42 protein-coding genes and 2 pseudogenes are annotated in these 50,652 nt (G+C 70.2%); 24 read left to right on the top strand and 20 right to left on the bottom strand.

Annotated features, from left to right (window positions below; genetic code table 11):
• From ABD327_RS11570 to ABD327_RS11560, 3 genes and pseudogenes are all read right to left on the bottom strand, one after another.
• Positions 1 to 777: pseudogene (locus ABD327_RS11570) on the bottom strand (hypothetical protein); the annotation flags it as partial.
• Between the two features lie 90 nt (positions 778 to 867).
• A complete protein-coding gene (locus ABD327_RS11565; RefSeq protein WP_344450307.1) occupies positions 868 to 1,470 on the bottom strand; it encodes a response regulator transcription factor in 603 nt (200 codons plus the stop codon).
• Complete coding sequence (locus tag ABD327_RS11560) at positions 1,467 to 2,666, bottom strand: sensor histidine kinase (RefSeq protein ID WP_344450306.1); 1,200 nt, start codon at positions 2,664 to 2,666, stop codon at positions 1,467 to 1,469. The genes ABD327_RS11565 and ABD327_RS11560 overlap by 4 nt, the downstream gene beginning before the upstream one ends.
• Positions 2,667 to 2,837: 171 nt before the next feature.
• Here ABD327_RS11560 and ABD327_RS11555 point away from each other — a divergent pair, with 171 nt between their 5' ends.
• The 6 genes from ABD327_RS11555 to ABD327_RS11530 all read left to right on the top strand — a co-directional run bounded on the left by ABD327_RS11555 (position 2,838) and on the right by ABD327_RS11530 (position 6,652).
• Positions 2,838 to 3,266 carry a hypothetical protein gene (locus ABD327_RS11555; RefSeq protein ID WP_344450305.1) on the top strand — a complete coding sequence of 143 codons (429 nt, stop codon included), beginning with the start codon at positions 2,838 to 2,840 and terminating at the stop codon, positions 3,264 to 3,266.
• Positions 3,259 to 3,792: a hypothetical protein gene (locus tag ABD327_RS11550; RefSeq protein WP_344450304.1), complete on the top strand. Its 534-nt coding sequence runs from the start codon at positions 3,259 to 3,261 to the stop codon at positions 3,790 to 3,792. Before ABD327_RS11555 ends, ABD327_RS11550 begins: the two co-directional genes overlap by 8 nt.
• Before the next feature lie 172 nt (positions 3,793 to 3,964).
• A complete protein-coding gene (locus ABD327_RS11545; RefSeq protein ID WP_344450303.1) occupies positions 3,965 to 4,774 on the top strand; it encodes a helix-turn-helix domain-containing protein in 810 nt (269 codons plus the stop codon).
• Complete coding sequence (locus ABD327_RS11540; protein WP_344450302.1) at positions 4,771 to 4,962, top strand: DUF397 domain-containing protein; 192 nt, start codon at positions 4,771 to 4,773, stop codon at positions 4,960 to 4,962. The genes ABD327_RS11545 and ABD327_RS11540 overlap by 4 nt, the downstream gene beginning before the upstream one ends.
• Positions 4,963 to 5,114: 152 nt before the next feature.
• On the top strand, positions 5,115 to 5,858 hold the full coding sequence (locus ABD327_RS11535) for an ANTAR domain-containing protein (protein ID WP_344450301.1): 744 nt from the start codon (positions 5,115 to 5,117) through the stop codon (positions 5,856 to 5,858).
• 59 nt (positions 5,859 to 5,917) lie between these two features.
• Positions 5,918 to 6,652, top strand: a complete 735-nt coding sequence (locus tag ABD327_RS11530; RefSeq protein WP_344450300.1) for a GAF and ANTAR domain-containing protein — start codon at positions 5,918 to 5,920, stop codon at positions 6,650 to 6,652.
• A gap of 28 nt (positions 6,653 to 6,680) precedes the next feature.
• On the opposite strand, the gene ABD327_RS11525 is transcribed toward ABD327_RS11530, so the two are convergent.
• Positions 6,681 to 7,346, bottom strand: coding sequence for an STAS domain-containing protein (locus ABD327_RS11525; protein WP_344450299.1), 666 nt, complete (start codon positions 7,344 to 7,346; stop codon positions 6,681 to 6,683).
• Between the two features lie 12 nt (positions 7,347 to 7,358).
• Between ABD327_RS11525 and ABD327_RS11520 the strand changes: the two genes are divergently transcribed.
• Entirely contained in the window at positions 7,359 to 7,499 is a 141-nt protein-coding gene (locus ABD327_RS11520) for a hypothetical protein (RefSeq protein ID WP_344450298.1), read from the top strand.
• 668 nt (positions 7,500 to 8,167) lie between these two features.
• Here the strand turns inward: ABD327_RS11520 and ABD327_RS11515 are convergent.
• From ABD327_RS11515 to ABD327_RS11510, 3 genes and pseudogenes are all read right to left on the bottom strand, one after another.
• Entirely contained in the window at positions 8,168 to 8,365 is a 198-nt protein-coding gene (locus ABD327_RS11515; RefSeq protein ID WP_344450297.1) for a hypothetical protein, read from the bottom strand.
• Positions 8,366 to 8,372: 7 nt separating this feature from the next.
• Positions 8,373 to 8,462, bottom strand: a pseudogene (locus tag ABD327_RS37460) (hypothetical protein); the annotation flags it as partial.
• A gap of 227 nt (positions 8,463 to 8,689) precedes the next feature.
• Positions 8,690 to 9,508: an NmrA family NAD(P)-binding protein gene (locus tag ABD327_RS11510; protein ID WP_344450296.1), complete on the bottom strand. Its 819-nt coding sequence runs from the start codon at positions 9,506 to 9,508 to the stop codon at positions 8,690 to 8,692.
• A gap of 288 nt (positions 9,509 to 9,796) precedes the next feature.
• Between ABD327_RS11510 and ABD327_RS11505 the strand changes: the two genes are divergently transcribed.
• On the top strand, positions 9,797 to 10,591 hold the full coding sequence (locus ABD327_RS11505) for a hypothetical protein (RefSeq protein WP_344450295.1): 795 nt from the start codon (positions 9,797 to 9,799) through the stop codon (positions 10,589 to 10,591).
• 86 nt (positions 10,592 to 10,677) lie between these two features.
• On the opposite strand, the gene ABD327_RS11500 is transcribed toward ABD327_RS11505, so the two are convergent.
• Positions 10,678 to 11,763 carry a hypothetical protein gene (locus tag ABD327_RS11500; RefSeq protein WP_344450294.1) on the bottom strand — a complete coding sequence of 362 codons (1,086 nt, stop codon included), beginning with the start codon at positions 11,761 to 11,763 and terminating at the stop codon, positions 10,678 to 10,680.
• Positions 11,764 to 12,248: 485 nt separating this feature from the next.
• Here ABD327_RS11500 and ABD327_RS11495 point away from each other — a divergent pair, with 485 nt between their 5' ends.
• From ABD327_RS11495 to ABD327_RS11475, 5 genes are all read left to right on the top strand, one after another.
• Entirely contained in the window at positions 12,249 to 12,593 is a 345-nt protein-coding gene (locus tag ABD327_RS11495) for a hypothetical protein (RefSeq protein ID WP_344450293.1), read from the top strand.
• Positions 12,594 to 13,215: 622 nt separating this feature from the next.
• Positions 13,216 to 26,154 carry a hemopexin repeat-containing protein gene (locus tag ABD327_RS11490; RefSeq protein WP_344450292.1) on the top strand — a complete coding sequence of 4,313 codons (12,939 nt, stop codon included), beginning with the start codon at positions 13,216 to 13,218 and terminating at the stop codon, positions 26,152 to 26,154.
• 10 nt (positions 26,155 to 26,164) lie between these two features.
• Complete coding sequence (locus ABD327_RS11485; RefSeq protein ID WP_344450291.1) at positions 26,165 to 29,071, top strand: hypothetical protein; 2,907 nt, start codon at positions 26,165 to 26,167, stop codon at positions 29,069 to 29,071.
• A 372-nt stretch (positions 29,072 to 29,443) separates the two neighbouring features.
• Complete coding sequence (locus ABD327_RS11480) at positions 29,444 to 29,845, top strand: LCCL domain-containing protein (RefSeq protein WP_344450290.1); 402 nt, start codon at positions 29,444 to 29,446, stop codon at positions 29,843 to 29,845.
• A 117-nt stretch (positions 29,846 to 29,962) separates the two neighbouring features.
• Complete coding sequence (locus ABD327_RS11475; protein ID WP_344450289.1) at positions 29,963 to 30,634, top strand: hypothetical protein; 672 nt, start codon at positions 29,963 to 29,965, stop codon at positions 30,632 to 30,634.
• A 25-nt stretch (positions 30,635 to 30,659) separates the two neighbouring features.
• On the opposite strand, the gene ABD327_RS11470 is transcribed toward ABD327_RS11475, so the two are convergent.
• From ABD327_RS11470 to ABD327_RS11455, 4 genes are all read right to left on the bottom strand, one after another.
• Positions 30,660 to 31,148: an SRPBCC family protein gene (locus ABD327_RS11470; RefSeq protein WP_344450288.1), complete on the bottom strand. Its 489-nt coding sequence runs from the start codon at positions 31,146 to 31,148 to the stop codon at positions 30,660 to 30,662.
• A gap of 1,186 nt (positions 31,149 to 32,334) precedes the next feature.
• Positions 32,335 to 33,225: a bile acid:sodium symporter family protein gene (locus tag ABD327_RS11465; RefSeq protein WP_344450287.1), complete on the bottom strand. Its 891-nt coding sequence runs from the start codon at positions 33,223 to 33,225 to the stop codon at positions 32,335 to 32,337.
• Between the two features lie 658 nt (positions 33,226 to 33,883).
• Positions 33,884 to 34,861, bottom strand: a complete 978-nt coding sequence (locus ABD327_RS11460) for an alpha/beta hydrolase (RefSeq protein ID WP_344450286.1) — start codon at positions 34,859 to 34,861, stop codon at positions 33,884 to 33,886.
• Between the two features lie 29 nt (positions 34,862 to 34,890).
• The gene (locus ABD327_RS11455) at positions 34,891 to 35,208 is read right to left on the bottom strand and encodes a putative quinol monooxygenase (protein ID WP_344450285.1); all 318 of its coding nucleotides are present in this window, start codon (positions 35,206 to 35,208) and stop codon (positions 34,891 to 34,893) included.
• 187 nt (positions 35,209 to 35,395) lie between these two features.
• On the opposite strand from ABD327_RS11455, the gene ABD327_RS11450 reads away from it, so the two are divergent.
• Both ABD327_RS11450 and ABD327_RS11445 read left to right on the top strand, forming a co-directional pair.
• Positions 35,396 to 36,286: an AraC family transcriptional regulator gene (locus tag ABD327_RS11450; RefSeq protein WP_344450284.1), complete on the top strand. Its 891-nt coding sequence runs from the start codon at positions 35,396 to 35,398 to the stop codon at positions 36,284 to 36,286.
• A 529-nt stretch (positions 36,287 to 36,815) separates the two neighbouring features.
• A complete protein-coding gene (locus ABD327_RS11445; RefSeq protein ID WP_344450283.1) occupies positions 36,816 to 37,118 on the top strand; it encodes a DUF1905 domain-containing protein in 303 nt (100 codons plus the stop codon).
• 114 nt (positions 37,119 to 37,232) lie between these two features.
• On the opposite strand, the gene ABD327_RS11440 is transcribed toward ABD327_RS11445, so the two are convergent.
• Positions 37,233 to 38,258: a hypothetical protein gene (locus tag ABD327_RS11440; RefSeq protein WP_344450282.1), complete on the bottom strand. Its 1,026-nt coding sequence runs from the start codon at positions 38,256 to 38,258 to the stop codon at positions 37,233 to 37,235.
• A 667-nt stretch (positions 38,259 to 38,925) separates the two neighbouring features.
• Here ABD327_RS11440 and ABD327_RS11435 point away from each other — a divergent pair.
• The 7 genes from ABD327_RS11435 to ABD327_RS11405 all read left to right on the top strand — a co-directional run bounded on the left by ABD327_RS11435 (position 38,926) and on the right by ABD327_RS11405 (position 44,744).
• Positions 38,926 to 39,306, top strand: a complete 381-nt coding sequence (locus ABD327_RS11435) for a YciI family protein (protein WP_344450281.1) — start codon at positions 38,926 to 38,928, stop codon at positions 39,304 to 39,306.
• The gene (locus tag ABD327_RS11430; protein ID WP_344450280.1) at positions 39,306 to 40,520 is read left to right on the top strand and encodes an RNA polymerase sigma factor; all 1,215 of its coding nucleotides are present in this window, start codon (positions 39,306 to 39,308) and stop codon (positions 40,518 to 40,520) included. The genes ABD327_RS11435 and ABD327_RS11430 overlap by 1 nt, the downstream gene beginning before the upstream one ends.
• Before the next feature lie 302 nt (positions 40,521 to 40,822).
• Positions 40,823 to 41,329, top strand: a complete 507-nt coding sequence (locus ABD327_RS11425; RefSeq protein ID WP_344450279.1) for a hypothetical protein — start codon at positions 40,823 to 40,825, stop codon at positions 41,327 to 41,329.
• Between the two features lie 279 nt (positions 41,330 to 41,608).
• Positions 41,609 to 43,078, top strand: a complete 1,470-nt coding sequence (locus ABD327_RS11420; RefSeq protein ID WP_344450278.1) for an outer membrane protein assembly factor BamB family protein — start codon at positions 41,609 to 41,611, stop codon at positions 43,076 to 43,078.
• Between the two features lie 237 nt (positions 43,079 to 43,315).
• A complete protein-coding gene (locus tag ABD327_RS11415; protein ID WP_344450277.1) occupies positions 43,316 to 43,690 on the top strand; it encodes an ArsR/SmtB family transcription factor in 375 nt (124 codons plus the stop codon).
• Entirely contained in the window at positions 43,687 to 44,193 is a 507-nt protein-coding gene (locus tag ABD327_RS11410; RefSeq protein ID WP_344450276.1) for an SRPBCC family protein, read from the top strand. The genes ABD327_RS11415 and ABD327_RS11410 overlap by 4 nt, the downstream gene beginning before the upstream one ends.
• Positions 44,181 to 44,744: a dihydrofolate reductase family protein gene (locus tag ABD327_RS11405; RefSeq protein ID WP_344450275.1), complete on the top strand. Its 564-nt coding sequence runs from the start codon at positions 44,181 to 44,183 to the stop codon at positions 44,742 to 44,744. Before ABD327_RS11410 ends, ABD327_RS11405 begins: the two co-directional genes overlap by 13 nt.
• A gap of 428 nt (positions 44,745 to 45,172) precedes the next feature.
• On the opposite strand, the gene ABD327_RS11400 is transcribed toward ABD327_RS11405, so the two are convergent.
• From ABD327_RS11400 to ABD327_RS11375, 6 genes are all read right to left on the bottom strand, one after another.
• Complete coding sequence (locus ABD327_RS11400; RefSeq protein WP_344450274.1) at positions 45,173 to 45,301, bottom strand: hypothetical protein; 129 nt, start codon at positions 45,299 to 45,301, stop codon at positions 45,173 to 45,175.
• Positions 45,302 to 45,341: 40 nt separating this feature from the next.
• Entirely contained in the window at positions 45,342 to 46,376 is a 1,035-nt protein-coding gene (locus ABD327_RS11395; RefSeq protein ID WP_344450273.1) for an LLM class flavin-dependent oxidoreductase, read from the bottom strand.
• A 16-nt stretch (positions 46,377 to 46,392) separates the two neighbouring features.
• Entirely contained in the window at positions 46,393 to 47,031 is a 639-nt protein-coding gene (locus ABD327_RS11390; RefSeq protein ID WP_344450272.1) for an NAD(P)-dependent oxidoreductase, read from the bottom strand.
• A gap of 82 nt (positions 47,032 to 47,113) precedes the next feature.
• Positions 47,114 to 47,485 carry a DoxX family protein gene (locus ABD327_RS11385; RefSeq protein WP_344450271.1) on the bottom strand — a complete coding sequence of 124 codons (372 nt, stop codon included), beginning with the start codon at positions 47,483 to 47,485 and terminating at the stop codon, positions 47,114 to 47,116.
• A 242-nt stretch (positions 47,486 to 47,727) separates the two neighbouring features.
• Positions 47,728 to 48,099, bottom strand: a complete 372-nt coding sequence (locus ABD327_RS11380; protein WP_344450270.1) for a DoxX family protein — start codon at positions 48,097 to 48,099, stop codon at positions 47,728 to 47,730.
• A 62-nt stretch (positions 48,100 to 48,161) separates the two neighbouring features.
• Positions 48,162 to 48,380 (bottom strand): hypothetical protein, encoded by a 219-nt coding sequence (locus ABD327_RS11375; RefSeq protein ID WP_344450269.1) that lies wholly within the window; start codon positions 48,378 to 48,380, stop codon positions 48,162 to 48,164.
• A gap of 108 nt (positions 48,381 to 48,488) precedes the next feature.
• Here ABD327_RS11375 and ABD327_RS11370 point away from each other — a divergent pair, with 108 nt between their 5' ends.
• A complete protein-coding gene (locus ABD327_RS11370) occupies positions 48,489 to 49,178 on the top strand; it encodes a TetR/AcrR family transcriptional regulator (protein ID WP_344450268.1) in 690 nt (229 codons plus the stop codon).
• A 243-nt stretch (positions 49,179 to 49,421) separates the two neighbouring features.
• Entirely contained in the window at positions 49,422 to 49,961 is a 540-nt protein-coding gene (locus ABD327_RS11365; protein ID WP_344450267.1) for a hypothetical protein, read from the top strand.
• A 183-nt stretch (positions 49,962 to 50,144) separates the two neighbouring features.
• Here ABD327_RS11365 and ABD327_RS11360 read toward each other — a convergent pair.
• Positions 50,145 to 50,652 (bottom strand): SAM-dependent methyltransferase (locus tag ABD327_RS11360; protein ID WP_344450266.1); only part of this gene is annotated, 508 nt, incomplete at its 5' end.

The following is a 50,652-nucleotide window of genomic DNA, read 5'->3' as shown; positions in this document are numbered from 1 at the left end:
TCCCGGGCCGTCGCCGTCGGCCTCGGAGAGCGCCCAGGTGTTCTGGGAGGCGATGTAGAGGAGGTCCCGGAGGAGTTCGAGGCGGCGTTCGGGGAGGAGGCTCGGCGAAAGCGCGATCTGCACCAGGAACGGGATGGTGCGCTCCGTCGCCGAGTACACGGTGCCCTGGTGCACGATGGCGCTGAAGTACTCGTACGTGGCCTCTGACCAGCCCTCATCGTTTGCGGCCAGCGCCCGGAGGATCTCAGGCGTGTCGTCTGCGGAGCCGTATGCGTGGTCAAGCGCGGACCAGTCGACGTCGTCCAGCCCGGTGAGCGTGATCGGCTCTCCCTCGCCTGACGGAGACGGGGGCCCTTGGTCCAGCAGCCGGGGAACCACGGCGCTCCGGGCTCGGGGCGGGGTATGGGCGAAGGACGCCAGGCGGGACTCCCGCACGTCCTCTGCCGTCCGGTCGACGAGCAGCCCGTCGAGGGAGCCGAGTTCCGGCGGACTCGGATGGCGGACGCCGTAGGCGTCCTTCAGCCGCGCGACGAACCGGTGCTCCTCGGCCGTCCACCACTCGACGTCGTCATCGGGATACGGCCCGTCGTCCCACGCCAGGACGCGCCGGCCCGGTTCATCGCCCCAGCGGCCGCGGTAGGTGCAAGGGGCGAGCAGGACCCGGGTGTAGCCCCGCTCGATGAAGATCTCCGCGATTCGCCGGGCCGTCGGCTCGTCCGCGACCGCGATGTCAGCGGCTTCACTCCAGCGCTTGAGAACCTGCGTGAATTCGGCCATGTCGCAGCATTCTAGGCACGGTCCGAGAGGCCTCAGCGCTTCTGGACCGCCCTCGTTCGAGTGGCTCTGCCGGACGCTTTGCCGGAGGCGTCAGATCCAGCCCTCCTCCCAGGCCCGGTGGGCCGCGGCGTGGCGTGAACCCGCGCCCAGCTTGGCCATGGCCGACGAAAGGTAGTTGCGCACCGTGCCGGGGGCCAGGTGGACGTGCCCGGCGATCTCGTTGACCGACGCGCCCGTCCGCGACACGCGCAGGACCTCCAGCTCCCGGTCTGTGAGCGGGCAGTCGTCCTCGGTCAGCGCGGAGGCGGCGATGTCGGGGTCGACGTAGCGCCGTCCGGCGGCGACGTCGCGGATGATCTCGGCCAGTCTCGCCGCGGACGTGGTCTTGGGCACGAAGCCGCTGACGCCCGCGGCGAGGGCGCGGCGGAGCACACCGGGGCGCGCGTGTCGGGTCACCAGGACGATCCTGACCTGCGCGTCGGAGCGGATCTCTTCTGCGGCGCGCAGCCCGTCGGTCGGCGGCATCTCCAGGTCGAGCACGGCGATGTCGGGCCGGTGCTCGCGCGCCAGCCGCACCGCGTCCGTGGACGTCGACGCCTCGGCGACCACGTCCAGATCCTCCTCCAGCGCCAGCAGCGCCGCCAAAGCGCTGCGCAGGAGGTCCTCGTCGTCGGCGATCAGCAGCCGGATCATTTCGCCCCCGCTGTGCCGGTCGGCAGCGATGCGACGACCTCGAACCAGCCGTCCTCGTTCCGCCATTCGAGCGTTCCCTCGGCGTTCCGCAGGCGCTCCGCCAGGACGGGCAGGCCCGTGCCCGTCCTCTGTGACGCGGAGCCGGTCGCACCGTCGTTGCCGACGCGCAGCAGAGCACGGCCGTCCTCGACTCGGTAGGCGATGCGGGCGCGGCCCGCCCTGCTGTGGCGCAGCACGTTGGTGGTCGCCTCGCGCATCACCAGCCCCAGCAGGTGCCGTCCGGTCTCGGACAGGTTCCGCACGTCGGTGCCGGAATCGCGGTCGACGCTCGTCCGGATCTCGGCGGATGCCAGCACCTTGGCCGCGTTGGCGATCTCCTCCTCCAGCGTCGTGCGCCGGTACCCCTGCGCCACGGCGCGGGTGTCGCGGAGCGCGTCGGTGGACAGCTGCTGCACCTCCCGCATCTCCGCGGCGGCCCGTGACGGATCCGCCTCCACCAGCCGTGCCGCGAGCTCGCTCTTGAGGGCGATGACCTGGAGGTGATGGCCCTGGATGTCGTGGAGATCGGAGGCGAACCTCAACCGCTCCTCCTTGACGGCGAGCTCGGCGGCCAGCCGCCCGGCGGCGTTCAGCCGTTCGGCCACGTCCCAGCCCCACAGCATGCCCAGCGTCGTCCACGAGGTGAACGCGACCAGCCCGACCGGCTCGGCGACGGCGGACGGCCACTGCGCGCCGCCGGAGACGAAGCCGACGACGCCGCCGAGGACGGCGGCCGCGACCACCGCGGCGGCGACCAGCATGCGCCGTTTCGGAGGAGGCAGGAACGTCGCCGCGACCGACACCATCATCGCCGGAGCCAACGACCACAGCCGTTGCCCGTGGATGACCGGCGCGATCGCCCCGAGCACGCCCGCCGCCGCGCAGCCTGCCGCGAGCCACCCGACCGGCGGGCGGACGGCCTGCACGCCCTCGGGCACGAGGGACAGCCGGCGGCGGAGCAGCACGACGATCGCCGCGATGAGCACGACGAGAGCGACGGCGCTGAGCGCCCTGGCCCAGCCCGGCACGTCCGGGTCCGGGATCCGGCCGCCGACGGAGAGCACGAGGAAGAACACGAGGGTCCCGGTGAGGCTCCACCACGTGTAACGGCGGAAGCCGCCCAGCCCGCTCCCGTGCTCCATCGGCTCGTCACGCATCCGGCCATTGTCCCTTTCCCGCACGGCGTGTGGGGGCCGTCGGTCGGCTGATGACAAATGTCATGAGAGGTCGTGACAGTTCCACGCCACCACGTCCGCTTCCGTCACTACTGCGCGTGTCGGCCGTGCCGCAGTCTGGACCCATCACCCACCCAGCCCAGGAGGGCAGCAATGGCACGAACCGACACAGGCCACCGTCACCACACGGGCGGCTGGCGGCACTTCTTCCGCCACTATCTGGAGATGATCGCCGCGATGCTCGTCGGCATGGTCGTCTTCGGAGCGCTCATCCGCGGCGGCCTCGCGCTCGCCGGACTGGAGTTCCCCGCGGGGCGCCCCGACCTGCTCGTCCTGGAGATGGCCTTCGACATGACGGCGGGCATGACGCTCTGGATGCGCTACCGCGGTCACGGCTGGCCCGCCACCGCCGAGATGGCCGCCTCCATGATCGTCCCGGCCCTCGTCCTGCTCCCGTTCCTGTGGTTGAGCGTGCTCTCGGGAGACGCGGTCATGCTCCTGGAGCACGTGCTGATGCTCCCGCTCATGCTCCTGGTCATGCTCCGCCGCCGCGAGGAGTACGGAGGCCCCGCCCATGTCTGAGCGCATACTCCGGCTCTGGCCCTTCCCCCTGGCCATCGTCATGGGAGTGTCCATGCCGACCGACGACTCCTCGGGCTGGAGGGTCCTGGCCGACGTCCTCCTCCTGCTGCCCCTGGTCTACCTCATCACGGCCAAGGTGGGACGGCGCAAGGCGACGTGGCCGGTGCTCCTGATCGTCACCTGCTCCTACGTGCTGCTGCGGGCACTCGACGCGGTGCCTCCGTCCGTCGTTTTCTCCGGAGCGGCGTTGGCCGTACTCGTCTGGAGCGTCTTCGACGGAGAACTCCGCGACTCCCGCGTCTTCCGCGCGCAGGCGCTCGGAATGCTCGCCTTCGGCGCGCTGGCCCTGGCCGGCCTGCTGGCGGAGCCCGACCTGGGCCGCTACCTGATCGCCGCAGGCTGGTTCCTCCACGGAATCTGGGACTTCGTGCACCTCAAGAAGGACGCGGTGGTCTCCCGCTCCTACGCGAAGTGGTGCTGCGTCATCGACATCCTGGTCGGGATCCAGCTCGCGATCCTGCCTTGACCGGCTCCCGGGGCGCTCCAGAACAGGCACCTTCGGGAACGTGTCTCGGGGAATCCAAGACGACTGTCACAGGCCGTGATTACTGTGTGTCGTGAGTCGAACACCTTTACGTAGGATCCCTCTCGAACTCGGCGGAGTCCGAGTCGGCGGGCCTGGCACAGGGGAGCAGCTGATGGCGAACCAGCGCGGTGAAGTGGTCGGGCCCCAGAAGTCGTTCGTCGTCGAGATGCGCGCTCGGAGGGAGGCCGCGGGGCTGTCCCGCTGCAGACTGGCGGAGGCGCTGGGCTGCACGCCTCAGTGGCTGGCGAAGGTGGAGAACTGCGACAAGGCGCCCTCTGAGGGATTGGCTGAAGATCTCGACACCTTCTGGACGACGGGCGGGACGTTCCACCGCCTGTGGGAACAGATGGCGGAAGCGCGTAGGCAAAGACTGATCCCCAGCGCTTTCCGACCTCTGATCGACGCCGAGCAGGAAGCCGTGCAGATCGGTATCTATGAACCGCTGCTGATCCCCGGAATCTTCCAGAGCGAAGAGTACGCGCGGCGGGTGCTCAGCACGGGCTTTCATCAGGAGAAGCTCGAAGACCTGTTGTCCATCCGGATGGGGCGCCAGAAGCTGTACGAGAAGGCCGATCCTCCAGTGATCTTCCTGGCGATCAGGGAGGCGGTGATCCGGGACCTGCCGGCAGAGGTCCGAACGGACCAGTGCAAGAAGCTCCTTGACCTGATGTCGTGGCAGAAGGTCTTCGTCCAGATCGTTCCTGCGGGTACGCACGTCTTCGAACCGAGCGGCTTCCAGGTCCTGAGCTTCGCGGACAGCGCGGACATCGCCTATGTGGAGGGGGCGAACGGGCACGGTCAGATGTTCGTCCGCGCTGAGGAGGTGCGAGGGCTTGACGTACTCTTCAACGTGATCAGAACCATCGCGCTGTCGGTGGAGGAGACCAGGCACCTGGTCCAAACGATCATGGAGGACGCGTGAGCGAATTCGATCTCCCGTCGGCTTGGCGCAAGAGTTCCCACAGCGGTGCTTCTGGAGACAACTGCGTCGAAATCTCTGGATCCCCTACCGCGATCGCGGTGCGGGACTCCAAGGACCCGGAGGGGCCGAAGCTGGTGTTCGGGCGGGCCGCGTTCAGCGTGTTCGCTCGCGGGCTTCGCGTTCGTTAGGCCGCGGCCCGCCCGCCGGTGACGGCTTCTCGTTCCCCTGTCGCGGCGAATGCGCTGTTTACTGCGGTAGCTGGTCGCCGGGGTGGGAGGGTGGGGTGACGGGAACGTGGTGCGCGATGACCGCCTTCGGGTGGTGAGGTGGTGATCGCCGGGTGGCGACCAAGGGCGGAGACCGGGCAGCGCGCGCGTGGGCGCTGATCACCGGGTGCGCCGCCGGGAGGCCGGTGGCCGCCGAGCACGTGTGCTGGGCGGCCGGCAAGGCGGTGGGGGCGGACGGGGCGGCGCTGTCGCTGTCGACCGGGACCGGCGCCCAGGCTTTGGTGTTCGCCACCGACGAGATCGCCGCCGGTGTGGAGGAACTGCAGTTCTCCCTGGGCGAGGGTCCGGGTGTTGACGCCTGGACGTACGGCGGCGCGTCCCTGGCCGAGGACCTGGAGTCGGCGGACACCGCGGCCCGATGGCCGTTCTTCGCCCCGGCCGCGGTGGCCGCCGGGGCGTGCGCGGTGTTCGCGTTCCCGTTGCAGGCCGGGGCGATCCGGCTGGGCACCCTGGACCTGTACCGGGCCAAGGCCGGCCTGCTGTCGACCGAGCAGCTCGCCGACGCGCTCACCTTCGCCGACGCCGCCCTGGAGGTGATGCTCCACTCCGCCCACCGCGGCCCGGGCTCATCGGAGGTCCAGCCGTTCGGGGAGCTGGGTGAGATGCGGGCGGAGGTCTATCAGGCGATCGGGATGGTCGCGGTACAGCTGGATGCGGGCTTGGATGTGGCGTTCGTGCGGTTGCGGGCACGGGCGTTCACCGACGGTGTGGAGGTGGCCGACATCGCCCGCCGGGTCCTGTCCCGGGATCTGCGGTTCGGCCCTGAAGATCCGGCCGGTTTTCATGCAGACACCTGACCTACCACCGTCCTGCGCGCACGCCCAGGGCCCGAGCTTTCAGAGAAGTGAGACCGACCATGCCGCGTGAAGAGCTTCTGGCCCAGGTGTTCGTCGAGCTGGCCGACACCCTGGTGGCCGATTTCGACGTGATCGAGTTCCTGCACCTGCTCACCGAGCGGTGCGTGCAGGTGCTGGAGGTCGACGCGGCCGGGCTCCTGCTCACCGACCAGGCCGACCGCCTGCAGCTGGTGGCCGCCTCCAGCGAGCAGTCCCGGCTGCTGGAGCTGTTCCAGCTCGAGGCCGAACAGGGTCCCTGCCTGGACGCCTACGCCACCGGAACTCTGGTCGCCGTCCCGGACCTGGCCGCTGAGACCGGCCGGTGGCCGAGGTTCGCCGCGGCCGCTCACGAGCGCGGTTTCGCCGCGGTGCACGCCCTGCCGATGCGGTTGCGTGACCAGGTCATCGGCGCGCTGAACCTGTTCGGCACCGCCCCCGGCGGTCTGGACGCGAGTACCGCGACGTTGGGGCAGGCGTTCGCCGATGTCGCCACGATCGGGCTGATCGGCGAGCGGGCCGCCCGTGAGCAGGCGCTGCTGTCCCAGCAGCTCCAGATCGCGCTCAACACCCGGGTCCTGATCGAGCAGGCCAAGGGCATGCTGGCCGAGCGCGGCAGCGGGTCGGTGGAGGAGGCGTTCGCCGCGATGCGCGCTTACGCCCGTAACAACAACCGCAAACTCACCGACGTCGCCACCGGCGTCATCAACGGCGACATCCTCCTGCACGAATCCGCCCGCACCCGCCCGCCGTCCTGACCGCCCCGGTCCGGACAAGGTGACCTGGTCAGGCGACGGTGGGAGCGGCCCCGGGCAGCACTGGTTCCGGAGCGGGCCCGGCCCGGGCTGTGAGGGCGGCCAGCAACCCGTCCAGATCGGGGTGCAGGGACAGGACCTGGTCCACCCCGGTCAGGTGAAAGACCCGGGCGACTCGGTCATGCGCCCCGGCCGCCTCCCAGCCGACCCCGCGGCCCCGGCATCGTTTCAGCGCGCCGATCAGGACACCGATTCCGCTGGCATCGCAGAACCCCACCCCGGCCAGGTCCACCGCGACTCCGCAGGCGGCGGCGTCGACGGCGGCCGACAACCACCCGCCCAGCCAGCCGCTGTTGGACGCGTCGATCTCCCCTGTCAGGGACACCAGAGCGTAGGAGCCCAGACCACCGGCGGTGACCGTCAGCGCCGTCCCGCAACCACCCTTCCCTGCCGACCCTCCGCCACCGGCCGCCCGGCCACGGGACTGATCGGGGATCCGCACATCCCCGCCCCGGGAAGAGACCGGAGCAGGGCGCTCACCGGCCGATGGCCCAGGTGGGGTTCCGCCGGTCATGGCGGCCTGCTCCGTCAGGAGCGCCGACCCGTGCAGGACCGCCGCCTGGACGTCGGCGATCGCGGCGTCCACCGTCGCGATCGCCCGGCGCAGCCGCAGCGCAGCCGCAGGATGGTCGATCACGCCCAGGACCAGATGCAGATCCAGACCCGCCGAGAACAACCGCCTGATGAGCTCCGCCGCAGGGTCGCCGGCAGCCCGGTCCGGGCCGCCCTTCCCCACCGGATCCGGGTGAGGACCATGCTCCTCACCCTGCCAGGCGGCACCGTCACCTGACCGTGTTCCCTCCACGTCGGTGTGCGGCCCGTCCATGCTCAACCCCCGGCCCCGGCTGGCGCCTGCGCCACCGGACCGGCACTCGCCAGGGCCTCGATCAACAGGAGCAGCCCCAGAGGGGCCGGACCATGCCCGGACACGAAGGTGTCCTCGCCCCCATCCGGGACCTCACCGCCACGACAGGGAGACACATCACAGGACGAAGACACGACCGGGGGGACAAAGGGAGGCTGACTCATGTCGAACTCCTCACGACGATCCGCTGGCGAACATTGTGTGAACGCCGCCAGGGGCCGGAGCGACAAGATCAGCAGACTTCCAGGCCGCGGCCCGAGAAGGAGATGAACTCTGCGCTCAGGTTACGCTCGGCCAGGCCACGAGGGAACCCCGCCGAGAGTTGTTCTCACTTGCGGCGGACAGATGTGACAACCGTGACCACTCCAGCGCGGGTACGCCCTTCTTCGCGATCGGTGACCGAAGCGCTCCGGCTTGTACGGAGGCTGTGACGGACCTGTGCCGCCGACCGGCTTCACCTGCTCGACGATGGATGCTTGAACCCTGGTCGTCCGCCGAATCGCGTATTCGCTCACGGCTTCGCGGATCCTATGACTCGGTACACGGGCCCATCTGGCCGATTGTGCGACCACGGAACCTAGAGGGGCCCGGGTTCAATCCGTCTTCGCGCGCGACCCGGCGAGTTCGACGGTCAGGGCCGCCGTCAGGGCCGCGACCGCGAACACGCCCAGCACCCGGATGATGAGGACGACCGGGACGTCGCCGCTGGGAAGCAGTGCCGAAGCGATGCTCCCGGCCGCCGTAGTCCCGCAGCCGGCCCGGCAGATGCGCGGCGACGGCGGGTGCCGCACGCCGTACGAGCAGCGCCGCGACCACGCTCAGCGGCACGCCCCACACCGCGAGGCCCGCCCAGGTGTGCCCGTAGGTGAGCAGCGGCTTGCCCAGCACGTAGGGCAGGTCGGGCGCCGCCGACCCGACGACGAGCGCGACCCGTCGAACCGGCGGGGCCACCGCATCTTCACGGGCAGCACGATCGCTGAATGCGAGGGGAACGTCAGAGGCACCGCCTTATGAGACCCTCCCTTGTTACGCCCCGCGTAGCCGATTCGTTCAGGGCCGTTCAGCGGTCGGCCTGCGGACGCCACCGCGTTGTCGACCGGAACACCGCAGGGCGGTCAGCGGAAGGCTTCGGCGTTCTCCTGCGCCCATTGTGCGAAGGTCCGGGCGGGGCGTCCGAGGATTCGCTCGACGGTGTCCGTCATCGTGTACGCCTCCTTGGGCGGGTCGGCGTACCAGCCGATGACGTGGTCGACGGCCTCCTGGGAGGCGCCCGCCCAGCGCATCCGCTCGCGGGCCTGCTGTTCGGTCAGCTCCACGAACCGGATGTCGCGGCCCAGGGCCTGTCCCAGAACCGCCACCTTCTGCGGCATGTCCAGGGTCTCGGGCCCGGTCAGCACGTACTCCCTGCCGGCGTGGCCGTCCTCGGTCAGCGTCCTGGCGGCCACGGCGCCGATGTCGGCCTCATGGATCATGTTGCTGCGGGTGGCGCCGAACGGCTCGCGCACCACGCCCTCGCTTCTGATGGAGTCGGTCCAGGCGAGGGCGTTGGACATGAACTCCTGCGGCTGGAGGACGGTCCACGCCGGCCCCTCGGCCGCCACGGCCGCCTCGACCGGGCCCGGCTCGCCGCCCCACAACACCGTCACCTGCCGGACGCCCGCCTCGGCGGCCAGCCGGGCGATCCGCGGACCGGTGCGCAGCGGGGCGCCGTCCCCGCCGTCAAAGGTGATCAGGTGCAAGGCGGTCACGCCCTCCAGTGCAGGCGCCAGGCTGTCGGGGACCGCGAGATCCCCGACCGCCACCTCCACGCCGTGAGGCAGCCTGGCCTTCGCGGGATCACGGGTCAGGACCCGGACCCTGTGACCTTCGCGGAGCAGCTCTGCGACCACATGGCGGCCCACGTTCCCAGCGGCTCCGGTGACCAGGATCGTCATGGCGTTCCCTTCCTCGTCGGATATCGCCACGACGTTAGAACTTAAAGTCCACTTGAAGTCAATTGCGGCTCGTTCGGAGTTCCCAGAGATGTTCCTCAAGCTTCCGGGGACGGGGACGGGGACGGGGACGGGGACGGGGACGGGGACGGGGCCGCGGTCGAGCGCGAGCGAACACGAATGTGTCGTGTGCGGTTCTGTGGCGTGCTTCCTCTTATGTGCTGGCATGAGTGCGTTCCGCGGAGAGCGAGGCCTCGTGTCCGCGGCCGACGACGCCATGGAGGCCCCGGTATGACAGACCAGCCGTTCCTGCCGAACATCCCCCTTCAGGGCAGCGGGGAGTCAGAGGACGAGTCCGACGCCCCGGGGGTGCTTCCGGTCGTCGAGCGGGACAACGAGGGGCGGTTCGAGGTAGGGCCCGTCACGACCCGGTTCCCGACCGGCCTGTACGTCACCGACCAGTTCAAAGACGGCAAGAACGACCCGCCCTGGCAGGTGGCCTGCCACGAGGTCAAGTTCTCGGCGACGGCGCGGACGGCCCTGGACGAGGGCTGGGAGCTCGGATGGATCCAGACGGTCCGCCCCTGCCGGTTCTGGGTCGTCTACCGCTCTCCTCAGAGCGAGGACGCCTCCGTCAAGCTGATCACCTCGGTGGAGGAGGCCAAGCGCGACGGCGACTACGGTGAGATCTGGTACGAGGGCCCCTGCTCTCTGACCCCGGGCGAGTGGGCCGAGACAGAGATGGGCGACGACCCGAACCTCGGCTTCTGGCACCCGGCCTACCAGGGCGAGGAGCATCCCCGGCTGCAGGGTTGGATCCCGCGGACCTGCGGTGGGACCAAGGAGTTCTGGACGTGGCTGGTCGCCTACAAGGCGGACGGGAACGAGCTGGTGTTCCTCCACCACATCCACTGGGAGGTGCGCTTCGGCGGCCGGCTCACCTCCGCGCCCGGAATCGAGCCCGAAGAGGGGACAGGCGCCTTCCTCATCGAGGAAGGCCCCGGAAAGGGCGGCCAGACCCCCTGCTACGACAAGCAGGAGATCGAGCCGTCCGACGACGAGACCCAGACCCTGGAGGACCTCTGAGCGGTGCGCCGCCGTGCGGACGTAGCCTCCGGCGACCGGCGAGGTGAAGGACGTCCCGACGGAACACCGGCGCCGGTCGCGGCAGGTCAGCGGGTGGTGATGATCCGGCCGTACTCGTGGACGAGGTAGGTGCCCGCGACGCCGATCAGGCGGGTGGAGCCGGGGAGACGGGTCAGGTCCTGGGGAGCGATGTTGAGGTTTCCGAAGGGGAGGACCCGGGTCTTCCAGCCGCCCTTGGCGGTGCGGTGGTAGAGGCGTTCCTTCTCGTCGAGGGCGGAGGGGCCGGCTCCCAGGGCCCACATGCCGCCGCGGCCGTCCGGGACGGCCATCTGCAGGATCTTGCCGCGGGCGGGGCCGGGCTTCTCGACCTGCCATCGGCGGCCGTTCCAGGAGGCGATGCGGCTTTCGCCCTTGAGGGGGAGTCCCTCCTCGGTCCACCGCTGCGAGGAGAACGCGACGGTGACACGACGTCCCTGGACGTCCAGGGACGTCGTCTTCCAGCGGGACGCGCCGCCGGGCAGCGGGATCTTGACGGACTTCCAGCGGGCGCCCGTCCACTGGAACAGGCTGCGGCCGGCGAACCAGTCGATCGCCCAGATGCGGCCCGCGCCCGACCTGACTTTCAGATAGCCGGGCTCCTGCCCCGCGGTGGCCCGCGCGCGCCAGGAGCGGCCGTCGTAGTGCCAGGCCTTGTCCTTCTTCGCCCTGAGGTCTGTACCGAAGACCCAGACGTTCTTGGGGCCCAGTACCGCGATCTGTTCGAGCAGCACCCCGGGAAAGGCGCGGCCCTTCACCCAGCGGCTCCCGTTCCAGCGGATCAGCCCGCTACGGGCGGGGCCGTCGCCTTCTGTCGTGCTCACCACCGACGACCGCACCGCCCACACGTTGTCGGGCCCCGAAGCCGCGGCCTCGACCGCGAGGTTGACCGCGCCGTCGAACCCGCCCGGCAGCGGAGACGGCCGCCACTTCCCGCCGTCCCACCGGTAGGCGATCGGCCGCGCGGGCTCACTCCCGATGAAGAAGGCGAATCCCGACTTCGCACCGGTCATGACGACCCGGCTCGCCACCCCGTCTACTTTCCTGAGCACCTTGAACGGCGACGCCGGAGCGGCGTGGGCGGGAGCGCCGGGCACGAGCGCCGCAACGAGGACGAGCGGGAGGAGCGGCTTCATCGGGATCCTTACGTCATGCCGGGCCCGAAGGCCGGCGGCCCCCCTTGCAGGACCTCGAAGAACATAACGGAGGTAGGTATCACGGAGCACACCGAACCGATAGGAATCGCTGCCCATGCGACCTGGCGATATCTCCTCGAAGGTCTGACCGTTGCTTCGGGAATCTTCGATCCCCAGGCGCTGGTCTGGCCCGTTCGCGTGATCGGTGTTCTCATGTGCCCGGATGCCTCACGCCACCGAGCCATACGTGAGCACTGCCTGGCACCGATCATCCAGGAGGGCCGGACCGAGGTCCGGGAAGAGGTCCGCGATCGCCTGAGCGGGGCTTTTCCCGAAGACCTTTGGTTTTCCAGGTCACAGGTCTTGCGCTTTCCAACGGAAGAGTTGACAGAAGGCCTGATCCGTCCAGATCCACAACAGCGTGCGGCGCGTTTTGTGCTTGCCGGGAGAAGATTCACCGGTCCTCGCGATGCGACTCTGCGTCCATGCGCATTCTTGCGGTCTTCATCCTCGCGTCCGCGGCTCTCCTCGCCGTGCCCGCGCCGGCCCATGCAGAGGAGACCTGGGTCGAGGACCGCTTGGTGGGCGAGGTCGTTGACCATGAGGTGGAGTTCGGCGAGGAGATCCTCGAGGGCCTGGTACTGCTCGTAGAACTGGCGGCTGGACAGGCCCGCGTGGGTGCAGACGTCGGCCAGTCGGGTGCCGCGGTGGCCCTGGTCGCCGCCGAAGAGATCGAGGCCCGCCTCGAGGAGGCGGGCGTGCCGTTCGGCGCGCCGCTGCGCCGCGTCCTTGCCCGCGTACCGGCCGGGAACGGGGAACCGGCGCCATGACCTTGTGCGGCGGCTCATTCGATCGAGATCGGGCGGGCCGGTTTCTGTATGCGGAGGGAACCAGCCCGCCTCCGCGGATGCGGCCGGATGCGGCCGGAGAAAGCCCTGGGACGAATTCCCCGGATCGCCTGTCCGTAGATCGAGAGATTCTCGTGTTGAGATGATCTCTGTACGTCGAATTGCGGCCGGACGCCACGAGCCGATGCCTTCGACGAAGGGTCGCACGGATGAGCGCGCCGCAAGCTTTGACGCCGATTCCCGGCCGCTACCGATTCGTGGAAAGCGTACCGTCCCATGGATTCGGGTGAAGCGGAGGATCCGATCGGTCCCGGCCCGGCTTCCGCGCGTCGCGCCCCGGGCAAAGGCGGGCCACCACGTTTTCGGTCCAAGCGGACGAACGGCCGTTGCGGTCGGATGACGCCCGCTGAACTGGAAGAACGCCCAGCGTGCGGCGTCTGGTGTCGTGTTACAGGGGTATTTCGTGGCCCGGCCCCGGGGATCGTGATTTTGGTGCGCAAATAATACTCGCCTGAGTTTTGTGCCCTTCGAGTAAGTATCTGAATTTGCTGCCGCTCAGCGAACATGAGGCGCCGTTTCTGGATCACGAAGTGGGGATGCCGCCGTGGCTAAGAACTCGTTGCCCGAGTACGCCGAGCTGTTCGGGGAGTCGCGGTTCGTGGAGGGGCAGGACGCGAGGGCGGTGACTTCTCCGGCGGCGTACTTCGTCGAGCTGCTGGGCCTGCTGGAAGGCACATTCGACCGTCCGGGCCTGCTGGAACGCAGGCCGGATCTCAAACGGATCGTCCTGGACGAGAAGAACACCTTCGGCGAGACCGCCTACCTGGACATCGTCAATGAAGTGCTCGAACGCCTCGTCGGCCCCGATCCCTACGAGACGCTCCGTACCCGGGTCCACCCGTTCGGGCTGCCGTTCTCGGTCCGGAACGAACGGCTCCGCGCGCATCTCGACGAACTGAAAGTCACCCCGGAGGAGTTCTACCGGCTGTTCGCCGCGCGCGTCGATCACGACATCGCCGCCCGCGAGTACCTGGGCCTGTCGGCCGAGGACGTCACGGTGCTGACCACCGAGGCGGTCCCTGAGCCCGAGCTGGCCAAACGCTACGGGCTGATCGCCGGCGAGAACTTCGACGCCCTCCTGGACGCCCGCCGCCTCCTCGAGGCGACCGGCCTGGACGAGGCGGCCCTGCGCGAGCTGGTGAAGCTCCGCACCGAGGTGCGGCTGAACCCCGAGGAGACCCGCCTGGCGGCCCCGGCCGGGCCGGGCTCGCTGATCGCGTGGCTCGACCGCACCCACCGGCTGATCCGGCTGACCCGTAAGACCGGCCTGACCCTCACCGACGCCGACACGGTCCTGACCACCTTCGCCGCCGGACGCCTCGACCTCCCCGCCCTGCGGGCCGTCGCCGGTGCGGTCCGCCTGGTCCGGCTGCACGGCATGACCGTCCCGGACGTCTGCGGCCTGATCCTGCCGTGGAAACCGGCCGAGGGCGTGGTCGTCGAGACGGCCACCGGCGACATCCTGACGCCCGCGAACCGCGACTACCGGTTCCGCCTGGCCGCGCTGATCGACGTCGCCGAACCCGACATCGTGGAGATCGTCCGCCGCTACCGGCAGCGCTACTCCGCCAACGAACCCGGACCGTTCGACGGCGGCCGGGTGGAGCTCCCCGAGATCACCCTGATCCGGCGGTGCGGCCTGCTGGCGCGGGCCCTGGGCATCTCCGCCGGGGAGCTGTTTGACCTGCTGGTCGCGATCGAGGGCGACCCGTCGCTCCAGCGGTACTCGACCTTCGCGGTGCTGGGCGAGCCGGGCCCGCAGACCCGCGACCTGCACGCGGTGCTGCGCGGCGGCCCGCCGCAGACAGTGCTCTGGCTGGCGCAGGTGCTGTTCGCGATCGCCGGCTGGACGGGGCGCGCCGGGTTCGACGGCGCGGAGCTCGCCAAGATCCTCGGCGGACGTCCCGAGACCGACGATTCCGGACGGATCGCGCTGTTCAAGCGGCTCGGCGAGGAGCTCGACCAGGTGGCGCTGGAGCCGTCCGCGCTGGTGTCGGACCGGTTCGGTGAGCGTGCGGCGCAGGTCGTCCATGACGTGCTGGTCGCCTGCCACCCCGGCGTCGTCCCGTCCGTCGGCAGCCGCGCCCTCGAGCTGGACGCCGAGGCCGCACGCGGCGCCGCCTACCGGGCCGTCACCGACCTGGGCGTGATCTTCGCTTCGGACTTCGAGGGGCTGGGCCTCGGCGAGCGCCTCCAGAACAAGATCTTCCGCAATCTCGTGTTCCGCGGGGTTCTGCACGCCGACGGCGCCCTCGCGGCCGAGACCACCGCCCTCGGCCCGGCGGAGCTGGCCGGGGACTTCTCCGCGCACCGCGAGGCCGTCTTCAAGGCGATCGGCGCGACCATCAACGGGACGGCGGTGTTCCGGCCGTCCGACCTCGCCGCGTTCGGCGAGCTGAGCGACGCCGCCCGCGCCGAGCTGTACGACAACCTCTGGTACATCGGCTACATCGAGGAGCACGGCACCCTCGTGGAGCCGGACTTCTTCCTGGACGCCCGGAACATCGCCCACTTCGAGGTCAACGCCGATCTCGCCGACGCGGCCGGTCCGCTCGGCGCGCTGTTCGCCGAGCGCTCGGCCGACTTCCGCGACGACGCGCTGCGCCTGGAGCCCGCCGCCCTCGCCGAGCTGTGGCTGACCCCCGCACAGACGACCCGGCTGCTGGAGAGCCTGCACTTCAACGGCCACCTCGACGCCGAGGGCCGCTTCACCGACCAGGCCGCGCTGCTGACCCTGCCGCTCGCCGACTTCGGGCTGGCGGCCGAGTTCGCGCCGATCCGCGCCGAGCTGCTCGGGATCCTCCAAGCCAAGATCGCCGCGCACCGCGCCGAGCTGACGACCTTCAGCTCGGACGACTTCGCCGACCTCGCCGACGGGCTCGCCGCCCGCCGCGCGTTCACCGCGATGGACGGCGTCCACCTGTCCGGTGGCCGGGTCCTGGACGCCGACGAGTTCGCCGATCCCGAGGGCACCGTCTGGCTCGGCCCGGGCTTCCTAGCCCCCGACCAGGACGCGGTTTTCGCCCGGATCGTCCAGGTGCTGCGCGATGAGGCCCCCTACCGCGTCGCCCCCTCCGCCCTGGACGCCCTGGGCCTGGACGAGGCGGGCCGCGACCAGGTGATCGCGCACCTGGTCAAGGAAGGCGATCTCACCCCGCGCCTGGCCGTCACCCGCGACCGCCTCGGCTACTTCGCCAACCCCGACAACTCCCTGGCGTTCACCCTGCCCGGCGCCCCCGACCACGCCCGCAAGGTGTTCTTCCTGCTGCACACGGCCGCCCTCGCGCTGACGGCGGCCGTCACCGAGCTCACCGACCGGCTCACCGCCCTGGTCGGCCGCCAGAACACCACCCTGTACTCCTGCCTCGCCGACGTGCTCGGCGTGCCCGCCGCCGTCGCCGAGGCCATCGCGCAGTGTGTCACCGGCGGCCCCGCGCAGGCTCGCGCGCTGCTGTCCGTCCCGGCCCTGGACCTGGTGGAGCCGCCCGCGGACGCCTGGGTGCGCCTGGCGGTCCGGCGGATCCGCCGGTTCGCGGCGCTGGCCGCCAAGCTCGGCCTGACCCCGGACGAGGTCCGCGCGGTCTTCGCCGACCAGGACCTGACCGGCAAGTTCCCCGAGCCGCTGACCCTGCCGCAGGGCGTGGACCGCTTCGACGCCCTGCTGGAAGGCGGCGACGGCCTGCTGTACCTGTTCGCGGGCAACGGCTACTGGACATACTCGGCCGCCACTCACGAGCCCACCGGGACCGGACGCCGCCCGCTCACCGACCTGTCGCCCCGGTTCGCCGCGCTGACCTCGATCGACGCGGCGTTCGTCCGTCCCGGCGGCGTCGAATGGCTGGTCGGCCGCGACGCCGCGGGCACCTCCTCCGTCTTCACCCGCGACAAGGGGGGCACCGCGTGGGTGCCGCGCACCCAGACCTTCGGCAAGGTCAAGAGCGCTTTCACCGATCCGGCCCGGATCGACAGCGCCTACACCGACGCCGACGGGCACACCTTCCTGTTCGCCGGCGACCAGTACGTCCGCTACTCCAGCGGCCTGGCCACCGCCGACGAGGGTTACCCGCGCCCGGTCGCCGACTGGTGGCGGCACGAGGGCATGCCCGGTCCGGTGCCGACCACCCCCCTGGACGCCTGCTTCCAGGACCGCGACGGCCTCATCCATGTGTTCACCGGCGGCGTCGAGCACACCACCGCCGGGACGGCGCCCACCGCCCAGGGCTGGGGGACGGCGCCCGCCCCGACCGGCCTGACCGGCGTCGACGCCGCCTACGTCGAGGGCGCCACGGCCCGGCTCCTGGCGGGCGGCAGGTGGCTCGGCTACTCCGACAGCATCGAGAACCCGGGCGTCCTGGCCGACGAGGGCACCGTCCGTCCCGCCGGGGTCCCGCCGCAGTTCGAGACGGGAGTCGAGGCCGCGTTCACCGCCCCGGACGGCGTCGTGCACCTGTTCAAGGACGGCCGGACCGTCGCGCTGACCGGTCCGGGCGCGACCTCCGTCGCGGTCGCCGACCGCTGGGGCGTGCTGCCCGCGCCGCTGTCCGGCGGGATCGTGGACGCCGCGTTCACCGGCCTCGACGGCAAGACCTACCTGTTCAGCGGCTCCACCTACCTGCGGTACTCCACCGGCGACTACTCGGTCGCCGACCCGGGCCACCCGCGCTCCATCGCCGGTGACTGGGGCGGCCTGACCAAGGTCGAGGCGTCGTTCGTGCTGGACGGCCACACCTACCTGTTCGGCATCGGCGGCCACCTGTTCGACCTGCCCGCCGACAGCCGCGCCGACCTGGACGCGGGCCGCGCCACCCCGCGGCTGCGCAACCTGCTCGCCGGGCACGGCCTCACCTTGCGCGAGGTCCGCCGCAACGCCGGTGACTGGGTCATGGCCACCGAGGAGGGCATCACCCTCACGGTCCGGCTGGAGGGCCTGCGGCTGAAGGCGTCCGGCGACGGTTCGCGCTTCTACGTCCGGTACTCCACCCGCGACTACCGCACCCCCGACGCCGGGTTTCCCAAGCCGCTGTCGGACAACTGGTGGAACATGCCGGCCCACATGGAGCTGGGTCCGGTCGACGCGGTGTTCACCGGCCGTGACGGACGCACCTACCTGTTCTCCGGCGACCGGTTCGTCTGCTTCGACGCCCGGCACCGCTGGTGGTCGGAGCCGATGGCGCTGCGCGAGCGGTGGGACAGCATCCCCTTCGCCCGGATCGACGCGGCGTTCGTCGGCGTCGACGGCCGCACCTACGTCTTCTCCGGCGACCGGTACGTGCGGTACTCCACCGACGACTACACCCAGGTCGACGACGGCTACCCGGAGAAGATCTCCAGCCTGTGGGGGCGGGTGTCCAACACCCTGGCCCGCACCGGAAAGGTCGACGCGGCGTTCGTGCTGGACGCCGTCGAGAAGATCGACGGGGTGGACAGGACCCGGACCAGCGCTTACCTGTTCTCCGGTGACCAGTACGTCCGCTACACCCACACCGGCACCGCGACGCCCGCGACGGTGGACCCCGGTTACCCGCGTCCGCTGTCCGCCCTGCGCACCGAGCCGGGCCTGGCCGGACTGCCCGCCGGGTTCGGGAGGATCGACGCCGCCTACTCCGACCGGCGCACCGCCTACCTGTTCTCCGGCGGACGCTGCCACGCGGTGTCCGGCACCACCTACCGCCGCTACGACGACCTCCCGATCCGCGACCTGACCTGCGCGTTCATCCAGGACGGCACGCTGGTGGCGGCGACCGCGGCGGGCTGGGTGCGGCTGTCGGCGCTGGAAGGCCGCACCGTCACCGCGGCCCCGTTCCGGCCCCGCGCGCTGCGCGGCGTCCCGGACCGGTTCCACACCGGCCTGGACTCGGTCCTGACCGGCGCCGACGGCAACATCTACCTGTTCCAGGGCGCGACCTGCTTCAACACCCAGCTCGGCCGCCCCTACCCGGCCGAGCAGGAATGGGGACGGCCCCGCAACAACCTGTACGAGACCGGCGCGGTCGACGCGGCGTTCGTGGGCCGCGACGGTCGCACCTACCTGTTCTCCGGCGACCAGTTCGTGGTGTACGCCGCCGACGGCGGGACGGCCATCGACGGCGACCCGCGGCCGATCGCCGACAGCTGGGCGGGCCTGACCAGCGTCGCCCTCGCCTACGTGCACGGCGACCGCACCTATCTGTTCGAGCGCCCCGACGCGGCCGGACGCCGCCGCTACCTGGTCTACTCCGGTACCGCCTACGACGCCCCCGACCCCGGCCACCCCGAACTCGCGGACGCCGCCTTCCATCAGGCGCCCGAGGACTTCCCGTTCCCGTCCGCGGTGCTGTCCGGCGGCGACACCCTGACCTTGCTGGCGGGCGAGTCGTGCGTGTCCCGCAGCGGCTCCGGCAGCTGGTCGCGGGTCCGTCCGATCGAGCGGCTGTACCCCGGTTTCGGCCGTGCCGCCGGCGAGCCCGGCGCCCCCGATGGCCTGCGCTCGGCGTTCCGCGCCGCCGACGGCACGATCCACTTCTTCTTCGACGACACCTTCGCCTCCCTGACCGGCGAGGTGTTCGACGCCCGCACGCCCGTCCGGGACCGGTGGGGCCGCTCGCCCAACCCGTTCCTGCCGCCGGGCGCCGCGGTCGACGCCGCGTTCGTCTGGAAGGGCCGGTACACCTACCTGTTCTCCGGCACCCGGTACGTCCGCTACACCGGCACCACCTACCGGCACATCGACCCCGGCTACCCCAAGACGATCATCGGTGAGCTGCGCAAGGAGCCGCCGTTCGGCCACCTGCCGGACACCTTCGACGCGGCGCTGACCGCCCCGCTCGACGCGGTCGTCGGCAACGACCGCACCATCCACCTGATCAGCGGCGGGGTCTGCCACACCGTGTCGCCCGAGCCGACCGGCACGATCGATCTCGCCGGGCTCGGCCGGACCCGCGACAACCTCGCGACGTCCGGCCGGGTCGACGCGACCCTCGTCGCCGGCGGCCGCACCTACCTGTTCTCCGGCGACCAGTACGTCCGCTACTCCGGCACCGACCGCAGCCGCGCCGACGACGGCTACCCGCGCCCCCTGTCGGCGCTCGCCGCCGAACTCGGCCTGCCGCCGCTGCCGCCGGAGTTCCAGGACGGCCTGGACGCCGCGTTCGCCGCGACCGATGGCACCGTCCACCTGTTCAAGGGCCGCGCCCACCTGGCCGGGGGAGTGGTCACGCCGCTCGCGGGCGTGTGGGGCAAGAACGGCAACGCGTTCGAGCCGGGCGCCCTGGACGCCGCGTTCACCGGCCGCGGCGGCGAGCTGTACGCCTTCCGCGGCGGCCAGTACGTCCGCTACCCCGCGACCGGCGCACTGGACACCGCCGAACTCGGCTACCCGCGCACCATCGCCGACGACTGGGGCGACCTGCCGCCGGACTTCGAGGCCGGGATCGACGGCGCGTTCACCCTGGACGGCCGCGTCTACCTGACCAAGGGCGACCGGTACGTCCGGTACTCGGGGCCCGGCCGGGCCGTGGACCGGACCTTCCCGCAGGCGTTCGCGCACCGCTGGACGGGCGGCGCCGACTACCGGCTCGGCGACGTGCACGTCATCGCGGGCTTCGCCGAGCTGTGCCGCACCCGCCCCGACGGGCTCGCGGCGTTCCTGCTGGCCGGGGCCGAGGACCCGTACGCGCACCTCGCCGACCGGTTCGGCTGGCCGCTGGAGGAGGTCCGCTGGGCCCGCCGGCACATCGCGCTGCTGCGGCCCGACACCCGCGAGGAAGACCTGTTCGAGATCGAGTTCCTGCTGTCCCTCGCGAGCCTGTTCAAGGTCACCGGGCGGATCGGCAGCGGCCCGGCCGAGCTCTACGAGAAGGTCTGGGCCAAGCTCTACGGCCCCGTCCGCGACCAGGACGCCGCCGCGACCGCGCTCAACGACATCCTGCGCCGCCGCTCGGCCCCGGCCGAATGGAAGATCGTGTCGGCCCGGCTCCGGGACCGGCTCAACACCCGCCGCCGCGACGCCCTCGTCGCCGCGCTCACCCCGGTCCACGGCAAGTCCCGCGACCTGTACGAGAAGTACCTCATCGACGTCGACATGGGCCCCGCGGGCACCACCTCGCGGGTCCGCGAGGCGATCGCCGCGACCCAGCTGTACGTCCAGCGCTACCTGCTCGACCTGGAGCGCGCCGACCTGCCCGCCGGGGTCGACCCCGTCCAGGTCAAGGCACGGCTGCGCACCTGGTGGAAGTGGATGCGCACCTACCGGGTCTGGGAGGGCAACCGGAAGGTCTTCCTGTACCCGGAGAACTACCTGCGGCCCGAGCTGCGCGACCGCAAGACCCCGGCGTTCCAGGCCCTGCAGGACGACCTGCTCCAGCGCGAGATCACCGCGGTGACCGTCCAGGGCGCCTACAAGCGCTACCTGGACGAGTACACCGAGGTGTCCCGGCTCACCATCGCGGGCGGCTACGTCTACCCGGTCGAGGGCGCCGCGACCGGCGTGCGCCGCCTGGTGCTGTTCGGCCGGACCAGGACCGACCCGCGCCGCTACTACTACCGGACCGCCGAGTTCCGCGAGGGCGACAAGCTGTCGGCGACGTGGCGGCCGTGGCTGAAGGTCGACACCCAGATCACCGCGGACCGGGTGGACCCGGTGCACGCCTTCGGCCGGGTCTTCGTGTTCTGGCCGGTCGTGTCCGCGGTGCCCAAGGAGGACCAGAGCAAGACCACCATCACCACCCAGGAGTCCGGCGGCAAGCAGGAGGTCACCGCCGAACCGCCGAGCTACAAGGTCAGCGTCTACTACTCGTACCTGAACCTGAACGGCGATTGGCTCCCGGCGCAGCTGCTGGACTCCGACGCCGTGCGCAACGGGCCGATCAGCGGGGTGAGCCTGTACGTGCAGGCGTCGCGGACGGTGCCCGGCGGCGACGTGCACGACTCGATCGTGGTGCGCTGCGACTACACCGTCGGCACCGGCACCGCCGCCGTCCCGATCACCGCCGCGTTCAGCCTGACCCCGGAGCTGACCTCGCGGCCCGCGACCAAGACGATCGCGCCGCCGCGCCCGGTCGACCTGTCGCGCGTGTTCGCAGAGCCGACGCCCATCGACCTGGCCGGGGTGGTCCGCTTCAACGCGCCCGCCGACAGCCAGGACGGCCCGTGGTGCAGCGTCGACCACAAGGGCGGCAGCTTCCTGGTCCGGCCCGTCGACGCGCCGTCCGACGCGCCGCAGGTGCTGCCCTACAAGGGCAACGTCGACCGGCTGCCCACCACCTGGAGCCAGGTCGACGCCGGATTCCAGCTCCCCGACGGCACCCTGTACGTCTTCGACTCCGCCTCGGGCCTGTACGCCCAGGCCGGTCCGGGACGGCCGACGTCCGGGCAGGTCCGGCAGAAGACCTACGACCGGTTCGGGTACGCCGCCAACAACCTGGGGACCTCGGCCGCCGTCGACGCCGTCCTCATCCGCGGCGACAAGGTGTTCCTCTTCTGCGGCGACGAGTACTACCGCTACCAGGACTACCTGTTCGGCGGGAGCCAGCTGGAAGCCGGCTACCCCAAGAAGCTGGCGACCAACACCGAGAACCTACCCCGCTGGGACAAGGTCGACGTGGCCTTCACCGCGCCCAACGGCACCGAGGTCTTCTACTCCCGCGCCCTCGACGGGTACGTGACATCCGGGTCGCTGACCAACGTCAAGCCGGTCGACGCCAACTGGCGGCTGCCCGCGCGCACCCCGATCACCCGGGCCGTGGTCTCCGGTGGACGCGCCTACGTCGTGGGAGACGGCCAGTATGTCCGGCTCCTGGCCGACCTGACCGCCGGAGCCGGCTACCCCAAGCCCCTCACCGACAACGATGACGGCGTCCCGGTGCAGGAGCCGACCGGCCCGTCGCTCACCCTCGGCGATGGCCTGTTCACCTTCGACAACGCGCGCGGCACCTTCTCGGCGCGCGGCGGCGGCCAGGACGAGGCGCCCCGGCAGACCTGGGAGCTGGGCCGCGCCGCCAACGCGTTCACCACCGAGGGCAAGATCGCCGCGGCCTGCATCTCCGACGGGAAGCTGTTCCTGGCGGGTGCGCAGCAGTACGTCCGGTACACGCTGGCGTCCGACGGGTCGGTGCCCCGGTTCGTCGACGCCGGATACCCCAAGCCCGTCGCGCAGCCGCTCAACGGCGTCATCACCCGCGGCGACCAGCGCTACCTGCTCAGCACCGCCGGGTACGCGCCGGTGGGACGGGACTTCGAGCCCGGCACCGCGGTCTCGCTCCTGTCGTACACGGCGAACTGGCGGGGCCTGCCGACCGGGTTCCCCGCCGACCTCACCGGCGCCATGTCGACCGACAGCGCGCTGTTCCTGTTCCTGCGCTCCGGCTATGTCACCTCTCCGACAGCGGACGCCACCGCGCGTCCGTACGAGACCGCGACGCTGCCCATCGAGATCGTCCGGCTGACGTCCAGCACCGCCGCCGAGCTGAACCGGCGGCTGCTCACCGGCGGCGTCGACGCGCTGCTCGCCCAGCCGACCCAGGAGCTCGACGAGCTTCCCTCGTTCAGCTCCACGACGTCCGACGCGACCACCATCCAGGTGAAGCCGAAGGTCGCCACGCACGTCCCGGTCAGCACCCACCTGGACTTCGACAGCGCCAACGGCCTGTACTACTGGGAGATCTTCCACCACGCGCCGGTGCTCATCGCGCAGGCGCTGAACGAGGCGCAGCGGTTCGAGGACGCCCGCCACTGGTACGAGTTCGTCTTCGATCCCACCCGGCACGGACGGCCGTGGCGGTTCCTGCCGTTCCTCGCGGTCGACCCGGGCGCGCTGGTCGCCGCCTGCCGTCTCGACCTCACCGAGCTGGGCGACGCCACGCTCACCGCCCGGCTCACCCCGGTCCTCGCCTCGCTCGACCCGATGATCCCGGCGTTCCGCCGGGCCCGCGACCTGACCGCCGCCGAACGCGACCGCCTCGCCGACCTCGCCGACACCGGCCTCAACCCGGTCAAGGAGGCCCTCTCCGCGATGCCGCAGGACGCGCGCACCGCCGGGCTGGCCGAGCGGATCGCGCTGATCGGGCGGCTGCGCCGCCAGTACGACCTCATGGGCGACCGGCGCGCGCTCCTGCAGACCTACCTGGACGACCCGTTCGACCCGCACGCCATCGCCGAGCTGCGCCCCGACGGCTACCGGCGCGGCGTCGTCATGGCCTACATCGACAACCTGCTCGACTGGGGTGACATGCTGTTCCGGCAGTACACCGCCGAGAGCGTCGACGAGGCGCGGCTGCTGTACATCTTCGCCTACGACCTGCTCGGCCGCCGTCCCGCCACCCTCGGCACCGGGCTGCTCCCGGCCGCCGCGCCGTACGAGCTGACCGAAGGCGACGGGCCGGGCGAGACCGCCCACCTCACCGCCGACGGCACCCTGCTCAAGGGCGGCGGCATCGTCCACGCCGGAGTCGCCAACCCCTACTTCCACGTGCCGGGCAACGCGCAGTTCCTGGAGTACTGGAGGCGTGTGGAGGACCGGCTGACCAAGATCCGGGCGTCCCTCGACATCCTCGGGATCAGCCGGCCGCTGCCACTGTTCGACCCGCCGCTGGACGTCATGGCGCTGGTCCGCGGCGCCGCCGCCGGGCTGTCGGCCGACCAGGTCACCGCCGCGCTCGCCGCGCCGATCCCCGCCTACCGGTTCGACATCGTGCTCGCCCGCGCCAAGGAACTGGCCGGACGGGTCCGCGAGCTCGGCTCAGCGCTGCTGGACGCCATCGAACGCCGCGACGGCGAGGAGCTGGGCCTGCTCCAGAACCGCCAGGACGCCGAGCTGCACGCCCTGACCCGGCAGATCAAGGAGCAGCAGATCAAGATCGCCGAGGAGGGTCTCGCGGAGGCGCGGGCCGCCAAGGCGGGCGCCGACGCGCGCGTCAAGCACTACACCCGGCTGATCGCCGAAGGCATGTCGCCGCTCCAGATCGCCCAGCTCGTCATGATGGGGCTGGGCGCGACCGGCCAGTTCGTCGCCGGCGGGCTGAAGATCGGCGCCGCGATCGCCACCGCCGCGCCGCAGGCCCACATCGGGCCGTTCATCGCCGGCACGACCACGGGCGGCGAGTCGGTCGGCGGGGCGCTCAGCGAGGCCGCGGAGATCTCCGCCTCGCTCGGCGAGGGCTTCAGCATGGTCGGCGAGCTGCTCGGGGTGATCGCCGAATTCGAGGGTCAGAAGCAGGACTGGGACCTCCAGCTGGCCACCGGCCGCGCCGAGGTCGACCAGCTCGGCCACCAGATCGCCGGAGCCGAGCTCCAGGTGGCCGTGGCCCGCCGCGACCTGGAGATCCACCTGCGCGAGGCCGCCCACCTGGACGCGGTGAAGACCTTCCTGACCACCAAGTTCGCCGGAGCCGAGCTGTACGGCTGGATGGTCGGGCAGATCTCCGGCCTGTACTTCCAGACCTACCAGCTGGCGTTCGACATGGCCCGCGCCGCCGAACGCGCCTTCGAAGCCGAACGCGGACGGGCCCCCGGCCTGATCCGGCCCGCCTACTGGGACTCGCGCCGCAAGGGCCTGCTCGCCGGCGACCAGCTCGGCCTCGACCTGGAGCGGCTCGACAGCGCCTACTCCGAGGCGGGCGCCCGCGGGATGGAGATCACCAAGCGGGTGTCGCTGCTGCGGCTCGACGCGGCCGCGCTGCTGGCCTTCCAGACCGAGGGCCGGTGCGAGTTCGCGCTGAGCGAGGACCTGTTCGACCGGGACTTCCCCGGCCACTACCGGCGGCAGATCAAGTCGATCAGCGTCGCGTTCGCGACCGCCGAAGGGCCGACGCAGCTCAACGCCACGCTCACCCAGCTCAGCGACAAGACCGTGCTGACGCCCGACCCCAAGGCCGTCGGATACCTGCTCGACCCGCGCGGCGCGCCCCCGGCGTCGCTGCGCTCCGAATGGCGTCCGGGGCAGCGGATCGCCCTGTCGGAGGTGACCGACGGGGAGGACTCCGGGCTGTTCGAGGTCAAGTACGACGACCCGCGGTACCTGCCGTTCGAGGGCTCCGGCGCGGTCTCGCGGTGGCGGCTGGAGACCCGCCGCCCGCCGTCCGGGCTGCGGGACGTCACCGTCACCGTCCGGTACTCGGCCGAGGACGGCGGCGAGACGTTCGCGACGGCCGTGCGCGGCCTGCTCAAGCCGTACCCGGCGGCCATCGCCCTCGACGTCGCGGCGGTCTTCCCCGACGAGTGGGAGGACCTGCGCACCGACGAGACCGGCGAACTGCACCTGCGGGTCACGCCCGATCTGCTGCCCGGCATGTCGGGACGGCAGATCACCGGGATCACCGCGCTGTACGGCGCGGGCTCCACGACCCGGCTCCTGCTCGACGGCGACGCCCGCCAGACCCTGGTCGAAGGGCAGCTGCTGCGGCCCGCCGGGCTCACCGCCGGGTCCGCCCCGTGGCGGCTGACGCTGTCCGGTTCCGCCGAGGACCTGACCGGCCTGACCCTGATCCTGCTGTACCGAGCCACCGCCTAGCGAGGTCGCGATGCCCCCCAAACCGAGCACCAAGAAGATCAAGAAGCGGAAGAAGTCGGCGTCCGACCGGACCATGAGCGCGTCGAGCTCGTCGTCCGACTCCGATTCCGACAGCCGGCCCGGCTCGGCGATGAGCATCGACTCCGACGGCCCCGACACCCACTCCACCCCGGTCAGCGGCTCCCCTCCGTCCCCGATGGACCTGGGTGGCAGCGGCACCTCCTCCAGCTCCAGCTCCAGCACCAACATCGGCCCGTCGGACCGCACGTCGTTCGGAGTCGGCGCTCCGCCCAAGCGGGCCTGGAGCGACGACTCCGAGTCGGACTCCGACTCCGACGGCTCCTCCCGGCTGTCCAGCGCGGTCAAGCGCGTCCGGGTCGCCGTGCCCAGCAGCGCCCCGCAGGGCAAACCGGTCAACGGGCCGGTGCGCCCGTCGACCGCCGGTCCGTCGCCGTCCAGCAAGCAGTCGCCCGGCATGGCGGCGCTGACCGCCCTGACCGGACCGCTTCCGGGCCCCAACCCGGGCCCGCAGATCCTGACCGTCGCGATGCAGACGGGCGCCACGGCTTCCCAAGCCCCCCAGATCGTGGTGAACCCGCCGCAGCCCGGCGCGCAGCAGCAGGCCGCGGCTCAGCCGGTCGCGCAGCAGCAGGCCGTGGCGCAGCCCGCCGTGCGGAACCTCAACACGTTCCTGCGGGCCGGCGACATAGGGATCGAAGATGTCAACTACTACCCGGTCTTCTCGGTCGAGAACGGCTCGGTCGGGACCGTCAATTTCGGCACGACCCGGACTCCGAGCCCGTTCGGCGCGAAGATGGGCGACCACACCTCGGCCTGGACGGGCGTCGTCGACTCCCTCCACGCCAGCGTGTTCGGCAAGACCCTCGAGGGAGCCGTCCAGGAGCTGCGCGACCGGCAGGACGCCGCTGACAAGTGGATGGACGGCCCGCTGCCGAAGGGCGACGACCCGCCCGTCCTGAAGCTGTGGAAGATGCTGGACGAGGACGACCGGGACGCCCGGTACGCCTCGGTGCAGGGCTACGCCTTCAAGGTCCGTAGCGAACTCGACAGCGCGGACACGCTCATCAAGGCGGCCGCCGCGGCCAACCGGCCGCTGACGGCGGCGGAGACGAACACGGTCAGCGCTCACTTGAGCGAGGCGCTCGGGCACCACGCGGCCTACCGGAACATGCTGCCGCTCGCCACCGTGCCCGCCGCTTCGGACCGCGGCTCGATCGGCTCGGGCGAAGGGACGCACCGCAACAACGTCCTGGCCATCGACATCGCCATGGACGAACGGCGCAAGAACCCCAACGCTCCCCTGCCCGACGCCAATGCCATCGACAAGGCACGCAAGGGACTGCACGCGATGTTCTCGATGTCCGCGGCCACCCGCGAGGCCCGGCTCAGCGAGGCACTGAACCCGCAGGAACTCCAAAAGACCAAGGCGAAGCTGGAGGAGATCAGCAGGTACACCCAGAAGCTGCGGGACGGGATCGCCACGGCCATCCTGCCGTCCGCACCGGCCAACGGGACGAACGCCAGGCAGGTCACCCGGTTGGCCGCACCCAACGCACTGAGCGACCTGGTGGACCGTCTGGACGACCTGACCAGTCCGAATCCCGCACATCCGCATCCCGACGGAAAGGTCGTCGCTTTCACCGATGACGACAAGAAGAACGCCGAGAACGCGCTGGCGGGGCTCGCCATGGACGGGATGTGGGCGGTGAACGAGCTCAAGCGCTTGGCCGCGCTGCCCAAGCCCCCGGCCGGGGAACTGAAGACGCTCAGAACGCGTGTCGAGGCCCTCGCTGATTGGCACGACGGCCTCGACGGCGTCATCACCAGGATGTCGAGGCCGGAGGCGGACGTCCGCGCCGATACCGCCCTGATGCTCGCGCACATGATCAACGATCATCAGAGCAACGTGGCCACCGCCTATCCCGAGGCGGTCAAGGCGACCGGTTTCCTCCGGGACGTCACGGGCGCCGATGATCCGGCCGCCGCCGCCAGGGAGATGCTCGAGAAGTACATCGCCGACGGCGAGACGAACAAGACGCTCGACGTCGACCAGGGGGCGCGGGCCAAACTGCTCGCCGATTTCGACGCCGCTTACGCCTCGCTGAACCACACCCCGAAGGTCGCCGCCGACAGCAAGTGGGTGGTCGGCTCCCGCAACACCGGCCTCGTCGTCGGGATCCGCAAGGACGTTCCGGTGATCCTGGGACGCGCGGCGCCGCCGCCCGGCATCGACGGCATGGGCGCGCACAGCACCGCTTGGAAGACGGAGACCGACGCCGTGAAGGCGATGGTCAGGAACGTGCGGGCGAAGGGTGGTGGGGACGCCGGGATCATCGACGACCTCAGAACGGAGACGGAGGGCGATCTCAAGGGCGACCTGATGAGGGAGCTCGGCCCGGCCCTGCCCGCCGGCCAGCTCCGCAAGGGCCAGCTCAGGAATATCGCCGACGCCGCCTACGCGGTCCGCACCGCGGACACCCCCGAGCGAGCGATCAGCGCTTACCTCACTTTCCGTAATGTGCTCCCGTTCGCCACCGTCGACTCCGGTGGCCGCGCCGGCCGTGGCGAGAGCACGGCCACCACCGCCAAGGGGACCTTCGACGGGGACGCCCTCAGCGACGAGGCCGAACTGAGGGCCGCCGACTTCGAGGGGGACGCCGCCACCCAGGTCGCCGCCGCCAAGCAGGCCATCGCCGATCTGAAGACCTACACCGCCGCCACCTACGGCGCCGACCCGGCCTTCGTCAAGATGATCGACGATGTCGCGGACAAGATGGACAAGAAGGCCGACAGCCTCACGAAAAGCCCCCCAAAGGGGTACACGAGTGCGATCAAGGACATGATCTACAAAACCCGGTGGAAAGAGCACCAGCGGGTCTTCAAAATGAGCCAGTAAGGGGACGACCACCTCGGCGGCATAGGCACCCTAACCGCCGATGAATACGGTGAGCGGTCAATGGCTGTTCACCGTATCCATCGCTCTTCGAGGCGAGGCGGATGCCCGTGACCCCGGCGCGGATCACATATGTCCTGGTCGTCCTCGTGCCGCTGCTCGCCGCAACACTGCTGCTCGTGATGAAGCCGTCCCCCTCCCGACGAGTGCGCCGCTCACACCGTCCTCGACGACCTGCACCGGGCCAGCGTCGGTGTCCTACAGTCCCGGCCTGACCACCACGCCGCGGACGGTGATCTACACCGAGACCGACACCTACTCGTCTTGTACCTGGAGTCCTTGTGCTTCGCCACGGTGCCGTAGCGGTCAGAGCCGATGTTCGTCGATGAGTTCGAGCTCTCGAGAAGGACGGAGAGCGAGGCGGGCGGTGGTGGAGGCACGGGGACCGACGGCAGCGGCGACGGCTCAGCGGAAACCGCCGCTCCGGCCGACTGGAGCAGCGACTCCGAGTCCTACGCGACCACGGTCGGCACACGGCTCTACCTGTCGTGTCCCGCGGGAGGCACAGCGCAACCGGTCTGGGAAACCGACGTCTACACCGACGACTCATCGGTGTGCACGGCGGCCGTCCACGCCGGGCTGATCACGCTCGCGGACGGCGGCCAGGTGCGGATCGAAATCAAGGCGAGCCAGGACGCCTACCAGGGCTCCACCCGCAACGGCGTGACCAGCCAGTCCTACGGCCACTGGGGCGGCAGCTTCTCCTTCCTACGCTGACCGCCGCCCTCAACGGCGACACCCCGTGCGGGGCACTGTCGAAACACCGGAGTCCGTGACGATCACGATGCCCTCGATTCGACCTCGATCGAGAGACACATCCGTTACTTTGAAGAGGTGACCGAACCGAATGCCGACCCTCCCCGGATTCCCCGGCTGGCCTGGGCGGCGCTGTCGCATCGACAGGTCCTCGCCGAGTTGGTGGGAGCGGGCTGGATGCCGTCCGGGGCGGGTGACTGGGCGACGGCGCTCCGTTCCCCTGAGGGCGGGCTCGTCGCCCGGGTCTGCCCTTTCGACCCCGCGTATGCGGCGTTCGTGGACCTGTGCCGCGAGTGCGCCGGCAACCGATGGCTGCCGAAGATCGAGCTGGCCGCCGAGCTCGACGGCGGCGGTTCGGTGGCCTTCTTGGAGTACGTCGCTCCCGTGGACGGCACGGTCGCCGAGCAGGTCGCCGATCAGTGGCGGCGCGGCGACGGCGATGCCGAGTTCGAGAAGGTACGCCGGGCGGCCCGCGAGATCGACGCACGGTATCGGACCTCGACCCCCTGGTGGGACGGGTTCGACCTGAACGACGCTCACGTACGCCGAGCCGTCGACGGGCGCCTCGTCCTGATCGACATCTTCTGCATGGACGGCGCGTCCCTGTACGGCAAGATCCTCGAGGACGTCGCTGAAGTGCACCGCCGGATCCCCCGAGACCGCATGCGCTACGCGCTGGAGATCCCCTTCATCGCCCGGGAGAGCAGCCCTGCTGAGATCCGAGCCCTCAGACAGGCCTGGACGCGATGACAGAACCCGCCCCACTCGCCGAGCCCTACCGGGCGGCGGTGCTCTCCAGGGCGGTCTTCAGGTTGGCCAGGGTGGTCGCGATGTTGCGGCGCTGGTAGTCGGCGAAGACGTGCCCGCGGGTGACGACCCGGTCGAACAGGTCGGCCAGGGGCTTGGGCCAGCGGCGGTCGTCGTGCCAGGTCTCGGTGACGCGGGTGCCGCCGTCGACAGGCTCGAAGGAGTACTCCCAGGTGGCGATGCGCGCGCGGACGAAGCGGGGGCCCAGGCCCATCGCCTCGACCCGGAAGGCGAAGCGGACTCCCGGCTCGGCGGCCAGGACGACGCAGCGGGTCGTCCAGCGCACCGGCCCGCGCTTGTTGTGTCCCTCGAACACCGTCCCGGCGGCGACACCGCCGGCGGGAACCGTGGCACCGAGGTTCTCCGGGCTCCACCGGCCCATCTGGCCCAGATCGCTGACCTGGGCGTAGACCGCCGCCGGATCGAGGGCAACGACGATGCTGTCTGAGACGGACATGACGCGTGGCATGGGATGCTCCCGGAACAACAGGGCCGTGTCATTGGACTTGATATCCATAACACGGCCGCGCGGTGCGACGGCATGCGGGGGCACGGATGTCGTCTTCTACGGCACCGATCTGCTCGAATACGTCAACCAGGAGTTCGAGGAACCCCGGCCCGAGCGTCCCGACGACTGGGCACCGCAAGCCACTGTGCCGTTCTGGCGCGATTACCTGTAATCCCCGGACGCCGCCTGCCCAGGCAGAGCGCGCCGCACTGTCGTGGCAGGACACGACGGTCCCCACTCGGGTGGGTGTCGCCTCTTCTCCACTCGCCCGCACCGGCCCAACGCCCTTGACGCGGCAGATGAGGGTGTTTCCCTCAGATCCCGGGCAGCTGCCCGGGATCGGCATCCGGCTCTGGCAGGACGCCTCCTTACCGGAACCCACCCTGAGCATCAGCTCCGAACGGCTTCCGGAGCTGCTCGACGCGAGCGAGCGAAACCTCCGTGGCTTCCTCGGCGCGGTCCGGACCTGGGCCGAGGCCATCATTCCGGACCTGGCCGCGAGCCTGGTCGCAGCCCTCGACGAACATCTCCAGATCACCCACGCCCGGATGAGCCGATCTCCACGATGCGCAGGCCCGTCGAGGCGGCCCGCGTGTTCACCGACCTGCTCCACAAGGCCGGCCGCAACCCTGCTGATCTCACCGCGGACTTGGCATGACGCGACTACCTGGAATTCGCCCGGGTTCCATTCCTCACCGCGGGCGTTCCTGACGCGGACATGCTGCTCTATCAATACGGCGTCCACTCCTTCTCAGGCGAGCCCCGCTTCCACCTGTCGCTGAGCAGACAGTTCTCCGTGGACCTCCCCGTCGCTTCTCTATCCAGTTCCTGTGTTTGTACGGCTCCGTGTTGTAGTTGCTGGCCGGTGCTGGAGCTGCGGCTCCGGTGTCGGCGGACCCAGGATGATCTGTGCGCAGGTGCACACCGATCTTCTGATCTTGTTGTCTCTTTCCTTGCCGGGGTGATCGTCGCGGTTCGGTGCCGCAGCCTCAGCGAGCGCGCCGACCGGAGGAGTCTGATCGGGGTCCCTTCGGGGTGGTCTATGCCTCTGGTCGGCTGGTGCGAATGGCATCGTCGCTGAGTGCCTTGGGAGCTCTACTTCGAACGGGGGGAAGCTCATCTGACGTGGGAAAGCTCAGGAAGCGACCGGGGACTCCGGCTCCGTTCGGCTCATTCCGTCGATGCGGGTGATGGAGAAGCCGAAGGCGGTGGCGAGCAGGTACATGACGATGCTGTAGACAGCGGCGGGTATGGCGACGGTCGTGTTGTCCAGGACGCTCAGGGCGATGGTCAGTGCCACGGTCGTGTTGTGGATGCCGACCTCCATGGAAGTCGCGATCGCCTGCTCTCGGCGGAGCCGGAACAGTCGCGCTCCGGTGTAGCCGAGGGTGAGGCTGGCCAGGCAGAACAGCGTGACCAGGAGCCCGACCTCGCGGGCGTAGTCCACGAAGTTCTCTCGCTCTCCGAGGATGGCGCCCAGGGAGACCGCGACCAGCACCACGATCGAGAAGATCCGGACCGGCCGGTCGGCGCGTCCGGCGAAGGCGTCCGACCGCTGACGTACGAGCATGCCGATGGCGACCGGCACGAGAACGATGGCGATGACCTGGATCACTTTGCCGAACTGGAGGCCGAGCGTGCCCTCGGCGTCGAAGAAGCCGATCGCCAGGTTGGTGATCAGCGGGATGCTGACTGCGGCGAGCACGGAGTTGATCGCGGTGAGTGTCACGTTCAGTGCGACGTCGCCGCGGAACAGGTGGCTGTAGAGGTTGGCCGTCGTGCCGCCCGGCGAGGCGGCCAGGAGCATCACGCCCACTGCGATCAACGGGTCGACATCGAAGGCCTGGACCAGGCCGAAGGCCACCAGCGGCAGCACGAGCACCTGCAGGCCGAGTGCGACGATGACCGCTTTCGGGCTGCGGGCCACGCGGCGGAAGTCGCCGGGGGTCAGGGAGAGCCCGAGCCCGAACATGATGATGGCCAGTGCCACCGGGAGTCCGACGGCGATCAATGCTGAGTCGTTCACGGTATTCCTTCTTGGTGAGTACTTCCGGCGACGGAAGGTCTTTCGACGGGGGAGTGTCCGCCGTCATCGGTGTCGCGTTTTCGGCTGCACATCACGCGGTTGCCGGTGGGCGCGGCCGTCGGTCTCGTACTGGTTGGCCACCGGCCGGAGAGAGAAACGGGGGGTGGGGGTTTTCGGGGACGGGTCAGTTGTATCCGTCGTTCCCGGCGGTGAACAAGGATTTCGCGGTGGCGTAGTCGGCTTTGCCCACTGCGGTACGGGGTGCTTTGTCCACGCCGCGGGTCACGCACGGCAGTTTGTAGCCGGCCGGCTTGATGCGGGAATGGATGAGGACGAGTCGAGGGAGTTCATCGAGCTGAATCTCGTGTCCGCCTGTGTGGGTGAGGGGACGCCCGCGTTCGCGACGATCTCTCGGGAGCCTGTCGTGCCCTTCGAGTGGTGGTCGCCTGTGTCAGCCGGAGCCGGTGGCCGGTTCCCGGCTGGCTCGGTTGCGTTCGAGGTGTGGGCTGAGTGCCGCGGCGAGATGTGCGTGGAGGTGCTTGTTCGTCCTGGTGGGGCGCCGTGATGGCCGTAACGCACCGGGGCCGCATCGATGGGTCGATGCGGCCCCGGTGCGCGGGTTCGGTGGCTCCTTGAGGGTCGTCAGGGCGGGACGTCGTCAGTGCTGCCGGTCGGTCGAGTGGAGGATGCGCGTGAGCCAATGTGTGCGGGTCGCGCGGGCTTGCGTGGAGAGGCCAGCTTGGGGGAAGAGCGCGTCGAAGCCGTGGAATCCGCCTGACCACAGGTGGAGTTCGGCCTGGCCGCCGGCGGCCCAGATGCGGGTGGCGTAGTCGACGTCCTCGTCGCGGAAGACCTCGGCGGTGCCCGCGTCGATGTAGGCGGCGGGGAGGCCGGACAGATCGTCGGCGCGGCTGGGTGAGACGTAGGCGGGAATCTGTTCGTCGGGCAGGCCGGTGAGGACGGCGTCCCAGGCGAAGGCGTTGGACTCGCGGGTCCAGACGGCCGGTTCGCCCGAGTACTGGCGGCTGGAGATGGTGGTGTTGCGGTGGTCGAGCATCGGGCAGATGAGGATCTGGGCGGCGATAGCGGGGGTTCCGAGGTCGCGGGCCATGAGGGTGACCCCGGCGGCGAGTCCGCCTCCTGCGCTGGCCCCGGCGACGATGATGCGGTCGGGGTCGATACCCAGGTCGTCGCTGTGATCGGCGATCCAGAGCAGGCCCCGGTAGCAGTCCTCGACCGGGACGGTGCCGGTGTGCTCGGGAGCGAGCCGGTAGTCCACGGTGACGACGACGGCGCCGAGGGCGTCGAGCCATTCCAGCGGGATGTCGAGCTGCGAGAACCGGTCACCCATGATCATGCCGCCGCCGTGCATCCAGTAGACGCAGGGGGCGCCGGGGGCGGCGTCGGCCGCGGTGAGGACGGTCATCGGGATCTCGGCGCCGTCGGCGCCGTCGGGGCCGGGGACGGTGACCTCGCGTCGGGTGACGGCGCGGCCCGCCAGGACGGCCTCGATCGGCGGCGAGGGCATCTGCCGGAGCCGCGTGAGGATCTCGGAGGTGATCTGCGGGATGAGCGGCATGCCGTCCAGGAGCGTGCCGAGTTCGGGGTCGAGCGCCGGACGTGCGAGCGGTGACATGGGGATCTCCTTGTGGTGGTCGTGGGGGGTTAGAGGTGGGCCTTGCCGCCGACGGGCACGTAGTCGGTGTAGGGCTCGCTACCGGCGACGAGGCCCTGGACCCTGGCGACGATCGCCTGGGCGGGTTCGGTCGCGAAGATGCGGTGGTGGTCGGCCTCGGTGCTCCAGCCCTCGGTGACGTGGACGAGGTCGGGGTTGGACGCCGACCGGCAGACGAGGTAGACGAGGCAGTGCTCGCTGGAGCCGGGGTTGCCCTCGTCCAGGCCGGTGAGCAGCAGGTCGACCAGCTGATCGGCCTTACCCGGCTTGGCGGTGAGGACGGCGTTGAATCCGTAGCCGACGGTCATGATGCGTCTCCTTCTCGGGTGATCCGATCGACTATCTCGATCGAAGCTCCATTGGTGTCCTGCTGGCTGAGCTGATGGCCCAATTCAAGCCGTTTGCCTGCGGTGGAGCTAGACCGATGCTCTTCACGATTTGCCTAATCCTCCTCCGCAATGAAATATCGTGCGGATCGTGTGATGCAATCAGAGCATGGAACTCGAGGAGCTTCGTGCGCTACTGGCCCGGCATGTCCGGTCCGACGAGACGACCGCCATCGACGGTCTGTACATCGCGCGGGTCGAGCGGTCGGGGCCGCCGTCCGCGGACATGTCGGGCACGGTGCTGGCGGTGCTGGCGCAGGGCACCAAGCGGTTGGTGGTCGGTGACCAGGTACACGAGTACCGGCCGGGCGGTTTTCTCGTCGCGTCGGTCGATCTGCCGGTCACCGGTCATTTCGTCGACGCCCGCCCCGACGATCCCGCGCTCGGTTTCGCGCTGGTCCTGGAGCCGGCGTCCATCGCCGATCTCCTCCTCGGCGCCGACCCTGCCGACCTTCCTCGTGCGCGTCCGGGAGCCGTGCCGGGCATCGCCGTCGGAGACCTGACGGCCGAGCTGCTCGACGCCTCCGTACGCCTGCTCCGCCTCCTCGACCACCCCCGCGACCAGGCGACGCTCGCCCCGCTGGTCAAACGGGAGATCCTCTGGCGCCTGATGACCGGTGAGCAGGGCGCGGCGGTCCGGCAGCTCGGGCTCGCCGACAGCGGTCTGCACCACATCGCCCGTGCGGTGCGCTGGATCCGCGACCACTATGACGAGGCTTTCCGCGTGGAGGATCTGGCCCGGCTGTCCGGCATGAGCCCGTCGGCGTTCTACCGGAACTTCCAGACCGTCACCGCGCAGAGCCCCATCCAGTTCCAGAAGCAGATCCGGCTCCAGCAGGCCCGCCTCCTGCTGGCGGCGCATCCCCACGACGTCACCGCCATCGCCCATCGCGTCGGCTACGACAGCCCGTCGCAGTTCAGCCGCGAGTACCGCCGCCAGTTCGGCACGACCCCCAGCCGTGACGCCCATACACTTCACCGCCCCGTCCCGACTCCATGACGGACAGCGGAGCCCGTCCGTCCGCGTGCGACGGTCTCTCTCTCGGCCGGAGGGCGAAGGCGTGGCCTGCGGCAGAAACAGACGAAAGCCGGGGGCGGGTTCGTTCACACGGTGCGGTGGGAAAGCGGCTCAGGGGAGACCGCTGATGGCCGTTGGTCTTCAAGATCACCTGTAGGTCATGCGCGTCCCCGACCGCCACCGTCACGCCGGGGAATCCAGCTGACACCGCCGCCGCGAAGCGTTCGTTGATCTCGATGGCCAGGCGGTGGCCGCGTCCGGCGAGGCGCCGCTGGATCGCGCTGGTGAACGAACCCGTGCCCGGCCCGAGCTCCAGGACGACCGGAGAGCCGGCCGCTGAGACCCCACCGTGCTTGAACACGTCGAATCTTCAGGGAACCCATCGGTGGGTCTCGCGGTTGATCGGCAGGTGGCAGGTGGCAGGTGGCAGGTGGCAGGTGGCAGGTGGCAGGTGGCGGGTGCGCGAACTGAGCGGCGGCGGACTGTCGGTCCCGTCTGCGATGGTGGCCTCATGATGGTGGTGTTCGATGCCGAACTCTGGATCTGGGAAGCCCGGCGCGACGACAGCTGGACCTTCGTCAGCCTGCCCGTCGAAGCATCCGAGGACATCCGTGACCTGGCGCCCGGATCCGCCCGCGGCTTCGGCTCCCTGCGGGTGCGGGCCACGATCGGCGGCACCAGCTGGAAAACCTCGATCTTTCCCGACAGCGCACGGGGAAGCTACGTCCTGCCCATCAAGCGCGCCGTCCGTGCGGCCGAAGGCATCACCGCAGGAGACGGCACCACCGTGACCGTCGAGCTCATCGACCTCTGACGGCAGTGGCGACCGGCAGGCGGCATGAGCGCCCTCCCGCGCCCGGTCGGCGCCCATCTCGCGGCATGAGCGGATGTGTTTCGCTGTCCGGAATCATTGGGACGGGTTGCCGATTCAGCCGTTGGTGTGGGCGCGGTAGGCGGGTGGGGAGCCGGTGGCGGAGAGGGTCCACAGGACTCCGCTGGATTCCGGGAGAGAGGTGACCGAGTAGGCGGACGGAGCGCCCGTGGGGACGGGCACCCAGGCCGGGGCGTCGTATCGGTAGAGGGTGGGGCTCGCGTCGGAGGCCCAGAGGCGGCCCAGGTCGTCCAGGAGGAAGGGGGAAGCGCCGTTGGGGGCGGCGGGGATCGTCTCGGTGCCCGCGGTGGTGACCTTGAGGGTGTCCTCGCGGTTCCAGACCCGGTAGTAGAGGGCGCCGCCGCCGGCCAGTGAGAGGGACGGGTGGCTGGCGGGGGTCGGGGCGGGTTCCCAGCCGGAGCCGGTGAAGCGGAGCGTGGCCCTCGTGTTCAGGCCCTCGACGGTGTTGGTGGAGATGTGGACCTCGCCGGGGGCGGGCGAGCCGATGAAGTCGATCGTGCGGGCGCTGAACGGGTGGACCTGCCAGGTTCCGGCCTTCCAGCGGGCGACGCAGCTGTCGCCCCAGGCCGAGCCGCTGAATGAGGCCCACAGCTCGTCCTGGCCGACGGGGTGGAGGTTGTGGGGGTAGAAGCAGCCGGGCGGAGTGGTGATCTGGGTCCAGCGCGTGCCGTCCCAGCGGGCCAGGTACCGGCCTTGGAGGTTCTGGCCGGTCAGCCAGACGTTGGTGCGGCTGGACGCCTCGAGGTCCTCGACCTGGAGGTTCCACAGGCCGGGCGGGTTCTTGTTCTCCCAGGCGGTGCCGTTCCACTTGCGGACGATCGCGTTCATGCTGCACACCGACGGGTTGCCCCAGCCCGGCACGGACCAGGAGACGCAGCTCTTGCCCTCGTAGCCGGCGATCCAGGCCTCACCCGGGCCCGCCCCCGCGAGCTCGCTGATCTGGAATTCGGGCCACAGAGACGGCAGCGGCACCTCCCGCCACGGACGCTCGTCGGCGTGGGCGGCCATCGCCGGGATCAGCAGGGCCGCAGCCGTGAGCACGACCACCAGGTTTCTCCGCATGCCGGAATAATCCACCCCATCTCACCCGGAGGCTTGTCACAAACCCTCAATTCCGGGCATTCCGCGTCTGCTCCCGCTGGACGAATCCGTAGAAACGTCAACCGGCCGACTCGCGGGCGGTGGCCGAAGAAGCTTCGGTTCCGCAAGATCGAAGCAACCAACGAGGTCGTCCACCGCCCACGGGAAATGCGCGGCAGGCCCGTCAGCGGCGGAACCGCGGTCTTGTTGGGAGGGTTCGCTCGGTCTGGCCTGGAGGAAGCTCACCGCACCGGCCTGTCGGAGGTCCCGAGAGGCACGCCGGACATATCAGAATGTTCCCTCGCGTTTGACCCCATCCGCCTGACACTGACGCACCGTTCCCTCCCGCCGGGCGGCCGAGCCGGGCGAACCGGGTAGCGAAGGGAATCACTGAGCGCGTGCCGAATGGACCCGGTTTCCCCAGATCTGTGTGAGCGTCGCCGCCTTTCAAAGCCGCGACGATAGGCTTTCTGGCCGGCAGGGAGCCCGCGTCGGCCATCGCTCCAGGTTTGACGGGCGAAACGCGGATCGGACGGATTCGACTGCGTCGTGGCAAGAAATTTCTCCGGGTCGTGTCGATCCGCGAGCCGCCCGTTCGACGTGTGGGTGCGAGGGCCGAGAGGCGGCTCCGCCGGGTGAGGAGAACGGGATGCCGAAGTACATGCTGATCATGCGGGGGACCGATGAGTCGAACGCCGCCATGATGGCCTCGATCGAGGAGGAGATCGCCAGGACCCGCCTGTTCATCGAGGAGATGATGAAGGCCGGTGTTCTCCTCGGCGCCGAAGGGCTGGACGATCCGGGCCAGGGCGCCGTGGTCGACTTCAGCGGCGAGGCCCCGGTGGTCACGGACGGGCCGTACGGAGAGACCAAGGAGCTGTTCGGGGGCTTCTTCCTGCTCGACGTCGCCTCGAAGCAGGAGGCGGTCGAGTGGGCCAAGCGGGTCCCGGCGACCCCCGGGTCCAAGATCGAGATCCGGCGGGTGCCCGGGGAGGACGAGGTCCCGCAGGACGGCACCGTCCAGCGCTGATGGGTACCGCTGACGTCGAGGCCGTGTGGCGGATCGAGTCGGCGCGGATCGTCGCCGCGCTGACCCGGTTCACCGGCGATTTCGGGCTGGCCGAGGACGCGGCCCAGGAAGCTGTGGCCGAGGCGCTGGTGTCGTGGCCGCTCGCCGTTCCGGCCAATCCGGCAGGCTGGCTGATGGCCACGGCCCGGCGGCGGGCGATCGACGCGATCCGCCGCCGGACCGCCCTGCAGGACCGATACGCCCTGCTGGCGACCGACCCGGCGGTCGACGAGGAAATCGACCCCGACAGGATCGACGACGACGTCCTGGCGCTGATGTTCGTCAGCTGCCACCCGGTGCTCTCCCTCGAGGCCCGGGTGGCGCTGACCCTGCGCGTGGTCGGCGGCCTGTCCAGCGAGGAGATCGCCCGCGCGTTCCTCGTACCCGTGCCGACCGTGCAGGCCCGTATCACCCGGGCCAAGAAGACGATCGCGGCGGCCGGGGTGCCGTTCGAGCTGCCGTCGGCCGGCGAGCGCCGGGAGCGGGTGGGCGGTGTGCTCGGCGTCCTCTACGTGATCTTCACCGAGGGGTCGACGGCCACGTCGGGCGACCGGCTCCTGCGCCCCGACGTCGCGTACGAGGCGATCCGGCTGGCCCGCACGCTGGCCGCGCTGCAGCCGGACGAGCCGGAGGCGCACGGCCTGCTCGCGCTGTGCGAGCTGACGGCCGCGCGCTTCCCGGCCAGGACCGGCCCGGACGGTTCGCCGGTCCTGCTCGAGGACCAGGACCGGCGGCGGTGGGACTTCTCGGCGATCCGCCGGGGGATGACCTCCCTGGCCAGGGCATCGACTCGCGGCCTCGGCCCCTACGGCCTGCAGGCCGCGATCGCCGCCGCCCACGCGTCGGCGCCCTCGGTCGAGGCGACCGACTGGGACCGGATCGTGGTGCTCTACGAGGCGCTCGGCCGGGTCGCGCCCTCGCCGGTGGTCGAGCTCAACCGGGCCGTCGCCGTGGCCATGGCCTCAGGCCCGGCGCAAGCCCTGGCCATCGTGGACGAGCTGATCGCCTCGGACCGGCTCCCCGGTTCGCATCTGGTGCCGACCGTACGCGGTGAGCTGCTGGCCCGCCTCGGTCGGCGACCGGAGGCGCGCGCCGAGCTGGAACTGGCGGCCCGGCTGTGCGCCAACCAGCGCGAACGCTCAGTGCTGCTGCGCAAGGCGGCCGCGCTGGCCTGACCTCTCCAGCTCGGCCGGCCAGAACTCAAGCGCGGCCTGCCGCACCGCGAACCCGGCAACGGCCGACAGCGGATCATCGTGTTCACAGCCGAGGCCCGGCCGCCGCGCGTCGGCCCATACCCGGGCAATCCTCTTGGAGTCCGAAAGCGATCTCCGGGAGACCACCCAGACCATCACCACCACCGACCAGGAGTCCGACCGCTCGCGCCTGTCCTGAACCAAGGGTCCCCACGCAGTCGTCTCACGAGAGAAGCCGTCCTTGAGGAGTACGCGACACCGATGCCGAAAGCGCAGCCGGGCAGGTGAGAAAAACGACGATCGGCACCCCCTTCTCGGCAGAGTTCGCGCCGGGCCGCGGCCTGCTCCTGCCCCGGCCCCTTCCCGCGCTGCTGCTCGGCAGCACGTTCTCCGAGGCCCGTGAGACCTTGACCCGAGCCGCCCAGGCCGTCCACGCGCCCGACCCCTCGCACATGCTCGGCAACGGCTTCGGCATCACGCTCGGAAGCGCCCGCCTGTCCGTCACCTGCGTCGACTATCTGGACGACGGAATCGATCGCGTCGGGGAGATCAGCGTGACAACCGGTATCTCCGCCAGACTGAACGGCTTCGACCTCCTCAACGACCCCGCCGAAGACGTTCTGTGGCTCCTGGCCGAATTGGACATCCCGGTCAGCCGTCTCGGCGCCGTCCAGTGGCTGCTCCCTCGCGAGCTGATCACACTGCTCCTCCTACAGCCCGAAGGCCCGTTCTCCCACGCCAGCCTCTGGACCCCCGCCTACTTCACCCAACGAGACCGCTGGCGATTCTGAAACCCGCCCCCTCGCAAGCACCCTCAGTACTTTCGACCCTGACGACTCCACCCAGACACCCGGACCAGACTCTGAACCGCACCGAGTTCTGGTGTCCCGCCCTTGAAAGCGGACATCCAGGTCGTCAGCGAAGCCAAGCGATCTCAGCAGGTGAGGTTCCCTTGGGACCAAGCCGGACGCGGCGAAGGCTTCCCGCTCTGATCCCGATTTGATCTCCTTCGTCCGGAAGGGCGGGTGGGGCGTGCGATACTCCGGTCGCTTATGGAGAGGAGTGGCCGGATGCGCGGGACGGTCAACGTCAAATGGTTGGTGATCGGTCTGGTCGCCGCCGTCGGCGTCGGGTTGATGCTCACTCTTCAGGTGCGCGACTGGATCGTGATGGGCACCGAGGCGGGCGGCTCGTGCGGGTCGTCGTCGCGGGGGATCAGCAGCGGGCCGTGCCCACAGAACTGGGCCACTATCTTCATCCTGTCGCTGTTCTCGCTCATGGCCCTCGTCCCGCTGTCGATCTACGGGCTGCTCAAGGCCGGGCGGGTCGGCTGCCTGGCAGGTGTGCTGGTCGCGGCCATCGGGATCTACCCGGGCGCCGTCCTGTTCGACGCCATGCACGGACGCTCCGTGGAGGTGACCTGGGCGTCGCCGTCCGACACCGTCTCCGACGCCGAGACCGAGGGCGTCTGGACGTCCGGCGGGCTCGTCGTCAGGGCCAGGTTCGACGGGCTGACCGCCTTCGACGCAGGGTCGGGCGGACAGCGCTGGCAGTCCCTTCTGCCCGGCCGCGACGTCCTGTGCGGCATGAGCAGAACCGCCGTCGACGGAATCGGGATGCTCGCCGAGCAGACGACCAGCACCCGGTGCTCCCGCGTCTCGGCCGTCGACCTGGCCACCGGCAGGAGCCTGTGGAACGCGACGATCCCGCCCGAAGAGGCGTCGATCGGCACCGACGCCGACAAGCTGGCCATCGCGGGCGACACCGCGATGATCCGCACCCAGCGCACGCTCCAGGCGCTCGGCGCCCGCGACGGGAAGCCCCGCTGGAAACGCGTCCCGCGGAGCCCGCTGTGCCGTTACTCCTGGGTCGCCGGCGGGACGAACCTGGCGATCGCCGCGGAGCGCTGCAACGACCAGGACGGGATCTCCACAGAGGTGCTCCGCGCGCTCGACCCGGCGACCGGACGCGAGCGGTGGTCCCTGCGGATCCCGGCCGTCGGCAACGCCAACGTCACCCCGATCTCGGCGGACCCGCTCGTTCTGCACGTCCGGGAGACCGACCAGCGCGGCACGACCTCGCTGCTCGCCGTGAACGCCGAAGGCAAGATCACCGCGACGATCCCGGCCGCGGCCGTCGACGGCTCCGCCGTGCTGCCCGGCAGGTCGATCCCGGTCTTCCGGATCGCCGTCACCGGTGACGCCGTCATCGCCCCGACCCGCACCGAGAAGGCCGGACACCAGGTCACGGCCTACGCCCTGGCCGACGGCCGCCGCCTGTGGGCGACGAAGGAGAGCCGCGACTCCGTCTCGGCCCTCGCCGTGGACGGCCAGGACATCATCATGGCGACCGCACGGTTCGACACGATGAAGCTCCGGATCCTCGACCCGGCCACCGGAGCGGAGCGCAGGTCGGCGACCGCCCCGCTGCGCCGCATCGACTCACGGCTGCAGCTGGTCCCGGCCCCCACGGCCCTGGTCGTCGTCTCGGGCACGGGCATGACCCCCTACCACCCGCTCCAAGGCCTGCCGAGGTTCTAGCCGTTCCGCACCATCCGATGCCAGGACATGGCCTCGAACGCTCCCTTCTTCGACGCGCCGCATGCTCGGCCGATGTCCGACGTGCGGCAGAAGCGGACACCGCCTTGCCGCTGGTCGCTCAGTAGTACGTCAGCGCTGGTGGCAGGGGCCGAGCCGACCCGGGCGAACGCATCCCGTTGACAACATCACTCGCGTCTCAATACGCTTAACGTGTTCGTTAAATGAGGGGGGCTCAAGGTGGGCGGCTCTGATCAACTCAGCGCGGTGTTCTCGGCGCTCGCCGACCCGACTCGACGGGCGATCCTCGCCGAGCTGGCCGAACGCGACGCCACGGTCACCGAACTCACCGCTCCTCTTTCCATCTCGATGCCGGCGGTGTCCCGGCACCTGAAGGTGCTCGAGCGCGCCGCGCTCATCTCGCGGTCGCGGTCGGGCAAGTGGCGCGCGAGCCACCTCGAGCCCGCCCCGCTGCGCGAGGCGGCCGACTGGCTCGAGCACTACCGGCGGTTCTGGGACTCGTCCCTCACCCGCCTCGATGCCCACCTCGCCGCGGTGCAGGCCGCCGGACAGGCAACGGACCGGATGGCCGACGACCCCAGGGAGCCCGAATGAACACCGAAACTCCGCAGCTCGTCATCTCGCGCGTGTTCGACGCGCCGCGGGAGCTCGTCTACCGAGCCTTCACCGATCCCGATCACCTGGCGGAGTGGTGGGGCCCGATCGGAAACTCGCTGCCGCGCGATGAGATCGAGTTCGACGTGCGCCCCGGCGGCTATCAACGGTGGACGGAGGTCAATGCAGCCGAACCCGGCCTTCGCGTGCATGTCCACGTCGACCTCACAGACGTCGTCGTCGGCGAACTGATCGAAGGCGTCATGCGCGTCAGTGGCCGGCTGCAGGAGGGCATCGAGGCGTTCGATACGAGACTCCGGGTCGAGTTCCACGACGAGGCCGACGGACGGACGCGACTCGAGATCCGCCAGTGGCTCCCCGAACACCTGGCGCACCCCAGCGAGGAGGGTTGGCGCCAAGCGTTCACCAAGCTGGACGCCACGCTGATGAATGTCCAGGCTTTTGCAGCTGATCATCGAAAGGTAGAGACATGGCAAAGCTGATTTACGTGACGAACGTTTCGCTTGACGGCTACATCGAGGACGAACGCGGCGCGTTCGACTGGTGCCCAATCGACGACGAGGTATTCGCGTTCACCACCGACCTCCTGCGGTCCGTGGGCACGTTCCTCTACGGGCGGCGCCTGTACGAATCGATGGCCCACTGGGAGACCAACCCCGCTCTGGCCGCGCAGTCCGACCTCACGGCCGACTTCGCGAGCACCTGGCAGGCGGCGAACAAAGTCGTCTACTCCACGACCCTCGCCGCGGTGTCAACTGCCGACACCCGAATCGAGCGCCATTTCGACCCCGCCGCGGTACGCCAACTGAAGGCCACGGCCGGCAGCGACCTCACCATAGGAGGTGCCGACCTCGCGACGCAGGCTTTCAAGGCCGGGCTGGTCGACGAATGCCGACTGTTCATCTTGCCCGTTGTCGTCGGCGGGGGTAAGCCGGGGCTGCCGACCGGCATGCGCGCCGACCTTGAGCTCCTCGATGAGCGCCGATTCCGAAACGGCGTCGTACACCTCCGCTACCGCCCTCTCGGACAGTGAACGACAGCCCTGTCCGATCGTCGGCGCTTGCATGACAGGCGGAGCGCTGACGACTGATTCGGCCGGTTGAGCTCGCCCGTCACGAACTCGGGTCGCGTTAAGTCGCAGCGTGCGGAGGCGTCGACCGCCGCGTCGGGACACGGCGGCGCGGTAGTGAACCTCAGTCAAGGGAATGCCCCCGAGAACTGTCCGCCTTCGTCGATCCGTCGGCATGCCGCCCGCCCGGTCGTCGACCACTCCCGGCGCATCCGCTCATCGACATGAGCGGATGCGCGAGGTCCGATATCTGAACACTTTTGGTCAGGGGTCCGATGTCGCCGGAAGAAATTCCGCTCGGCCGGCTACTCGGTCGGTTCTTCTGGTTCGCGGGTGAGTGACTCGGTAGTGGGCCTTCGTCCCCGACAGGTGATGGTGGTCCGGTCGTGGCCTCAGGCGGACGGTGGGCCGTAGGTGCGGAAGGCGCTGGTGTCCAGGGGAGGCGGGAGCTCGATCGGCTCGCCGAAGGGGAAGACGCGGTGCTCGGTGTAGGTCGGGCCCATGGTCTCGTCGGCCTTCACCGCGCAGTGCCGCGGGGACGCCGCGCGCGGCTGTCGGGAGTCACGCGAGTTCGGCGCGGATCTGGGGAAGCACCTTGGTGCCGAGGAGTTCGATGCCGTGCAGGACGTCGCGTTGGGGCATGCCTCCGACGTCCATCTGCAGGATCTGGCGGGTGTGGCCGAGTAGGCCGTGCAGGTGGAGGATGCGGTCGGCGATCTCGTCGGGGCTGCCGGCGAAGACCATGCCGCCGGGGGCGAGGGCGGCGGAGCGGTCGGCTCGGCGCGGTGCCGGGCGTCCGAGTTCGACCATGCCTTCGGCCATCATGCGGTGCTCGTGCTCCAGGTAGGTGGATCGGGCCTGGGCGCTGGTGTCGGCGACGAAGCCGTGTACGGCGACCGCGATGTCGGCTCGGTCGGTGGGGTGGCCGACCTGGGTCCAGGCTTCGCGGTAGGCGTGCCCGTACTGGGCCCAGTGTTCGGGGGTGCCGCCGAGGATGCCCAGGAACATCGGCAGACCGAGTTCGACGGCGCGGTAGACCGAGGCGGGGCTGCCGCCGGTGCCCAGCCAGATCTTCAGCGGCTCTTCGGGGCGGGGGAAGACGGTGGCGTTCCGCAGGGGCCGTTTGCGGTGCGGGCCGTTCCACGTGACGTTCTCGCCGGCGTTGACGGCCATCAGCAGCTCGAGCTTGGAGGCGTACAGCATGTCGTAGTCGTTCTCGTCGTGGTCGAACAGCGAGAACGTGATCGTGGACGAGCCGCGTCCGGCGACCGCTTCGATACGTCCGGGGGCGATGGCGGCGGCGGTGGAGAGCTGCTGGAACACGTGGATGGGGTCGTCGGTCGACAGGACGGTGACCGCGGTGCTGAGCTTGATCCGGCTGGTGGAGGCCGCGGCGGCGTTGATGACGGAGGTGGGCGAGGACAGCGGCATCGCCCGCATGTGGTGTTCGCCCACGCCGAAGTGGTCCAGCCCGACCTCGTCGGCGAGCTTGACGGCCTCCAGCATGTCGCGGATGGCCTGGGCGGTGTGGCCGCGGCTTCCGTCGGCCAGGCGCGGGGTGTTGCCGAAGGAGTAGACGCCGAGTTCGAAGGTCATGACGGGTTCCTGGCTTTTAGTTGCTGATGGCGGGCATGGAGCGGCTGTGGCGGGTGTCGGCGAGCTGGCCGACCATGAAGGCGGCGATGTCGGCGCGGCTCATGGTGGAGCCGACCTTGTCGTGGCCGAGGTATCCGGCGCGGATGCGTCCGGTGGCGGGCTTGTCGGTGGGGTTGGTGATGCGGGCGATCGTGTAGTCCAGGCCGGAGCCGGTGATCGCCTCGGTCATGCCGCGCAGCTCGGTGAGGGCGTTGGGGAAGGCCAGGCCCGCCATGACCGGCAGGACGGAGTGCTTCCAGTGCCTGCCGTCACGCGGGTCGGGCAGAGAGGGCGTGGCCAGAGCGATGATCCGGGAGATCCCGGCGTTCTCCATCGCCTCGACGATGGTGCGGGTTCCGGCGGCGAGCGGACCGGCCGGGGTGGAGCGCTTGAGGGAGGGGCCGAGGGCGCTGATGACGGCGTCGCTTCGGGCGACGGCACGGGCGACGGCGTCGGTGTCGGACAGCTCGCCACCGATGACGGTGAGGTGAGGGTCGGTGCGCTGCGGCTTGCCGGGACTACGGGCGAACGCGACGACGTGGTGGCCCTGGGCCGGCAGCTGGTCGACGACCAGTCGGCCGATCTTCCCGGTGGCTCCGAAGACGGTGACGCGCATCAGGACTCCTTGACGGTGAGGCGGTTCGGGTGGAGTCCGGGCCAGGGCCGGCACCATGGCGCACCGGCCCCGGCCCGGGGGTTCACAGGGCGTGCGGGCCGAAGCGTCCCCAGGCGACGAAGGCGGCGGCCAGGAGCAGGACGGCGTTGAAGACGATGGCGCCCGATTCCTTGCGGCGGACGTGGATGATGATGGCGCCGACCATGACGATCACCAGACCGGTCGCCGCCAGGGGAGTGAGGATCGGGGCGATGCCGGTCGCCGCGGGCAGGATCAGGCCGAGCGCCGCGGCGAGTTCGACCGCGCCGATGAACCGCACGACCGGCGTGGAGAAGTCCTCCACCCACGGCAGCTGGGCGGCGAGCTTCTCGCGGGGCTGGGTGGACTTCATCACTCCGGCCATGCCGAACATCGCGGCCAGGACGGCCTGCACGATCCACAGGGTCACGTTCATCAGGGGTCTCCTACAGAGGGGGATGGAGGAAGGCGCCGGGGCGCGGGATCCCTGGCGTCGGGGGCGTCAGGCGTTGAAGTGGAAAGCACTTTCCGTTTCCACCGCAGGGTAACACCAGAAACGGAAGAGTTCTTCCACTTACGGCTTGTGGTGGGCCCCATGAAGGGGGCCGATGACGGTGAGGCGGTTCGGGGGCCCGGCCGGGGGCCGGCGGCGTGGTGCACCGGCCCCGGCCCGGGGGCCTACAGGGCGTGCGGGCCGAACCGTCCCCAGGCGACGAAGGCGGCGGCCAGGAGCAGGACGGCGTTGAAGACGACGGCGCCCGGTTCCTTGCGGCGGGTGTGGGTGATGATGGCGCCGATCATGACGATCACCAGACCGGTCGCCGCCAGGGGAGTGAGGATCGGGGCGATGCCGGTCGCCGCGGGCAGGATCAGGCCGAACGCCGCGGCGAGTTCGGTTACGGCGATGAACCGGACGACGGACATGGAGAAGTCCTCCACCCACGGCAGTTGGAGGGCGAGCGTCCTGTGGGACGGAATGGACTTCCACACTCCGGCGATGCCGAATATCGCGGCCAGGACGGCCTGCGCGATCCACAGGGTCGTGTTCATCAGGGGGCTCCTACAGAGGGGGGATGGGGGAAGGTTCCGGAGCACGGCCGGCGTCAAGAACGTCAGGCGTTGAAGACGACCTCGGGTTCGTCGTGCGGCCGCCGACGGGCAGGGGCGATCCGCTCAGGGGCGGCCGAAGGGATGCCTTCGGGGCCGTCGTCGCCGATCCACATGTTGATGGCCGCGCGGGCGGCCTGCGCCTTTCCGGCCTCAAGGCGTGGAGCCGGCACGTCGCGGACTCGCGGAGCCGACGGGGCGGCGCCCGCGGCGACAGCACGCATGAGAGTCTCCGGACGTCCAGTGGAAAGGGTTTCCCGTTTCCATCGCCGACTGTAACACCGGCACCACAACCGGAAGGCTTTTTCCACTTGCGGCCTATGATGGGATTCATGAGCAGCGCCGATCACGACACCCCGGGCCAAGGCCCCTGCCCGTCAGGTGGGGCGCCCCTGCGCGTGGACGCCGAACGCAACCGCGAACGGATCATCGCCGCCGCCCGCACGACCTTCGCGGCCGAAGGGATCGACGTGCCCATGTCAGCGGTCGCCCGTGCCGCGGGAGTCGGCATCGCCACCCTCTTCCGGCGCTTCCCCACCCGCGAGGACCTCCTGGACGCCGTCTTCGCCGACACCATGCACACCTACGCCGACGCCGCCGAGAAGGCCCTGGCCGACCGCGACCCCTGGAACGGCTTCACCGGCTACATCCGCACCGTGTGCTCCATGCAGGCCACCAACCGCGGCTTCGCCGACATCCTGACGATGACCTTCCCGGCGGCGACCCACCTGGAAGAACTACGAGCCCGCGCCTACCACGACTTCCTCGAACTCATCGACCGCGCCAAGGCCACCGGCCGCCTGCGCCCCGACTTCACCGACCAGGACATGGTCATCCTGCTCATGGCCAACGCCGGCGTCATCGCCGCCACCGCCCACGCCGCCCCCGAGAGCTCCCCCCGCCTCGTCGCCTACATGATCCAGGCCTTCACCGCCCCCCAGCCCGAGACCCTCCCGCCCCCGCCCGACCCCGACGCCCTCGCCCACGCCATGCTCGGCCTGAGCTGCGACCGGAGCCCCTGAATCGTTTGCCCGGCGCAGCGCCGCCGCAGCCGTCGAAGCGGCCGTGTTCGGCAGGAGCCCCTCCAGGCCTTGAGAGTCGGGAGGTCATTGTCGACCTGGACTTCAAAGGCCGGATGGCGCGAAGAGCGGATATGTCTACCTGTAGTCCTCTGGGCGGACGTCGGCGTGTGCCGCCAGAAGGCCGACGGCGAATTTCGGTGGATCTGGCCCAACCGGGAGGGCCGTCGAAGCGTCCATACCCATGTGTCGAAAGCTGATCTGGCCCGGGGACGGGCTTTGGCGTTGCGCATCATGGACGGGCTGGACCGGGAGCTGTCCCTGGCCGAGGAACTGGTGGGTGCGCCCTTGGAGGCGGCCAGGCGGCTGCGGGACGGGTGGCGGGCAGGAGAACCCGGGGACCTGCACTGGGACAACCAGTCCGTGGAGGTGTTCACGGCCGAGATCTCCATGGCGCGCTTCGAGTACCACAGCGCCTCTTTCCGACCGTGTCTCTTCGATCCCTACCACGAGAGCGCGGACGCGAGGGCGTTGTGGCGGCCGGAGGCAGGAGCGCCGCGACCGGTGGCCTGCTGCGCCGCCGACGCGGCTCTCCTTCGGGACGGAAAGCCTCCGTCAGTGCGCCTCGTGCCCGACCTGAAGGGAATGGTGCCGCTCTGGGAGGGCGCCTCGGTCCATGCCCGGTGGCTGCTGGGCCACCACGCGGCCACCGGGACCGGTCACGTCTGGGACGCCTTCCGCGGCACCCCCCTCGGCCACGACCTCAACCGGATCCGGACCGCCTGACGGCCGGAACGTCCAGACCCGGCCGGAGGAGGCGAATCGGGCGGACGGCGAGCCGTAGGCGCGGAAGGCACTGGTTGTTCAGGGCGAGGTTCAGGGGAGGCGGAAGGTCGATCGGCTCGCCGAGGGAAAGACACGATGCTCGGTGTAGCTCGTGGTGACGTGATGCGGACCGTCCGGGAGGGATCATTCGGCGGGGACCGAGCGGGACGTCCAGACCCGGCCGGACGGGGTGCGCCTGGTGGCCTGGGCGCCGACGATGAGCAGGCACTTCATGTCGATGGACGCGGGATCGAGATCGGCAAGTGTGGTGACGGTGAGGGACTCCTCCGCGCGGCCGATGTCACGGCCGACGATGATGATGGTGTCGGGGGAGCGGTGGTCCAGGAGGACGCGTCGGGCCTCGGCGACCTGGGTGGTGCGGGAGCGGGAGGCCGGGTTGTAGATGCCCAGGACGAGGTCGGCCTCGGCGATGGCGCGGAGGCGTTTCTCGATGACATCCCACGGCTTGAGGCGGTCGGAGAGGCTCATCACGGCGAAGTCGCCGCCGAGGGGGGCCCCGGCGCGGGCGGCTACCGCTTGGACGGCGGTCATGCCGGGGACCACGCGGATGGGGACGTGTCGCAGGTCGGGGTGTTCGGCGGCCTCGAAGACGGCGGCGGCCATGCCGAAGACGCCGGCGTCGCCGCCGGAG

Origin of the sequence: Actinocorallia aurantiaca (assembly GCF_039533685.1) — a bacterium.
Lineage (GTDB): Bacteria > Actinomycetota > Actinomycetes > Streptosporangiales > Streptosporangiaceae > Actinocorallia > Actinocorallia aurantiaca.
This window is presented reverse-complemented; position numbering and strand designations above follow the sequence as displayed.

Excerpts from the sequence above, each read along its gene's own strand:
- ABD327_RS11565 (WP_344450307.1), bottom strand. The coding sequence starts at position 1,470 with ATGATCCGGCTGCTGATCGCCGACGACGAGGACCTCCTGCGCAGCGCT.
- ABD327_RS11560 (WP_344450306.1), bottom strand. The coding sequence starts at position 2,666 with ATGCGTGACGAGCCGATGGAGCACGGGAGCGGGCTGGGCGGCTTCCGC.
- ABD327_RS11555 (WP_344450305.1), top strand. The coding sequence starts at position 2,838 with ATGGCACGAACCGACACAGGCCACCGTCACCACACGGGCGGCTGGCGG.
- ABD327_RS11550 (WP_344450304.1), top strand. The coding sequence starts at position 3,259 with ATGTCTGAGCGCATACTCCGGCTCTGGCCCTTCCCCCTGGCCATCGTC.
- ABD327_RS11545 (WP_344450303.1), top strand. The coding sequence starts at position 3,965 with ATGGCGAACCAGCGCGGTGAAGTGGTCGGGCCCCAGAAGTCGTTCGTC.
- ABD327_RS11530 (WP_344450300.1), top strand. The coding sequence starts at position 5,918 with ATGCCGCGTGAAGAGCTTCTGGCCCAGGTGTTCGTCGAGCTGGCCGAC.
- ABD327_RS11520 (WP_344450298.1), top strand. The coding sequence starts at position 7,359 with ATGCAGATCCAGACCCGCCGAGAACAACCGCCTGATGAGCTCCGCCGC.
- ABD327_RS11510 (WP_344450296.1), bottom strand. The coding sequence starts at position 9,508 with ATGACGATCCTGGTCACCGGAGCCGCTGGGAACGTGGGCCGCCATGTG.
- ABD327_RS11505 (WP_344450295.1), top strand. The coding sequence starts at position 9,797 with ATGACAGACCAGCCGTTCCTGCCGAACATCCCCCTTCAGGGCAGCGGG.
- ABD327_RS11500 (WP_344450294.1), bottom strand. The coding sequence starts at position 11,763 with ATGAAGCCGCTCCTCCCGCTCGTCCTCGTTGCGGCGCTCGTGCCCGGC.
- ABD327_RS11495 (WP_344450293.1), top strand. The coding sequence starts at position 12,249 with ATGCGCATTCTTGCGGTCTTCATCCTCGCGTCCGCGGCTCTCCTCGCC.
- ABD327_RS11485 (WP_344450291.1), top strand. The coding sequence starts at position 26,165 with ATGCCCCCCAAACCGAGCACCAAGAAGATCAAGAAGCGGAAGAAGTCG.
- ABD327_RS11480 (WP_344450290.1), top strand. The coding sequence starts at position 29,444 with ATGTTCGTCGATGAGTTCGAGCTCTCGAGAAGGACGGAGAGCGAGGCG.
- ABD327_RS11470 (WP_344450288.1), bottom strand. The coding sequence starts at position 31,148 with ATGTCCGTCTCAGACAGCATCGTCGTTGCCCTCGATCCGGCGGCGGTC.
- ABD327_RS11460 (WP_344450286.1), bottom strand. The coding sequence starts at position 34,861 with ATGTCACCGCTCGCACGTCCGGCGCTCGACCCCGAACTCGGCACGCTC.
- ABD327_RS11455 (WP_344450285.1), bottom strand. The coding sequence starts at position 35,208 with ATGACCGTCGGCTACGGATTCAACGCCGTCCTCACCGCCAAGCCGGGT.
- ABD327_RS11450 (WP_344450284.1), top strand. The coding sequence starts at position 35,396 with ATGGAACTCGAGGAGCTTCGTGCGCTACTGGCCCGGCATGTCCGGTCC.
- ABD327_RS11445 (WP_344450283.1), top strand. The coding sequence starts at position 36,816 with ATGATGGTGGTGTTCGATGCCGAACTCTGGATCTGGGAAGCCCGGCGC.
- ABD327_RS11440 (WP_344450282.1), bottom strand. The coding sequence starts at position 38,258 with ATGCGGAGAAACCTGGTGGTCGTGCTCACGGCTGCGGCCCTGCTGATC.
- ABD327_RS11435 (WP_344450281.1), top strand. The coding sequence starts at position 38,926 with ATGCCGAAGTACATGCTGATCATGCGGGGGACCGATGAGTCGAACGCC.
- ABD327_RS11430 (WP_344450280.1), top strand. The coding sequence starts at position 39,306 with ATGGGTACCGCTGACGTCGAGGCCGTGTGGCGGATCGAGTCGGCGCGG.
- ABD327_RS11420 (WP_344450278.1), top strand. The coding sequence starts at position 41,609 with ATGCGCGGGACGGTCAACGTCAAATGGTTGGTGATCGGTCTGGTCGCC.
- ABD327_RS11410 (WP_344450276.1), top strand. The coding sequence starts at position 43,687 with ATGAACACCGAAACTCCGCAGCTCGTCATCTCGCGCGTGTTCGACGCG.
- ABD327_RS11405 (WP_344450275.1), top strand. The coding sequence starts at position 44,181 with ATGGCAAAGCTGATTTACGTGACGAACGTTTCGCTTGACGGCTACATC.
- ABD327_RS11395 (WP_344450273.1), bottom strand. The coding sequence starts at position 46,376 with ATGACCTTCGAACTCGGCGTCTACTCCTTCGGCAACACCCCGCGCCTG.
- ABD327_RS11390 (WP_344450272.1), bottom strand. The coding sequence starts at position 47,031 with ATGCGCGTCACCGTCTTCGGAGCCACCGGGAAGATCGGCCGACTGGTC.
- ABD327_RS11385 (WP_344450271.1), bottom strand. The coding sequence starts at position 47,485 with ATGAACGTGACCCTGTGGATCGTGCAGGCCGTCCTGGCCGCGATGTTC.
- ABD327_RS11380 (WP_344450270.1), bottom strand. The coding sequence starts at position 48,099 with ATGAACACGACCCTGTGGATCGCGCAGGCCGTCCTGGCCGCGATATTC.
- ABD327_RS11375 (WP_344450269.1), bottom strand. The coding sequence starts at position 48,380 with ATGCGTGCTGTCGCCGCGGGCGCCGCCCCGTCGGCTCCGCGAGTCCGC.
- ABD327_RS11370 (WP_344450268.1), top strand. The coding sequence starts at position 48,489 with ATGAGCAGCGCCGATCACGACACCCCGGGCCAAGGCCCCTGCCCGTCA.